Genomic DNA, 55,456 nt, shown 5'->3' on the forward strand with positions numbered 1-55,456 from the left:
GGTCGAACGTCGTCAGGGCAGCGGCACCCGCATCGCGGGGACAGCGGTCTCACAGCCCGGCCGTGCGGCGCGAGGCGAGGCGCTGTTCTCGGCGCTGCCGAACTCGATCGACCTGTTGCGCACGGTGCCGCAGATCCCCGAGCTCGGCGTGCGGCTCATCCGCGAGCACCAGCCGGACCTCGCGCTCGCGCTGCTTCCTGAGACGGATCCGGCCGGGCTCCCGATGCTGCGTGAGCTGATCGCCGATCTGTACGCGGCGGAGGGGGCGCCGACCACCCCCGAGCAGATCCTCGTCACGCACGGTGCGCAGCAGGCGATCAGCCTGGTGATCCACGCGCTCATCGAGCCGGGCGACGTCGTGCTCGCCGAGGAGGTCACCTGGCCGGGGGTCACCGACACGGTCCGCCTGCGCGGAGGAGTGGTGCACGGCATCCCGATGGGGGAGGGCGGACTCGACGTGGTCGCCCTCGAAGTGGCGATGGCGCGGATGCGGCCGGCGCTGGTGGCACTCAACCCGCATCATCAGAATCCGACCGGCACGCGGCTGCCGTCGGCCGCGCGCCGGCGGGTGGCCGAGCTCGCCGCCGAGTACGGCGTGCCGGTGATCGAGGACCGGGTGGTCGCGGGGATCGCCTTCGACGGCGTCGTGCCTCCGCCGCTCGCCGCCGAACGGCCGGATGCCCCGGTGATCGTCGTCGAGTCGGTGTCGAAATGGGTCTGGGCGGGGCTGCGGATCGGCTGGCTGCGCGCCGATCCCGTGCTCGTGCGGCGCCTGCGCGGCGCCCGTCAGCTGGCCGACCAGTCCACCAGCGTGCCCGCGCAGCTGCTCGCGATCGATCTGATCTCGCACGCGAACGATCTGCGCCGCGAGGTCGCCCGCACTCACCAGACCCGTCTTGCGCTGCTCCTCGAGCTGATGTCCGAGCACCTGCCCGACTGGACCTTCACGCCGCCGCGCGGCGGACTCTCGCTGTGGGCCAGGATGCCGGCCGGCTCGGCGGACGCCCTCGCCCGGGTCGCCGCCGTGCACGGCGTCTCGGTCGCCGGCAGCGGCGAGTTCGCGGCATCCCCGTCGCCGGACGACCACATCAGGATCCCGTTCACCGCGCCCGACGAGGTGCTCACCGAGGGCATCCGTCGCCTCGGCGCCGCCTGGGCGGAGTACCGCGCCACGCTCTGAGCCGTCGGCTCAGGCGCCGACGGCGACGCGCGGGGAAGGCGCGTCCGCTCCCTGCCCGTCCCGCACGCCGTCGAGGGCGCCGAGGCGTGCGGCGCGCTCCAGCCACCCCTCGATCTTCGCGGCGGACGCGGTCTTGATCCCCAGCATCCGATGCGTGCGCACCGAGCGGATGCCGCACAGCTTCATCGTGTTCCTGGCGACCTGGGTCTGCGCGGGCAGTCCGGTGATCGGTGCGAAGAACCAGGGGGTGTCGGCGAGCAGCAGCAGCCGGCCCCGGTCAGCGCCCACCATGCCGACCGGGAGCCCGGCGGGCGTGTAGCGGTACTCCTGCTGGGGGAGCAGGGCGCGGTCGAAGAACCCCTTCAGCACGGCGGGCACCGATCCCCACCACAGCGGAGTGACGACCACGACGTTCGTCGCCTCGTGCAGTGCCGTCTTCGCGTCGGCCAGGTCGGGCTCGAGCGGCATCCGCTCTCGATAGCCGAGCCGCAGATGCGGGTCGAAGTCGAGGTCGCGCAGTGCGAGGAGGCTCGCGTCGCCGTGCGCGGCAGCGTAGCGGCGGGCGAGCTCGGCGGTCAGCGAATGGGCGTCGGGGTGACCGTCGAGGACGAGTGCAGTGGACATCGGAGGTTCCAATCTTGACAGTGTCGATTAGGTGGACACTGTCGAGATAAGGAACAATGTTGCTCGTGTCAAGTTCTCGTTCCGGGTATCACCACGGCGATCTCGCGCACGCGCTCGAGACGGCGGCGATGCAGCTGCTCGCCGACAGGCCGGCGCAGGAGATCAGCCTGCGAGAGGTCGCGCGCGCGGCCGACGTGAGCCACAACGCGCCCTACCACCACTTCGCCGACCGCCGCGGGCTGCTGAAGACACTCGCCGAGCGCAGCATGGCCGACCTCGTGGGCGAGGTGCGTTCAGCGCTCGAGAGCGCCCCTGACCCCGTCACCGCGCTCATCGCCGGCGGACAGGCGTACATCCGCTTCGCCGTCGAGCGCCCGAACGCCTTCGATGTCGTCTACGACCCGGCGGTGTGCATCCCGGATCTCCGACCGAGACCATGGCGCCGCTCATCGCCGAGCTCGAGTCGCTGCTCGGCGGTGCCGTGGTCGGCGTGGGCCTGGCGGAGGACGACACCACGGCGGCGTGGGGACTCGTGCACGGACTCGGCACTCTCGCCGCTGCGGGGCACTTCCCGCTCGAGACCGCACTGGCATCCTGCGAATCCGCGATCCGGCGGATGCTGAACGGGTCAGATGTCCCCGGGAGTGCGCACTCCGAGCAGACGCCCTGAGCCCTCGATCAGTTCCGCCCACGAGTCGACGTCGACCGTGCACTCCGCGACCGCGCAGGTCGGCAGCTCGGCGAGCTGGCCGGTCAGCTCGCCGACGGCGTCGCTCATCCCGGGGTTGTGGCCCACCAGCATCCCGACCGTGCACTCGTCCGGCAGTTCGGCGGCGATCCGCAGGATCGACCGGGCGGATGCCGCGTACAGCCGCGGTTCCTCGACGAGTACGCGGCCGAACGCGGCCGCGTACTCCTCCGCCGTGCGGCGTGCGCGCAGCGCGGTGCTGGACACGATTCGGTCGACCGCGACGCCTTCATCGACCAGGCGACGGGCCATCGCCGGGGCGTCGCCGCGGCCACGCCCGTTCAGCGGGCGATCATGATCGGCGAGGCCCGGATCGTCCCAGTCCGACTTCGCGTGGCGTGCCAGCAGCAGGGTCTTCATGCTTCCAGCGTGGCATCCGACGAGCCGCGACGCATCCCGAACCTGGGAGCGTTCGCAGGGTTCGTCGGGCCGCTCCACAGGCGCTCTTCCCTACCGTGGAAGGATGTCCTACTCTGCTCACCGCCCTGGACGGATGGATTCCCAGGGCCGCATCGAGTTCGACGTCGACGACCCGAACGGCGAGAACCCCGCTGCTGCCGACGTCCCCGAATACTTCACCCGCGAGTACCGGCCGGCCGGTTCCGACGCCGACGCCGGTATCGACGCGACCGCGCTCAACGACGTGGTCGAGACGACCACCCGCCCGAATCCGGTCGTGCACGACGAGCAGAGGACCGAGTCGTACGATCTCGACGACTTCCCGTTCCTCGACGAGCCGGCCCGGACCCAGGTCGTGGACGAGCCGCAGGCCGTGGCATCCGAGTCCGCGCATGAGCCTGCGCCGGTGGCATCCGCTCCGAAGCCGAAGCGCGCCCTTCGACAGGCTCGGGGTCCTAAGGTGAAGCGCGAGCGCACTCCCGGATCGCGCCTGCGCACGCTCGCCATCCTCGGCGGTGCCGACGGTGAGATCCTCGACCGGGTGCCCGGCGAGACGCCCCGCTTCGTGCAGATGTTCTTCGTGCTGCTCGGCACCGACGGTCGTCTCCGCGCTGTCGATGCTCTTCGCGCTGATGACCGGCGTGCAGGTCGTCGCCTGGCTGGCCGTGCCGCTGGCGATCGTCTGGGCGGCGATCATCTTCAACCTCGATCGCTTCCTCACCTCGACGATGACGGCCACCCGCAACGTCTGGAAGCTCATCGGGCTCGCCATCCCGCGTGTGCTGATGGCCGCGCTTATCGGCTTCGTCGTCGCCGAGCCGGTCGTGCTGCAGGTGTTCCACAACGACATCGCCCGCGAGGTCGCATCGACCAACATCACGCAGGCGCAGTCCGATCAGGACGCTCTCGAGAAGGGGCCGGAGAAGAAGGCCTTGGATGCCGCCACCAAGCGCGTCTCCGACCTCGAGAACCAGGCCGCGACGGGCATCGTCGCCGGCACCTCCAGCTCCTCGGCATCCGAGTCCGCCGCGCAGGGAACGGTCGACGACCTGACCAAGAAGATGGCGGACCAGCAGAAGACCATCGACGGCGCGCGAGCGCTGTACCAGTGCGAGCTGACCGGCGAGGGAGCGGGCACCGTGCCGGGTTGCACCGGCGTGCACGGACAGGGCACCAGCTCGGAAGCCGCGAAGGCCCAGCTGACCGAGGCGCAGCAGACCTACGACGCGCTGGCGGCCCAGCTGCGCACCGCGAACGCCGAGTTGGAGAGCGCCGGCACGGCGGCGAAGGGCGAGCTGTCGGCGTCGGAGTCGGCCAACCGCAAGCAGGCGAGGGCCGAGCTGCCCGCCGCGAAGCAGACCTACGAGACCGCGCTCGCCGCGTACAACGCGCGCGCCGACTCGGTGGCGCAGGGCAATGCCGGCGCGATCGGTCTGCTCAGCCAGATCAGCGGTCTGAACCGCCTCGGCGAGAAGGAGCCGACGATCTTCTGGGCGCACTGGCTGATCGCCGCGCTGTTCTTCATGATCGAGCTGCTGCCGGTCCTCGTGAAGGTGCTGACCAGCTTCGGTGATCCGTCGCTGTACGAGAAGACCGCGGCGATCCGCAAGCAGGTCGAGGAGGATCGCGTCGCGGCGGAGGGCTACCGCGATCGCGCCGCGATCGTGGCGACGGGTTCGCTCCCGCCGGCCGAGCCACCGGCACCGGCATCCCCGCCTTCTGACACGGGCGACGCGCCGACCGTGCCGCTCACCCGCGCCGACCTCCGCGAGGGCGCCCCGGTCTGACCGGGTGCCGGCGGGCCCGTGCACTCCGAGCGGCACTAGCGTTGATGCATGGTCAACTATCGCTATCTCGGCAACAGCGGATTCAAGGTCTCGGAGATCACTCTCGGCAACTGGGTGACCCACGCGTCGCAGGTCGGCGACGACGCCGCGATCGCTACCGTGCACGCCGCGCTGGATGCCGGCATCACCACCTTCGACACCGCTGACACCTACGCCAACACGGCTGCAGAGGTCGTGCTCGGCAAGGCTCTCGACGGGCAGCGCCGCGAGAGCCTCGAGATCTTCACGAAGGTGTACTTCCCGACCGGCCCGAAGGGGCCCAACGACACCGGCCTCAGCCGCAAGCACATCCGCGACTCGATCGAGGGATCGCTGCGCCGTCTCGGCGTCGAGTACGTCGACCTGTACCAGGCGCACCGCTACGACTACGAGACGCCGCTCGAGGAGACCATGCAGGCCTTCGCCGACGTCGTCCGTCAGGGCAAGGCGCTGTACATCGGGGTCTCGGAGTGGACCGCCGAGCAGCTCCGCGAGGGGCATGCGCTCGCCCGTGAGCTCGGCGTGCAGCTGATCTCGAACCAGCCGCAGTACTCGATGCTGCACCGCGTGATCGAGGGCAAGGTCGTTCCGGCATCCGAAGAGCTGGGCATCTCGCAGATCGTCTGGTCGCCGATGGCGCAGGGCGTGCTGAGCGGCAAGTACCTGCCCGGTCAGCCGGTTCCGGAGGGATCGCGCGCGACCGACGAGCACTCTGGAGCGCACTTCATCCAGCGCTTCCTGCAGGACGACATCCTCACCGCCGTGCAGAAGCTGAAGCCGATCGCCGAGCAGGCCGGCCTGACGATGCCGCAGCTCGCGATCGCGTGGGTGCTGCAGAACCAGAACATCGCCGCCGCACTCGTGGGCGCTTCGCGCCCGGAACAGCTCGCCGACACGGTGAAGGCGAGCGGCGTGACGCTGGATGCCGACACTCTCGCCGCCATCGACACCGCCCTGGCGGGCGTCGTGAACGACGACCCGGACGACACCTACACGGTTTCGCCGAAGGAGCGCCTGGTCTGAGGCATCCGTCTCCCCGCGACGGCATCGCGGGGAGACGACAGACTTTCATCGCGTCGAAGGTGGATCATAGGGTTCGCACAGGCTGGCCGGACGGAATGGATTCAGACCACGAATCCGACCTCAGGAGCAGCTCATGCCCACGCTCGTCATGATCGCCGCAGACATCGTCGCGATCGCTCTTCTCGCCTTCGGCATCTACTTTCGCCGGCACCGCCGCGACCTGATCGTCGCGTTCCTCGGTGTGAACATCGGCGTGCTGGCGGTATCGGTCATCCTGGTGAACGCCTCGGTCGCGCTGGGCCTCGGGCTCGGTCTGTTCGGCGTGCTGTCGATCATCCGGCTGCGCTCCTCGGAGATCTCGCAGCGCGAGGTCGCGTACTACTTCGCCTCCCTCGCCCTGGGCCTGATCGCCGGACTGAGCACCAGCGTCTCGCCGATCGCGCTCGCCCTGATGGCGCTGATCGTCATCACCATGTATATCGCCGATCATCCGGGGATGATGCGCCGCTCACGGCACATCACGATGAACATCGACCGCGCCATCACCGATGAGAACGAACTGCGCCAGCACCTCGAGGGCCTGCTCGGCGGGCGCGTGACGCAGGTCACCGTGCAGCACCTCGACCTGGTCAACGACACCACCCAGGTGGATGTGCGGTTCCAGGCCGACGTGGTGGCGCAAGCCCGCACCCGGATGCCGGAGATGACGCGATGACCGGCGCGCGGCAACGGATCGCGCAGCTCGACCCGATCACCCTCGACGAACTGGTCGCTGCGGCGGCAATGCTCACCCGCGTCGACCGCAAGTACGCGATGAGCGCCGCAGACGCACGCCGGGCGCTCGCCGACCTTCCCTGCGACACGCGTGTGCTCACGATGGACGACAGTCGCGCGTTCGAGTACGAGTCGTACTACTTCGACACGCCAGGGCTGCTGAGCTACCGGATGGCTGCACTCGGCCGTCGGCGGCGCTTCAAGCTGCGCACTCGCAGCTACCTGGACTCGAAGGACGCCTTCCTCGAGCTGAAGACCCGAGGGGCGCGCAGCACCACGGTCAAGGAGCGCATCGTGTACGACTTCGACGAACGCGAGATTCTCACCGACGACGGGCTCGAGTACGCGTCCGCCGGCCTTGCCGGGCTCGGAATCGACGATCCGCAGGCGTTGCGGCTGCAGCCGACGCTGGCCACCCGGTACCGCCGCACGACCCTGCTGGCTCCCGGGAACGGCGGGCGCACGACGATCGACACCGACCTGGTCTGGGAACTCGCCGACGGCACCGTTCTCGAGTTGCCGGATCTCGTCATCGTCGAGACCAAGTCCGGTCAGCGCACCGGCGTCGTCGACCGGCTGCTGTGGGCGCACGGCGTCCGTCCGGAGGCGATCAGCAAGTACGGCACGGGACTGGCGGCACTGCGCCCCGACCTGCCGTCGAACAAGTGGGCGCGCGTGCTGCGCCGCCGATTCCAGACTGCGGCTGTCGCCGCCTGAGCGCAGAGGAGGACACCATGCGCAAGAAGACCACCACGAAGAAGCTCGCGACGAGGAAGCGGATGCTGCTGAGCGCGGCGCCGTTCGTGCTGACGGCCGTCGTGCTCGCCGGCTGCACGGCGATGCCGCAGACCGAGGACACCGGGGCCTCCGCGGTCGGCGTCGACGCGACGCTCACGGCCGAGCAGGTGCTCGCCGAGAACGAGGACACCACCACCGTCACCCCCGATGAGGCGGACGGCACGGCCGAGACCACGATCGCACTGACGGGCGACTCGGCGACGGTCGACGGTGAGGGGGCGGAGACCGACGGCTCGACCGTGACGATCACCGCCGGTGGGACCTACCGCATCGGCGGGGAGCTTGCCGGGTCGGTGGTCGTGCAGGCTCCGGACGACGCCGTCGTCGCGCTCATCCTGGACGGAGCAGAGATCACGAACGCTGACGGCTCGGCCCTCAGTATCCTCAGCGCCGACGACGTCGCGATCGTGCTGGCGGACGGCAGTGAGAACACGCTGTCGGACGCGTCGTCGTACGCCGATGACGCCGAGGCGAACGCGGCGCTGTACAGCGACGCCGACCTGACCATCAGCGGCGAGGGGGCGCTGAGCGTCGCCGGCAACGGGAACGACGGCATCACCAGCAAGGACGACCTGAAGATCACCGACGGCAAGATCACGGTGGTCGCCGCTGACGACGGGCTGCGCGGCAAGGATTCGCTCACCGTCGAGGGCGGCACGCTCGACGTCACCGCCGGCGGTGACGGGCTGAAGAGCGATCAGGACGATGATGAGACGCGCGGCTACATCTGGATCTCCGGCGGCGAGGTCACGGTCGACAGCGAGGGCGACGCGGCGCAGGCGACGACCGACACGGTCGTCACCGGCGGCGATCTGACGCTGCGCGCCGGCGGCGGATCCTCGGCCGAACTCGCCGACGACGCGTCGGCGAAGGGGCTCAAGGCCGGGGTGTACACCGTCGTGGCGGGTGGCACGGTCGCGGTGGATGCCGCCGACGACGGCGTGCACTCCGACGGCGCGGTGCACATCTCGGACGGCACGCTGACGCTGGCCACCGGTGACGACGGCGTGCACGCCGACTCCGCGCTGCTCATCGACGGCGGCACGACGACCGTCTCGGAGTCGTACGAGGGGCTGGAGAGCAAGGACATCACGATCGCCGGAGGAACCGTCGACGTCGCGGCATCCGACGACGGGATCAACGCCTCGGCCGGCACCGGCGAGAGCATGCAGGCCGACGACTCGATGCTCACGATCACCGGGGGCACGATCACGGTGGATGCAGGAGGCGACGGCTTCGACTCGAACGGCTCCGCCACGATGTCCGGCGGCGAGCTGACCGTGTGGGGGCCGACGAACGACGGCAACGGCGCGCTCGATGTGAACGGCACGTTCGACATCTCGGGTGGCACGCTGCTCGCGGTCGGGAGTGCGGGAATGGCGGTCGCGCCGACCACGGAGTCCGCGCAGGGCTGGGTGTTCGCGTCGGCGAGCGGGGCCGCCGGCGACGAGGTGGAGATCGTCTCGGGCGACGCCGTGCTGGCGACCTTCGCCGCGACGAAGGATTTCGGGTCGGTGGTCTACTCCAGCGACCAGGTCACCAGCGGGGAGAGCTACGACGTGGTCGTGGATGGCACCGCGACGACCGCGACCGCCGGTGAGGGCGGTCAGTCCATGGGCGGCCCCGGTGGGGGCGGAGGGACGCGGCCGCAGGGTGGTCAGGACGGCACCCCGCCGGAGGGCGGCAGGCCGCCGGAGGGTGGCCCCGGTCAGGACGGCACCCCGCCGGATGGGGGGACCTCGGAGCCCTGAGCCGTGCTGGCACAAGAGAATGCAGCACCGCGCCGAGAGGGTGGCGTTGCCACCACGTCTCGGCGCGGGCTTGCAGTTTCGAGGGGGCCCCGTTCAGAGCACGCCGAACACGGCACCGGGGTTGAGGATGTTCTGCGGGTCCAGCGCCTTCTTGATGCGCAGGTTGAGGTCGAGCACGTCCTCGCCGAGATAGTCGCCGAGCCACGGCTGCTTCAGCCGGCCCACGCCGTGCTCGCCGGTGATCGTTCCGCCCAGAGCGATCGCCAGATCCATGACCTCGCCGTACGCGATGTCCGCGCGCTCCTTCTGGCCCGGGTCCGACGGGTCGAGTACGAGCAGCGGATGCGTGTTGCCGTCGCCCGCATGCGCGACGATCGAGATCTCGGTGCGGTGCCGTGCGGCGATCTCCGCGACGCCGAGCACCAGGTCACCGAGGCGGGGGAGCGGCACGCCGACATCCTCCAGCAGCAGCGCGCCGCGCTTCTCGACCGCGGGGATCGCCTGACGACGCGCCTCGATGAGCGCCTCGCTCTCATCGGGATCGTTCGTGGCGTAGCACTCGGTCGCGCCGTTCGCGCCGCAGATCACCTCGACGGCGGCGATCTGCTCCTCGGCCAGCGCCTCGGGCTCGTCGGACTGCACGATCAGCATCGCCGCCGCGCTGCGGTCCAGCTCCATCCGGGTCATGTCCTCGACCGCGTTGATCGCGACCTGGTCCATGAACTCCAGCATCGACGGGCGCATCGCACCCTTGATGTCGAGCACCGCCTGGATCGCGCCGGACAGCGTCGGGAACATCGCCACCAGCGTGGTGGGCGTGCGCTGCGCCGGCACCAGCCGCAGCACGATCTCGGTGATGATGCCGAGAGTGCCCTCGCTGCCGACGAACAGCTTGGTCAGCGACAGGCCGGCGACGTCCTTGAGCCGCGGGCCGCCGAGCTTCACGGCCTTGCCGTCGGCCAGCACGACCGTGAGGCCGAGCACGTAGTCGGTGGTCACGCCGTACTTCACACAGCACAGGCCGCCGGCGTTCGTGGCGACGTTGCCGCCGATCGAGCAGAACTCCTGTGACGACGGGTCCGGCGGGTACCAGAGGCCGTGCTCGGATGCCGACGGCCTTGACCTCCACGTTGAATGCGCCCGGCTGCACGGTGGCCATCTGCACGAGCGGATCGATCGTGATCCGCCGCATCCGGTCCAGTGAGACGACGATCGCGTCGTCCTGTGCGGAACTGCCACCGGAGAGTCCTGAGCCCGCGCCGCGCGGGATCACCGCGATGCCTTCACGGGCGGCGATCCGCATGGTCGCCTGCACGTCCTCCGTGCTGGTCGCGCGTACGACGGCGAGCGGCACGCCGGCATCCGGGTCGTTCGCACGGTCCCAGCGGTACGCGTCGAGCGAGTCCCTGTTCGTGACGAGCACGCCCTCGGGCAGATCGGCGGTCAGAGCGGCGAGCACGCGCTCGCGGCGGTCGGTTTCCATCCTCTGAGCGTATCCCGCGTGCTATTCCTTCACCGCGCCGGCGGTGAGCCCCTGCACGATCCAGCGGCTCGCGAGTGCGAACATCACCATCGTCGGCAGGATCGTCAGCACCGCAGCCGCCGACATCGAACCCCAGTCGATGTTGAACGTGGAGATGAAGCCGTTCAGCGCCGAGGGCACGGTGCGCTTCTCATCGGAGTTGATCAGCACCACCGACAGGAACAGCTCGTTCCAGCAGTTCACGAAGTTGAAGATGAACGCGGCGATGATGCCGGGCGTCATCACCGGGACGAGCACGCGGAACAGGGCGCCGAGCCGGGAGCACCCGTCGATCATCGCGGCCTCTTCGAGCGCGTTCGGCACGTTCTCGAAGAATCCGCGCAGCATGACCGTGGAGAACGGGATGCACACCGCGATGTACACCAGCACCAGGCCGGGCCGGGTGTCGACCAGACCCAGATCGGTCATCATCGAGTACAGCGGTCCGAGCGCGATGAACGCCGGGATCATCTGCGTCAGCAGGAAGGCCACGAGCACCGTGCCCTTGCCGCGGAACTCGAATCGTGCCAGCACGTAGGCGCTGAGCAGCGCGATCAGCGTCGCCACCGCACCGGCGGTCAGCGCCACGATCGTCGAGTTCATCAGGAAGACGCCGAACGTGCTCTTCTCGAAGAGACTCGTGTAGTTCTGCAGCGACGGATCGCTGGGCCAGTACTCGATCGGGAACCGGTTGATCGTGGACGGCGACTTGAACGAGGTCAGCGCGATCCAGTACAGCGGGAACAGGGTGATGATCAGCCAGATCGCCAACCCTGCGAACCGCAGGATGCCGCCGACGGTGACCTTCCTCGGGCCGCGGGTCGCGCGCTCCGGAACACCCGTCGTCGTGACGGCCATGGTCGCGCTCATCGCTGCATCCTTCTCATCGCCAGCAGGTAGAACCCGCAGAACACGAGCAGGAACGCCACGACGATCAGGCCGATGGCGCTCGCGATGCCGTAGTTGCCCTGCTGGGTGAAGTCGATCATCCAGGTCGTGACGATGTCGGTCTTGTTGGCGGGGCCTCCGCCGGTCATCGCCCAGATGATGTCGGGGAAGTTGAAGATCCAGATCACCCGCAGCAGCACGGTCAGCAGCAGGGTCATCGAGATGTACGGGATGACGATCGAGAACAGCTGGCGGGCCTTGCCCGCGCCGTCGATGCTCGCGGCCTCCAGCACCTCATCGGGCACCGACTGCAGGGCCGCGAGGATCATGATCGCGAAGAACGTCACGCCGTACCAGATGTTCGCGACGATCACGGCGGTCATCGCGAGCTTGGGGTCGGACAGCCAGGGCAGGGGCTGCGAGATGAGCCCGGCCTTCATGAGCAGGTCGTTGATCACGCCGAACTCGGCGTTGAACATCCAGCGGAACAGCATTCCGATCAGGAACCCGGAGACGGCCCACGGGAAGAACACCAGCGCCTGGTACAGCCCACGGAAGCGGAATCTCTTCCGCAGAGCGAGGGCGATCAGGAACCCGATCACCAGCTGGGGGACCAGCGAGCCGACCACCCAGAGCACCGAGTTCCAGGCGACAGTGGGGAACACCGGGTCCCGGAAGACCGTGACGAAGTTGTCGAACCCGACGAAAGGGGTCGAGGTGAGGTCCCAGAGGTTCCAGTCGTGGAACGCCATCCGGGCGCCCTGCAGCATCGGGAAGTAGGTGAACCAGCACACGAACACGATCGCGGGCGCCAGGAACGCCAGCAGGGTCAGCGCGTGCTTGGCCCGGAACGGGCGGCGGCGGCCGGATGCCGGCCGGCGGCGCCGGGAGGCCCCGCCGGCGGTGCCGACGGAGCCCTCTCGACGGTCTGAGACGACACGGGTCAGCCCTTCTCCGCGGCGTACTTCTCCGTCCAGTAGTCGTCCCAGGACCTCAGCAGCTCCTTGGTGGACATGTCGCCCAGCAGGACCTTCTGCACGTCCTGGTCGGACTTCTGGATCCACTCGGTCCACCAGCTCACGCCACGCGGCTGGATGACGTTGATGTAGGTGTCCGGATTCTCGGTCATCGTGACGTAGCTGGTCCACGGTCCGGTCTTGTAGAAGTCGTCGTCCGCGGCTGCGGCGATGATCGGCACCAGGCTGTTCTTCTGCGCGAAGGTCGTCGCGGGCTCGGCCGAGGAGAGGTACTCGACCAGCTTGACCGCGGCATCCTTGTGCTCACTGGCCTGCGCCACGCCCCAACCGGCGGTCGCGAGCGGCTGCGCAGCCTTGCCGGTCGGCCCCACGAGCAGCGGTGCGGTGTCCCACTGGTCCTCCTTCAGCGAGGACTCCTGCACGGTCGCGATGACCTCGGGGTCCTGCAGCAGGAACGCGGTGGAGCCGTTCGTGAACCCGGCGACCATCTCGGGATAGCCCCACGAGACGGCGGACGGCGGGGAACCCTTCTTGAACAGGTCGAAGTAGGTGTCGACCGCCTCCTGCGCCTCCGGCGCCGCGAACATCGTCGAGCCGTCCTTCATCAGGAAGGCGTCGTCGGTGTTCAGGTCGTCGATGACATAGGCCTCGATCGCCGCGACGACGTTGCTGTTCGCGTTCTGGCCGCCGCGGAAGGCGTAGCCGTAGACGTTCTTGGACGGGTCCTGGATGGCGGAGGCCTGCTCGAGCAGGTCGTCCCAGCTCTTCGGTGGTCCGTCGAACCCGGCGTCCTTCACCAGGTCGGTGCGGTAGAACAGCGACAGCCCGTAGAAGCCGTACGGCACGAAGTAGTTCTTGCCGTCGGTCTCGGCGGCGGCCTTCGCGTTGTCGGTGAGCGCGTCCCAGCCGTCCCAGCCCGACAGGTCCTTCTTCATGTCGTAGAGCCAGCTGTTGTTCGAGAACGGCCCGACCGTGAGGTCGCGCACCTCGAGCACGTCCACGCCCTTGCCGGACTGCAGCATCTGCTGGATCTTCTGGTCGGCCTGCTCAGTGGGCGGCGAGACCAGCTTGACGGTGATGTCGGGGTTCTCCTTCTCGAAGTCGTCGAGCAGGCCGCGGATCAGCTCGGTGCGCGCGGGATTGGTCAGACTCTCGACCATCTGCAGGGTGACCCTGCCGTCGGCGGAGTCGCCGCCGCCGGCGGAGCAGCCGGTCAGGGCGAGAACGGCGACGGTGCCGAGCCCGGCGGCCGTCGTCAGAAGCCTGTGCTTCACGATGTGCCTCTTCTCTCTCAGTGGTGTTTCCGGGTGTGGTTCAGGCGAGGTGCACGGGCGATGCGGAGCGGATGCCGGCCCGCCGCAGGATCTCCGGCACGCAGCGCTCCACGAAGGCCTCGAAGTCGGAGGCCTCGGTGTACAGGTGCGCGGAGAGCCGGAAGTACCCGGCGCCCTCGAAGCTGGTGAACGCCGTCTCCACGCCGACGGCGTCGATCAGCTGCATGCGCAGGTCGTCGGCCTGCTCCCTGCTGCGGCCGAGCGCGTCGGGCAGGCGGATGAGACGCATCGAGGCCACCGGCGTCGGCAACGGCGCGAGCGCCTCGGCATCGGTGTACGGCTGCAGTGCGTCGGCGATGAGCCGGGCACCGTGGTCGGCCATCGTCGAGATCGCCTCGCGCGCGGTCTCCCAGCCGATCTCCTCCTCGATGAAGCCGATGGATGCCGGCGTGCTGAGGTACGTGGTGGCATCGATCGTGCCCTGGGTGTCGAAGCGGGCGGGGTAGGGCTCCGGCGCACCCCACGAGTCGATCAGCGGCCACAGGTCCTGCCGGTCGGTTGCGGTGGTGACCAGCATCGCGGAGCCGCGCGGCGCGCAGGGCCACTTGTGCATGTTGCCGAACCACCAGTCGCCGCCGGCCACTGCTGCGGCATCGGGGACGAGCCCCGGTGCGTGCGCGCCGTCGACGAGCGTGCGCACACCGCGTGCGGTCGCGAGCTCGGCGATGCGGTGCGTGGGGAAGCGACGTGCGGTGGCAGAGGTGATCTGATCGACCACGATCAGACGCGTGGCGGGGGAGATGGCATCGTCGAAGCGCTGCACGACCTCGTCGTCGTCGGCGAGCAGCGGAAGACGCACGACGCGCACCATCGCCCCGAAGCGCCGGGCGAGGCGCTCGGCGCCCATGGTCACGGCGCCGTAGCCGTGGTCGGTGACGAGGATCTCGTCGCCGACGGAGAGCACGAGGGAGTTGTAGACGACGGTGGCCGCTGCGGAGGCGTTCGGCACGAAGACGGCGTCGGCGGGGCGGGCGCCCACGAACGGTGCCGTGTGCTCGCGGGCCTCGTGGACGCGCTCGGCGATGCGCGGGAACCACTCCACCGGGCTGAGGTCGGCGCGACGGCGCAGGGCGTCCTGGTGGGCGACGACGGCGGCGGGCACCGCGCCGAAGGATCCGTGGTTGAGGTGGATGACCTCGGGGTCGAGAGGCCAGGCGTCGCGTGCGCGCTCGAAGGACTTGAGCCGGATCGGCGGTGGCGTCGTGGCCGTGGTCATGCATCCTCGCAACGGGTGGGTTCAAACTTGTTGCACAACTTTGCCACGAATGCTCGGATAAGTCGAGGAAATGAGGAGGATCGGAGCTAAGTTGTCCTACAAATACGTCTCGAGGGGAGCATCCGTCAGACTCGCACTCGAAGACACGGACCGCGGAGGAACCCGATGAGCGCACTGGACACCGCCCTGCATGGGCTGCGATCGCTGATCGCGGACGGCGCACTGCGCCCCGGCGATCGCCTGCCCAGCGAGGGTGAGCTGTGCGAGCAGCTGGGAGTGTCACGTGGTTCGCTGCGCGAGGCGATCCGGATGCTGGCCGCGCTGGGTGTGCTGGAGACGCGGCACGGCTCCGGCAGCTATGTCGGTGAGCTGCGCGCGGCCGACCTGATCAGCAGCCTGTCGCTGACGGTCGGCCTGCTGCCGATGGCGGGCGTGCTCGAGCTCACCGAGCTGCGCCGGGCGCTGGAGCCGCACGTCGCCGCGCTCGCCGCGGCGCGCATCGACCCGGAGACGGTCGAGCGTCTGGATGCTCTACTCGCAGAGCTCGAGGCGAGCGACGACTTCGAGCAGCACTCGCGCCTCGACCATGAGTTCCACATGTCGATCGCGACAGTGGCGGGCCAGGACGCCCTGACAAGTCTGCTCGACGTGCTGCGCTCACGATCCCGCGCCTACCGGCTCTCGGACGCCTCGGATGCCGCAGAGCTGAAGCGCAACTCGGATGTCGGGCACCGTGCGATCCTGCGCGGGCTGGCCGATGGCGACCCGGTCGCGGCGTCCGCTGCAGCATCGGCTCACGTCGCCGACACGGCGTACTGGGTGCGGAAGTACTCCGTCGGCGACGAGGACGACCAGCTCGGCCGCTGACGCCTGGGTCAGCCGAGAGAGATGTCGACCTGGATCTCGGTGGCGAGCTGCTCGAGATCGGCGCGCAGCGCGTCGATATCGGCCGATGACGGCACCGTCGCCGTCACGGTCGATTCGAACAGCCGGCCGCCGGCCATCGCGGCATCCTTCGTCACCGTCGTCATGTCCTCGATGCTGAGCGCGTGCTCGGCGAGCACCCGCGAGACCTCGCGCACGATGCCGGGCCGGTCGTTGCCGAGCACGGTCAGGCTGATCCGCTGCGCGTCGGCCGGTGACCCGGCCTCCGTCCCGGTATGCACGGACACCGCGAGCAACCCGTCCAGCTCGCTCAACGCGGACTGCAGGTCGGTCACTCGCTCCGGGGCGACCGACACCTCGATCACTCCGGCGAACGTGCCGGCCAGCTCGGCGAGACGACTGTTCTCCCAGTTGCCGCCGTGCGCGTCGACGACATCGGCGACGGCGGAGACGAGTCCGGGGCGATCCGCTCCCGCGACCGTGAGGATGAGCGTAGTCATGCCTGAAGCGTAGCCGTCACCAGCTCCCGGTCTCCAGGAAGCGCTCCAGCTGCGCGCGGTGCGGGGCGAGGTCCCAGCCCTGCGCGGCCACCCACTCGTCGTTGTAGTACGTCTGCGCGTAGCGCACACCGCTGTCGCAGATCAGCGTGACGACGCTGCCGGTCTCACCGGCATCCCGCATCCGGGAGATCAGCTGGAACGCGCCGACGAGGTTCGTGCCGGTCGACCCGCCGGCCCAGTGCAGGGTGCGCTCGCGCAGCACCCGGATGGCGGCGACCGACGCGGCGTCCGGCACCTGGATCATCTCGTCGATCACGCTCGGCACGAAAGACGCCTCCACGCGTGGACGACCGATGCCCTCGATGTGCGACGGTTGGCCAGTGGCATCCGCCTCGCCCTTCCAACCGGCGTAGAACGCCGAACCCTCGGGATCGACGACGGCAACGCGCGTCGAGTGCCGCCGATATCGCACGTACCGGCCGAACGTCGCACTGGTGCCGCCGGTGCCGGCGCCGACGACGATCCAGGACGGGATCGGATGCCGCTCCTGCGACAGCTGGCTGAACACGCTCTCGGCGATGTTGTTGTTTCCGCGCCAGTCGGTGGCGCGCTCGGCGTAGGTGAACTGGTCGAGGTAGTGGCCGCGGCAGTCGGATGCCAGGCGTCGCGCCTCGGGAGAGATGTCCTCGGCGCGGTCGACGAAGTGGCAGCGGCCGCCGTAGAACTCGATGAGGTCGATCTTCTCCTGGCTCGTGGAGCGCGGCACGACCGTGACGAACTCGAGTCCCAGCATCCGCGCGAAGTAGGCCTCGGAGACCGCCGTCGATCCGCTGGACGACTCGACCAGCACGGTGCCCTCCTCGATGAGGCCGTTGACCAGGCCGTACAGGATCAGCGAACGCGCCAGGCGGTGCTTGAGCGAACCGGTCGGGTGCACCGACTCGTCCTTGAGGTACAGGTCGATGCCCCACTCGGCGGGGAGGGGAAGAGATGCAGATGCGTGTCGGCCGAGCGGTTCCCGTCGGCTTCGAGCACGCGGATGGCGGAACTGACCCATTCGCTCATGCTCTCGAGGGTATCGGGCCTTGTCCGGCACGCGAGGCGGGCGCAGACTTGCCACGGGGAGCAGGAGAGGAGCAGACCATGGCGCACGGAGACATCACGCACATCGACATCCCGGTCGCGGACCTGGCGAAGGCGACGGCGTTCTACTCGGGCCTGTTCGGCTGGAACATCGCCGAGATGCCCGGATTCGAGGGCTATCCGATGTGGCAGGCGCCGAACGGGATCTCAGGCGGCGGGCTCGCCCCGCGCGACGACGGGTTCACACAGCCCCGGTCCTACGTCGAGGTCGACTCGATCGACGACACGGTCGAGGCGGCGAAGGCGGCCGGCGGCAGCGTCGCGATGGAGAAGAGCGCGATCACCGACAGCAGCTGGTGGGCGGTCATCGTCGATCCCGACGGCAACCGCATCGGCCTCTTCGAGGGTGTCGTCGGCGGCTGAGCGGGTGCTCAGCTCCCGTCGACGTGCAGCAGGGCCGCACGGCCCTGCTCGTCGCTGAGCTGGAATTCGAACCGCGAGCGGTCGCCGCGGTGGTGGGCGATGAAGAACTCGATCGGCCGCCCGGTCGCATCGCGGCTGACGCTGCGCAACCGCAGCAGGGCGGATCCGGCGCTGACGCCGAGTCGCTGTGCCTGCTCGTGGGTCGCGACGGTCGCCTCGGCGGAGCGCACGCCGTGCGTGGCGCGGATGCCGTGCTCGGCGAGCAGCCGGTAGAGCGATGCCTCACGCAGGTCCGCGTCGAGGGTGACCGCGCCGACGTCGTCCGGCATCCAGGTCGTCGACAGCGACCAGGCGTCGTCGTCGACGTAGCGCAGGCGCTCCAGCACGACCACCGGCGCTCCGAGGGAGATCTCCAGGGCATCCGCCACGGCCTCGTCGGCGGTGCCGCGCTCGTGGCGCAGCACGTCGCTGTGCACATGCCCACCACGCTGCTCGACCTCGTCGAACAGGCCGATCAGCGTGTGGACGAGCGACTCCGCGGTGCGTGGGCGGGCCACGAACGTGCCCTTGCCCTTGACGCGCTCGACCAGTCCCTCGTGTTCGAGCTGAGCGAGTGCCTGCCGCACGACGGTGCGGGAGATGCCGTACTGCGCGCACAGACGGTGCTCTCCCGGAAGAGGATCACCCGGCTGCAGGCCGTCGCGTTCGATGCCCTCGATGATCAGCTGTCGCAGCTGGTCGTACATCGGGGCGGCGGAGTGCCGGTCGATCGCGGACTCGAGGTCGGTCATCAGTACGCCACCCCCGCCTGAAGGATGACGTTGGCGTAGGGCGTGTACTCACCCGAGCGCACGAAGGCGCGCGCCGAGTGCGTGCGCTTCTTGAACTCGGCGTGCGGCACGAGTTCGATCTCGATGCCGGGCAGGCGTTCACGCAGCCCGGCCAGTACCTGCGGGCTGTGCTCGGCCACCTCTGCCGACACCGTCGCGCCCTCGACCACCAGTTCGGCGAGCACGGTGTCGAGCACGTCGAAGAACTCCGGTGCTCCGGGCCGGTAGGCCAGGTCGATGCGCTCCGAGCCCGGCGGGATCGGCAGCCCGGCATCGGTCACGACGATGAGGTCGGTGTGGCCGGTCTCGCTGATCACCCGCGACAGTGCGGGGTTGATCGTCGTGGGGGTCTTTCGCATGCGGACGCTCCTTCGAAGGCCTTCAGACGCGGGATGCAGCGAGCAGGTCATCGACCTCGGCGCGATGCGGCAGGCTGGGCGAGGCGCCCTGCCGGGTGACGGCGATGGCGCCGGCGGCGCTGGCGAGAGCGGTGGCCCGATCCAGGGGCCAGCCCTCGGCGAGGGCGGCGCCGAGGTATCCGGCATAGGCATCGCCGGCGGCGGTCGTGTCGACCGGTTCGACCGGGATCGGTGCGATGAACGTCGTGCCCTCCGGGGTGACCACGCAGGAGCCCTTCTCGGCCATGGTGATCACGGCTGCGCCGATGCCCTGGTCGAGGAACCACCGTCCGGCTCGCTCGGCGGAGGCGGCGTCGGTGACCTCGATGCCGCTGATCAGCGTCGCCTCGGTCTCGTTCGGGGTGACGATGTCGATGTCGGACCAGACATCCGGGTCGAGCTGGGCGGCCGGGGCGGGGTCGAGCACGACCGTCATGCCGAGTTGCTTCCCGCGTGCAGTGATGTGCCGGGTGAGGGAAGCCGGGGTCTCGAGCTGGGTGAGCAGCACCGACGTCGTCGGCGCGAGCGCCTCGAGGGCGGCGTCGATCTGCTCGGCGCTGAGCTGCGCGTTCGCGAGCGGCACCATGACGATGTCGTTCTGCGCCGAGGCATCCACGCGGATGTGGGCGATGCCGGTCGGACCGGGAACCGTGCGCAGGTGGGTGAGATCGACGCCGGCGGCGCTCAGGCCCTCGGTGACGAGATCGTGGAACAGGTCGTCGCCCACGCATCCGACGAAGCTCGTGCGGGCGCCGGCCTGCCCGGCGGCGACCGCCTGGTTCGCGCCCTTGCCGCCCAGCAGCAGAGTGAACTGGTCGCCGAGGATCGTCTCGCCACGGGCAGGGAGCCGCTGGGAGAACGTGGTCACGTCCGCGGTGACGCTTCCGACGATCACCACGCCGGAACGGTCGGTCTGGTCAGCCGGCATGAGACTCCTCGATCGTCTTCGACGGGCGGGCACAGCCATCACACTAGCCGAAAGCCACCAGCCTGTAACGACAGGCAGACGTCCGGATCAGGGTCAGATGCCGCGCGCGCTCTCGGCCAGCGTGCCCTCGGCGCCGGGGACATCGCGGGTGACATGCCCCGGCAGGGGGAGGATTCGGGTGTGCACGGCATCGATGATGTCGTCGGGCGTGACGAAGTACTCCCACTCCAGCTCCGCGGGCGGAGCGATCCAGTTCCGGGCTCCGAGTACGGTGACGGGCGCGTCGAGGTGGTCGAAGGACTGCGTCTGCACGGTGGCAGCGACGGTGTTCAGCCAACTGCCGCGCAGGCTCGCATCGGATGCGAGCAGCAGCCGGCCGGTCTTCTCCACCGACGCGAGCAGCAGGTCGTAGTTGAACGGCACCAGGGAGCGCGCGTCGATCACCTCGACGCTCAGTCCGTTTTCGGTCTGCAGTCGTTCCGCAGCTTCCAGTGCGCGGTACAGCGTCGCGCCCACGGTCATGATCGTCAGATCGGTGCCCTCCCGCACGATGTTCGGCTCGCCGATCGGGGTGATGTGCTCGCCGGCGGGGACGCCCTCCGGATGCACGGTCTCGGGGAGGTCGTACAACCGCTGGCTCTCGAAGAACACCACGGGGTCGTTTCCGCGCAGTGCGGCGGTGAGCAGACCCTTCGCATCACGTGCCGTCGCCGGGAAGACCACCTTCAGGCCGGGCACGCCGGCGACCATGGAGCTCCAGTCCTGGGAGTGCTGCGCGCCGTACTTAGCGCCCACCGAGACCCGCAGCACCATCGGCACCGCGGCGAGCCCGCCGGACATCGGCTGCCACTTGGCCATCTGGTTGAAGATCTCGTCTCCTGCGCGCCCGATGAAGTCCGCGTACATCAGCTCGACCAGGGGCCGGCCGCCGGCAAGCGCGAAGCCGACGCCGGTGCCGACGATGGCGGCTTCGGAGATCGGCGCGTTGAACAGCCGGTGCCTGGGCAGGAACTCGGTCAGGCCGCGGTACACGCCGAAGGAGCCTCCCCAGTCACGGTTCTCCTCGCCCCAGAGCGTGATTCGGTCGTCGCGCTCCGTGGCCTCTGTGATCGCCTCGAACAGCGCGTCACGGAAGGTCACGGCGCGCGCACCGCTGAGCACCTTCCCATCCGCGATGCCGGTGCGCGACTTCTTCGCGATGGCCTGGTGGTGCGGGAGCTCAGCGAGCGGCACCGTGGTCTCGCCCGGTGGAACCGGGGCCGCGTCCTCGTCATCGATCGAGGTGTTGTTGAACGTCACTCCGGCCATGACAGCCGGGTCGGCGCGCAGACCCAGCCGTGGAGAGACCGCTGTGTCGATCGCGGCCTCGAGCACGGGTCGCAGCACGCCCTGTGCCCAGGCGAGATCGGACTCGTAGGCGGCCACGTCGGCGATGCCGCTCTCTGCCATTCGCCGGTAGTGAGTCTGGATCGGGTCGGTGGCCGTCCACAGATCCAGCTCCTCCTTGGTGCGGTACGAGGAGGCGTCACTGGGCGAATGCCCGGAGAGGCGGTAGGTCTGGCAGTCGATGAGGACCGGTCCCGCGCCGTCCTCGATGTGCCGTCGCGCGGTGCGCATGGCGTCGATCACCGCGAACGGGTCGTTGCCGTTGATCGTCTGCACGTGCATCCGCTCGGCGTTGACACCCGAGCCGATGCGTGCGAGGCGTTCGAACGACATCGTCTCGCCGATCGGCTGACCGCCCATTCCATAGAAGTTGTTGACGATGAAGAACACGACAGGCAGGCCACCGCGGTGCGCCTCGTCGAACAGGGTGCGGAACTGGGCCTGGGCGGCGAAGCCCATCGACTCCCAGACCGGTCCGGTTCCCGTGGAGGCGTCGCCGATGCTGGCGACCGCGATGCCGGGGGCGCGGCGCACCCTGTTGTACAGGGCTGCGCCGGTGGCGAGCGGGGCGGACCCGCCGACGATGGCGTTGTTCGGATAGATGCCCAGGGGCGGGAAGAAGGCGTGCATGCTGCCGCCGAGGCCGCGGTTGAATCCGGTGCGACGGCCGAAGGTCTCCGCCGTCATCCCGTACATCAGGTAGTTGATGGCCAGACGCTCGGGGTCGTCGGAGGCGAGGCGGTCGCGGACGACTTCCCAGGTCTCGCCCTCGGCCCAGCTCTCGAAGGAGCGGAACAGGTCGTCGCGGGCGCTCTGGGCGATCGCCGAGAGCCCCTTGGCGATCACCTCGCCATGGCTGCGGTGGCTGCCGAATACGCGGTCCCCGACACCGAGGGTGAACGCCTGTCCCACGGCCTGCGCCTCCTGGCCGATGGACAGGTGAGCGGGGCCGGCATGCACGTAGTCGACGCCGAGGTAGTTGGCCTCGCGCTTGATGGAGTTGAGCATCTGCTCGAACTCCCGCACGAGCACCATGTCGCGACCGATCCGCCGTACGGCATCGTCGCCGTACGAGGCGCGCTCGGCGGCGAGGTCGGAGGTGTAGACGTTGACGTCGATCGAGCCGAGCTCGAGCCTCCCGGTTGCATTGACGGTGGCTGGATCGATGAGGAGTTCTTTGGCCATGGTCTTCCTTCTGTCGCCTGCGGTCAGAACGCCGCGAGAATGTCGATGGACTCGATCGCGCGTGCGATGTCGGCGAGGGCGGCGGCTGCCGCCGGCTCCGTCGAGAGCACGGTGGTCGAAGGTGAGCGAGAGCGGCAGCAGAGCCGGGGCGTCCGCGTGACTGCGATGCGCGGCACCGACGCCGAGGATTCCGGACTGTGGCGGATTCAGCACCGGAGTGAACCAGTGGATGCCGAGGCCGCCGAGATTGGACACGGTGAAGGTGCCGCCCGACATGTCATCGGGAGTGAGGCGCCCTGCTCTGGCCTTTTCGATGGCGCCCTGAGCCCGGCCCGCGAGGTCGGCGAGGCCCAGGGTTTCGGCGTGCTCGATCACGGGGACGTAGAGCGCCTGCTCTGTGTCGACCGCGAATCCGAGGTTCACCTGCTCGAACCGGCGGATGCCGTCCCAGTCGAACCACGAGTTCAGCGCCGGGTGGCGCGGCAGAGTGCGTGCGACGGCGAACAGCAGGAGGTCGTTGACCGCGATCCGCCGGCGGCCGTCCTCCGCCGCGACCTTGAGGCGTGCGGAGTAGCGCAGCAGTGCATCCGCGTCGGCGTAGCGGGTGAGCGTGACCTGGGCGGTGTGCGCCAGGGAGGCGTGCATGCGCTGGGCGGTGACCTTGCGGGCGCCGCGCACCGGGAGGACCTCGATCGGGACGGGCTCGCCGCCGGTCGGGGAAGGCGTCGTCGCCTCGACGGCGGGTCCGGACACGACGGCCAGCTCGGCGGGGTGCGCCCGCCGCGCGTCCGCGGCGGCGACGACGTCACGGATGACGATCCGCCCGAACGGGCCGGATCCTTCGAGGGTCGTGAGATCGACGTCACGTTCAGCGGCGATGATCTTCGCGCGGGGAGACGCATAGATGCGTCCGGGGCGTGCATTGCGCGCCGGCCCGGCCGCACGCGCGGCGGGGTTGGGAGCGGATGTGGCCGACTCCGGCGTCGGGGCCGCGGAGCGCGAGCTCGCGGGGGCTTGGGGCGTCACCCCCTCGCCGGGTTCCCCGATCATCGCCAGCACGGCGTGCTCGGGGGCATCGTCGCCTTCGGCGTACCGGATCTCGAGCAGGGTGCCTGCCGCGGGAGCCTCGACCTCGACGACCGCCTTGGCCGTCTCGAGGGAGCACAGGACGTCGCCGACTCGCACGTCGTCGCCGACTGCGACATTCCAGTCGAGCACCACGGCGTCCTCACCGGCATTGCCCGTTGTGGGGACCTTGACCTCTGTCGCCATCATTTTCCGCTCATTCGTGAAGTATGCTCTCATGTGAGCGATGCGAGCGTACACGAAGCTCCGCACGAATACCAGGGACGCCGGGCGCGAGGGTTGCACTCGCAGGGTCGACCCGCGGACAACGGCAGCGGGGCGTCGGCTAGACGGCCAGGAGCTGCCTGGCTGTGACAGCGTCGACCACCAGTGTCGACACGAGTCCGCTGCGCAGCGCCGCCTGCACCGCGGCCGTCTTGGCCACGCCGGCCGCGACGGCGATCGTCTGCGGGATGGCGCGCAGTTCTTCGATGCTTGCGCCGACGACACGAGCCGACAGCGACGAGTCGAGCGGCCGGCCATCGGTGTCGAGGATCACTCCGCAGATGTCGGCGCAGGCGCCGGAGGCGAGCAGGGCGTCCCGTTCCGCCGCGGTGATCTCGTCGATGATCGCGGTGCGCGGTGGCTGCCACGCGCCCACTCCCACCACGGCGAGGGACAGGCTGCCGAATCGCGAGACTGTGTCCTGCAGGCTCGCCTCCGCGCGCAGTGTCGCAGCCATCTGCGCGGAACCGACCAGGAACGGGGCGTTCAGCGCGTGTGCGGCGCCACCCGTGATCGAGGCGAACCGGCGCACCAGCTCTGCGCCGCCGACGGTTCCCTGCCCAACTCGGATGCCGCCGACGAGCTGCACGGCATCGGCGCCTGTTCGCATGCTCATCGCGCTCACGGTCTCGGTCAGGGTACGCCCCCAGGAGAGGCCGACCACGTCGTCCTGATCGAGGATGTCGTCGAGGTGGTGTGCGGCCGCCTGAGCCACGATCGCCGTCGCGTCCTCATCGGCGCCCAGTGTCGTCACGGGGAGGCAGCGGCGGATGCCCCAGCGTGCGGCAACCAGCTCGCCGAGTTCGACATCGATCTCCGAAGGCATGTCGATCGAGATGTGCACCATGCCGGCCTCGCGCGCATCGTCGAGAAGACGTGCCACCTTGAACCGGGTGATGCCCAGCTCATCGGCGATCTCGCTCTTCTGCTTGCCCATGATGTAGAAGCGCCTGGCGACGACGGCCGCCTCGAGTCCGGCGACGTTTCTCGGCCTGCCGCGTTCTGCCATGATCGCTCCTCGCCATGCGGCTCGGTGCACGACTGAGCGCGATTCTATCGACCGCGCTCGATGCGCCGAGTGGAAGACACAATTATATGCTCATATGAGCCTTCTATTGCATTGTGAGCGAATTCTCCTGAAGATGATCCGAAACGGACCACGAGGGTTCGGCATTCGAAGAGGAGTGCGCATGGCAGACGTGTGGCTGGGGCTGGACCTGGGCACGTCGAGTGTGAAGTGCATCGCCCTGGATGCCGGTGGCGACGTAGTCGCGGCCGCCCAGCAGCGCTACCGCATCGACCGGCCCCGCCCCGGCTGGGCGGAGCAGGATCCGCAGGCCTGGTGGCTGGCGGTGGTCGGCGTCATCGCCGACGTGCGCTCACAGCTCGGCGGATCCCGCGCGGTCCGAGCGATCGGCCTGGCCGGTCAGATGCACGGAGTCGTGCTCGTCGACTCCGCGCACAGCCCGGTGCGCCCGGCGATCATCTGGTCGGATGCCAGGGCCGTCACCGAGGTCGAGCGCTGGCGACGCTCGCCGGGCGACGATGTCGTGGAACGGCTCACGGGCTTCCGCAGCGCCAGTGGGATGGCCGCGCTGAGCCTCGCCTGGCTGCGCGCTGAGGAGCCGGCGGCGCTCGGCCGCGCTCGCCACGCGATGCAGCCGAAGGACTTCGTGAGGCTGCGGCTCACCGGTGATGCGGCGCTCGATCCCACCGACGCCGGAGCCTCGCTGCTGTTCGACCTCGACTCAGGTGCACCGGCCGTCCCGCTGCTGGAGGCCGCGGACATCGACGACACCCTGCTTCCGCCGGTGCTGCCCACGCTCTCCGCCGCAGGAAGCCTGACCGTCGCCGCGGCTGAGGACCTCGGACTGCCAGTCGGCATCCCGATCGCCACCGGCGGGGAGACCAGGCGATGACCGCGCTCGCACTGGGTCTGGACACTCCTGGCAGCGCGGCGATCACGCTGAGTTCAGGAGGGACTGTGCTCGTGCCGCTCCTGCCCGGATCATCCGTGCCGTCCGGCCACCATCGGCTGGCGGCGTCGGAACCGCGCAGTCAGCTGGGAATGGGCGTGGTGCTCGCAGCCGGAATGGCGACGGACTGGCTGGCCGGGGTGCTCGGCGCTCAGCCGTCGGAACTCCTGCTCGCCGCAGCGGACGCGCGTATGGGGCCGGGGCTCATCGCGCTCGCCGATCTCGGCGGCACCCGCACTCCGGTGGTCGAGAGCAGGCCTCAGGGGGCGTTCGCAGGACTGGGCTTCCAGCACGGCAGGGAGCACATGATGCGGGCGATGGTCGAGAGCGTCGCGATTTCGCTGACCGACGCGCTCGTCGCGCTCGAATCCGCGGCCGGCACAAGAGCCGGGCGATTGGTGCTCTCCGGAGGCGGCACCCGATTCGCGGTCTGGCGCCAGGCCGTGGCCGACGCCTCGGGACGCACCGTGGTCCGCAGCGCGGATCTGGAGCATCCGGCACTCGGCGCTGCGCTCGCCGCAGCCCGCGCGGAGGGCACCGCGATCGCGTTCGACGCGAATGCGCGCGTGGACGGTGTCATCGAGCCCGAGAGTGACGCCGTCGCCCGGCTCGCCGAGGTGCGAGCTCGGCGCGAAGCCCTCGTCGACGCGGCGCTACCACGCACAGAGGAAGATCACGACCAGAGGAGGAGGTCCGCATGAACGGGACCGACAGTGCCGTCCTGCGCGCCGAAGGCGTCGCCAAACACTACGGCCACGTGCAGGCGCTCCGCGGTGTCGACTTGGAGATCAGGGCGGGAGAGGTCGTCGGACTCGTCGGAGACAACGGCGCAGGCAAGTCCACGCTGGTGGGGGTGCTCTCCGGAGCGATCTCCCCGACGGAGGGACGGATGGAGTTCGGGGGCGCCGAGGTCTCGTTCAACAACCCGGCGCACGCGCGCAGCCTCGGCATCGAGACCGTCTACCAAGACCTCGCGCTCGCGCTCGAGATACCCATCTGGGCGAACCTCTTCCTCGGGCGCGAGAAGCGCAAGCGCGGCATCTGGGGGATGTTCGGCGGGCTCGACCGCCGGGCAATGATCGCCGAGGCCGAGCAGGAGCTGCTGGCTACGCGGATCCGGATCGGATCGGTGAAGGCTCGCACCAGTGCTCTCTCGGGCGGGCAGCGCCAAGCCATCGCCGTCGCTCGTGCCGTCTCGCAGGGATCGCGGCTGGTCCTGATGGACGAGCCGACCGCGGCACTGGGCGTCGAGCAGCAGCACAGAGTGGGGGAACTGGTGCGTTCCGTGGCGGAGCGTGGCGTGCCCGTCATGCTCATCAGCCACAACCTGCCGCAGGTGCGGGAACTCTGCGATCGGGTACTCGTGATGTACCGGGGGCGCATCGTCGCCGACCTCGACCCCCGCGTGGAGAGCGTCGAGACCATCATCAGCTGGATCACAGGAGCAGCCGTGGAGGACCGGGCATGATCGGCAGCCGGACGCAGGGCGGTACGCCGCTGCAGGAGACGACGACGATCGACGCGCCGCTGGACGCGCCGGCGCCCCGCACAGTGCCGCAGCACATCATGCGGTTCTTCGGCAGAGGGGACGGCGATGTCGCACGCGTCGTGATCCTGCTGCTGCTCGTGGCCGTTATCGGCATCGTCGCACCGAACTTCCTGACCAAGGCGAGCTGGCTCGCGCTCTCGCAGACCGCGACGGTCGTTGCCATGCTCGCCATCGGGCAGACATTCGTGATCATCACCGGCGGCATCGATCTCTCCGTGGGCGCGGTGATGGCCTGCTCCGCGGTGATCGGCGCAGTGTTCATGCGCGACATGTTTGCCGCAGGCATGCCAGACACTGCGGCGATCCTGATCGGGCTGGTGGTGATGCTCGTCGCAGGCAGCGTTGCGGGCCTCCTCAACGGACTGGTGATCACGCTCTTCAAGATCACCCCGTTCATCGTCACCCTCGGCATGCTCAGCGTCGCCACGGGGACGATGAACCTGATCACGGGCGGCATCGAGGTGGTCGGGCTGCCGCCGGCTCTCGGCACGATCGGAAACACCCCGCTGGGAGGCTGGATCACCGTACCCGTGCTCGTGACCGCAGCAGCCGCCGTCATCGCCGCGCTCGTGCTGTCCCGCACACGCTTCGGCATGCGGTCGTACGCGATTGGCAGCAACTCCGGAGCCGCGCGCCGTGCAGGCATCAGCGTCAACGGGCACCTGATCCGCATCTATGTGCTGTCCGGTCTGCTCGCGGGTCTCGCCGGCTTCCTGCTCACCAGCCGATTCGTGAACGCCAACCCGATGGCGGCGCAGGGCATGGAACTGCTCTCCATCGCGGCCGCTGTCATCGGCGGTGCCAGCCTGATGGGCGGGCGCGGATCGATCGTCGGCACTCTCGTCGGAGCTCTGATCATGTCGGCGCTGCAGATCGGCCTCATCATCGCCGGGGTGCAGTCGTTCTGGCAGTCGATCGCGATCGGCATCATCACCGTTGCTGCCGTTCTGGGGGACCAGCTCCGAATCAAGTACTCCGGCGAACGGGCCTGACCGCCATTCGTCTCACCATGGAGCGACGTCGCTCCGCGAGGAAGGAATGAACCCATGCATGTACACCGCAAGACGTGGAGGACGACGATCGCCGTCCTCTCCATCGCCACGTTGGCAGCCCTTGCGGGCTGTTCGGCTGGCGACGCCTCCGATGGCTCAGGAGGCTCCGCATCAGATCCCGGCAAGGAGTACCGCATCGCCCTGGTCCCCGGGATGACCACCCACTCCGCCTACCAGACGATGTACTGCGGAGCGAAGGAGGCAGGGAAGGAGCTCGGCGTCACCGTCGACTTCCAGGGCGCCAACGCGTGGGACCCCGCGCAGCAGCTCCCCGTCGTGCAGTCGATGCTGGCGACTTCGCCCGATGCTCTGCTGCTCGTTCCGGCCGACTCGTCGGCGCTGCGACCGGCGGTCGATCAGTACCTGGCCTCGGACATCCCCGTCATCACAGTGGATACCGGACTGGAGAACTCTGACGGGCTCACCGCGGTGATCTCGTCCGACAACGTGCAGGGTGGTGCCGCCGCGGGTGAGGCGCTCGGCGAGGCGATCGGCGGCAAGGGCACCGTCGCGATCATCTCGGGCGTGCCCGGTGCGACCACGGATGTCGACCGGGTGAAGGGACTCACCCAAGTGCTGGCGGAGAAGTATCCCGATGTGAAGGTGCTCGAACCCGAGTACTCCCGCTCCGTCGTCGCCACAGCCGAGAGTCAGGTACAGGCCTTGATGCTCGCGCACCCCGATCTCGCGGGTGTCTTCGGCGTGAACGGCAACTCAGCGACCGGCGCAGCCAACGCTGTCGTCAATGCCGGCCGCAAGGGCGAGATCGTCGTTGCCGGCTACGACGCCGAGCCGGGTACGGTCGAGCAGCTGCGGGCGGGCAACATCACGATCCTCGTCGTGCAGGACTTCGTGCAGGAGGGCAAGCTCGCGGTCGAGTACGCCTATGCGGCGCTGACCGGGGACGAGAAGAAGATCGAGACGCCGAAGGTGCTGGAGAACATCATCGCCACCACCGAGAACGCTGAGGATCCCGACATCTCCAAGTACTTCTACATCGAGAAGTGCGGCTGACCCCAACTGTTCGTCCGACGGCCGGCCCCGACATCGGGCCGGCCGTCGGCGCGTGCGGGGCGATCGGGCGGTCAGGCCTCAGCCGCCTGGCGCAGCCAGCGCTCCACGCCGGCGATGTGCGCGGTGGCCAGCGACGTCGCCAGCGCCGAGTCGTGCTGGGCGATCGCGTCGGCGATCGCGCGATGCTCGGAGAGCGTGCGGTCGACCGCGTTCTGCTCGGTGAGACCGCGCCAGATCCGGGCCCGCACGGTCTGGCTGCTCAGGCTCTCGATGAGGCTCGCCAAGTAGTCGTTGCCGGTCAGCCGGACGATCTCCCGGTGGAAGCGGATGTCGTGAGCGACGAGGTCGTCGAGCGAGACCGTGTCGGGATCGACGGAGGCGACCTCGTCCTGCAGCCCGGCGGCCTCGTCCGCCGAGGCGTTGCCGGCGGCGAGACCCGTCGCCTGCGACTCCAGCATCCGTCGGACCGCGAACAGCTCGAGCAGCGAGTCGTCGTCGTGCAGATCGACGACGAACGTGATCGCCTCGAGCAGCAGGTGCGGCTCGAGGCTCGTGACATAGGTGCCGTCGCCGCGGCGCACATCGAGCACGCGGATGACCTCGAGGGCCTTGACCGCCTCGCGCATGGAGTTGCGGGAGAGGCCGAGCCGCTCGGAGAGCTCCTTCTCCGGCGGCAGCCGATCGCCGGGGCCGAGCTCGCCGGAGACGATCATCGCCTTGATCTTCTCGATCGCCTCATCAGTGACTGCCATGGCGACATCCTTGCACAGTGATCGGATGTCTGCGGCAGGCCTTCGTGTCGGGTGCGGCAGGATGGGGGCATGCGCGTCGTCGACTCCCATCTGCACCTCTGGGACCCCGAGGTCCTCACCTACACGTGGCTGGAAGGAGACCTCGACACCGCCTATGCCGCGGAACAGCTCCTTGACGACCAGATCGAGGACGTCGACGAGCAGGTCGCGATCTTCGTGCAGTCCGATCCCGTCGAGAGGCAGGCGATCGACGAGGTGCGCTGGGTGGACTCGATCGCCCTCGAGGCCGGCGTCGTCGCGATCGTCGCCGGCGCCCGGCTGGACCGCGGACGCAGGACCGTGAAGCACCTCGATGCCCTGGCCGCCTTCGAGCGTGTCGTCGGGGTGCGGCACCTGCTGCAGGGCGAGAAGGACGGGTTCGCCCGGTCCGCCGACTTCATCGAGGGCGCCCGCGCCGTGGCATCCCGGGGATGGACCTTCGACGCCTGCGTGCGCGACCGCCAGATCCCCGACGTGACGGCGCTCGCCGAGGCCGTGCCGGATCTGCGCATCGTGCTCGACCACCTCGGGAAGCCTGCCGTCGGAACCGATGACGCGCCACTGCGCCCGAGCGCCGAATGGCGCCGTGACATCGCCGACCTCGCGCGCCATCCGCAGGTGTACGTCAAGCTCTCCGGTCTGCCCGCTGAGGCCGGCGGGCACTGGGATGAGGACCAGCTGGAGCCCTTCCTGGACGTCGTGGCCGGCGCCTTCGGCGAGGACCGGCTGATGTGGGGGAGCGACTGGCCGGTGTCGGCTGTGCACGCCGCCACGGACGGTGGCGAGGACTTCTTCATGGAAGGCCTGCGGGACGACTGGTGCCACACGGTCGCCGACTGGGCCGCGGACCGGGGCTTCGACAGCGACAAGGTGCTCTGGGCCAACGCGCTGGCGTTCTACGGCATCCGCTGACCGGCGCCGCGCGGTAGCGTGCTGATCATGCCCGCATCGTCGAACGTCGTCCTCATCTGCGTCGATCAGTGGCGGGGCGACTGTCTCTCCGCGGCCGGGCATCCGATCGTGCGCACGCCGTACCTCGATGCGCTCGCCGCGCGAGGTGTGCGGTTCTCGAACGCGTACTCGGCGACGCCGACCTGCGTGCCGGCACGGATGGCGCTGCTGACTGGGCTGTCGCAGGAGCATCACCGCCGGGTCGGATACGTCGACGGAGTCGACTTCGACATCGCCGAGACACTGCCGCGATCACTCGCCGCCGGCGGCTACCAGACCCAGGCCATCGGCAAGATGCACTACTCGCCGGAGCGGGTGCGGATCGGATTCGACGATGTCATCCTGCACGACGGCTATCTGCATCACTCCCGGCGACGCGAGAGGGATGCCCGGTTCTACGACGACTACCTGACCTGGCTGCGCGCGCAGGCGGGCTCGTCGGCCGTCGACGACTATCTGGAGAACGGGATCAACTGCAACTCCGTCGTCGCCCGGCCATGGGACAAGCCCGAGCGGCTGCATCCGACGAACTGGGTCGTGACCGAGGCGGAGAACTGGCTGTACCGTCGTGACCCCACCAGGCCGTTCTTCCTGTACCTGTCGTTCCACCGGCCGCACGCGCCCTACGATCCGCCCGCGTGGGCGTTCGAGCAGTACCTGGATGCTCCCGCGGTCGAGCCTCCCGTCGGTGACTGGGCAGGCGAGTTCGACCACCTGCGCAACGACGCCCTGCCCGACGCGAACGTCGCGCAATACGACGCGCGCACCGCGCACCGGGCGCGCGCCGGGTACTACGGCCACATCAGCCACATCGACGCGCAGATCAACCGGTTCCTCGAGATCCTCGCCGAGTTCGGCGTCGCCGACGACACCTACATCCTGTTCACCTCCGACCACGGCGACATGCTTGGCGACCACCACCTGTGGCGCAAGGGGTATCCGTATGAGGGGTCTGCGCGCGTGCCGATGATCCTCGCCGGGCCCACGATCGATGCGCAGCAGGTCAGCGACGAGATCGTCGAGCTGCGCGATGTGATGCCGACCCTGCTGGCCTGTGCGGGGGTTCCGGTGCCGGAGGATGTCGACGGGCGCGATCTCGGTTCCGCGGTCGCGCGGAGAGACGCGGCGCCATGGACCGGACAGCCGGCACCGGCCGGTGAACGGCCTGCGGCTGTGCCTTCCGCGGTACTGCCGGACGACGAGCCGCACCTACACGGCGAGCACATCGCTCTCGGGCACTCGATGCAGTGGATCCGCACGGGCCGCTGGAAGTACGTCTGGCTGTCCGCAAGCGGCGCCGAGCAGCTGTTCGACCTGGTCGCCGATCCGCACGAGCGGCACGATCTGTCGGCGGATCCTGTTGCGGCATCCGCTCTGCAGGCGTGCCGCGCGCGGCTGATCGCCGACCTGCGCGGCCGTCCCGAGGGGTTCGTCGAAGGCGACGCGCTGGTGCCGGGCCGCCCGGTGCAGCCGGTGCTCGCCCGGCCGCACGAGCGCGTCGCCTGACCGGCGCCTGCGGCGCCTGCGGCGCGGCGGCCGTCAGCGCGCGTCGCTCAGGTCGCAGTTCATCCCGTTGTCGGGCGCGCGTCCGCGCTCTGGTCGCAGTTTGTCCCGTTTCTCGGCGTACAGAGCGTGACGAAGTGCGATCCGGATGCCGGGGGCGCCGTTTCCGGGTCGAAGCGCGACCTGAGTTCGGGGGCGCTCGGCTGGGGTGCGGGGAAGGGCCGTCCGTCGTCCCGGTGGCAGTTGGTCCCGCTTCCCGGCGCGCGTCTACGTTCGGGTCGCAGTTCGTCCAGCTTTCCGGCGTTCAGAGCGTGACGAAGTGCGACCGGGATGCCGGAGCGATCAGCGCCGCAGAGCGTGACGAATGCGGGCGAGGACATTCTCGGTGCGGGACGCGCTGGTGACTTCGATCACGATCCAGCCTGCGGCGCGAAGCGCGGCGATCCGCTCCACATCCGCCGCGTACCGTCCGCTGTGCAGTGCGCCGTGGTACTCGATCGCGATCTTCCGGTCGGGGTAGGCGAGATCGACGCATCCGAGGAACCGACCATGATCGTCGTAGACGTCCTGGTTGAGCAGCGGCTCGGGCAGGCCGGCGAAGACGATGTCCAAGCGGAGTCGTGATTCCCGAGGCGACCAGGAGTCCTCGCGAACGAGTTCGACCGCTTCGCGCAGTCGGCGGACGTGCCCCCATCGCCCAGCCGACACGGTGGCGCGCAGATCATCGATGGTCGTGAAAGGCGCTCGCCCGACTTCCTTCCTGCCATAGCCCGGCCGCCGGACGCGGCACAGGAAGTCGCCGAGCGCGACCAGGTCGAATATGCTCCAGGTGCCGAGTTGGGCCCACATCGTGGGCGATGTGGCGATCGCGACGCCGTCCATGACAGCGGCCTGCGCGAACCTCGGGTCCGCGCGATGGCCGCGGACGCCGGCCGCCCGTACGAGCGCGCCGTCACCGAAGGTGCTCACGTGGACGGGCAGCGCCCGGCCTTCTGCGGGTTCCTCCTTCCCCTCGTCGACGACCCAGACGAGGGGAAGTGGGCCGCCGCGCATCGCGACCGCGCTCTCGTGGCTGACGAACTGGCCAGCACTAAGACGGGGAACGTACTCCCATGCGCGGATGCGCCGCTCGGCAGCCTGCCGTGCGTAGGGGTCGAGGGCGTGGTGGTTCGTCTCTACGGGCTTCGCGCGGACGCCCCGGAACGGGATCGCGACGTCGCGGCGATGCAGGCGGCCACGGTTCACTCCTGCTGCGGCGGCATCCTGCACCGTGAATCGCGATCCGAGCGACGCGGGGAGGGGCTGTGGGGTTCGCATCGCCCCACGTTGGCACTGGTGGCTGGCGGGACGGCGCCATCCACAGTGCGATCTCAAGGAGACGGGTTGTGGAGGACGAGTCAAAACGATCCTGATCGATCTCGTCACCGGCATCCGCCGCCCCCTCGGGTCGCAGTCCGTCCCGCTATGCGGCCGGCGGAGCGTGACGAAGTGCGACCTGAGCCTTCGGGAAGCCGCGATTCCGTGATGAACTGCGACCGGAACGGTGGGGGCAGGTCGACACAGTCCGCGGCCGACACCGGCGCGCTCCGGGCGCGATTGGTCACGTTGTGGGTGATCGGTGCGGGCCCAAGTGGCAGGTCGTCCCGGTATCGGGCCGCCAAAGTGTGACGAAGTGCGACCTGGGCGGCGGGGTGGTGGCCATTCCGGGACGAACTGCGACCGGGACGCCGAAGGCCGCCCGGCGCGATGCGCGGGCGGCCTTCAGGTCAGGCACGGGTCACTCCGGGCGCAGGCGCAGCTGCGCCATGCCTCCGTCCACTTCGATGAAAGTGCCGGTCGTCGAACCGGATGCCGGCGACACCAGGTACAGCACGGCACCGGCGACCTCGTCGGGCGAGACCAGGCGGCCGTGCGGCTGCCGGGCGTTCAGCGCGGCGCGCTCGGCGGCGGGGTCATCCGCCGAGTCGAGCAGCCGGCCCACCCACGGGGTGTCGGCGGTGCCGGGGTTGACCGCGTTCACGCGGATGCCCTCACGCAGGTGGTCGGCGGCCATCGCGCGGGTCAGAGCCGAGACGGCGCCCTTCGACGCGGAGTACAGCGCGCGCTGCGGCAGGCCCGTGGTCGAGGCGATGGATGCCGTGTTGCAGACCGCCGCCGAGGGCGACTTCCGCAGCCACGGCAGCGCGGCCGCGGTCACCCGGGCGATGCCGGTGACGTTGATCGACAGCACGCGGGCCCACTCGTCGTCGTCGTTCGCGGTCACGTCGCCCTGCGCGCCGATGCCGGCGTTGTTGATGACGATGTCGATCCGGCCGAACTTCTCCGCGGCGGCCGCGACGGCGGCATCCACCGAGGTGCGATCCGAGACATCAGCGGTGAACGCGGCGAACCGGGGGTCGGCGCCCGAGATGTCGCGGTCGAGGACGGCGATCTGCGCGCCCTCGTCGTGCAGCTTCGCGGCGATGGCCGCGCCGATTCCGGATGCTCCGCCGGTGACGATCGCCACCAGCCCCTGTACCTGTCCGTGCTGGTGCGTTTCGTCTCTGCGTTTCGACTCGCCTTCGGCTCGCTCAACGACCGCCGCTCGCTCAACGACCGGGTTGCCGGCGCTCATTTCTGTGCCTCCCATGCGACGAACTCCTGACGCTGACGACCGAGACCCTCGATCTCGACCTCGACCACGTCGCCCGCCTTCAGATACGGGAACTTGCCGCCGAACGCGACGCCCTGCGGTGTGCCGGTGAGGATGAGGTCGCCCGGCTCGAGCGTGACGTACTGCGACAGGTGGTGCACGATCGTGGGGACGTCGAAGATCATGTCGTTCGTGTTCGAGTCCTGCCGTGCCTCGCCGTTCACCCAGCTGCGCAGCTGCAGGTTCTCTGCGTCGACCTCGTCGGGCGTGACCAGCCAGGGGCCGGTCGGGTTGAAGCCGAACGCGATCTTGCCCTTCGACCATTGGCCGCCGGACACCTCCATCTGGAACGCGCGCTCCGAGACGTCGTTCGCGACGACGTAGCCGGCGATGTGCGCGGCCGCCTCGTCAGGGGAATCGAGGTACGCGGCGCGGGTGCCGATCACGATGCCGAGCTCGACCTCCCAGTCGGTCTTCTCGCTGCCGCGCGGGATGGTCACCGTGTCATCGGGGCCGACCACGGTGTTCGGGGTCTTGAGGAACATGATCGGCACGGTCGGCGGTTCGGATCCCGATTCGCGGGCGTGCGCGGCGTAGTTCTGGCCGATGCAGATCACCGCGCTGGGGCGGGCGATCGGCGATCCGATCCGCAGCGATGCGGCATCAGGGATCTCCGTCAGCGAACCGGCGTCCAGCGCGGCCCGGGTGCGGCCCACGGGGTCGTCGGCGAGAAAGTCACCGTTCACATCGGATGTCACAGCGCTCAGGTCGAACGTGTGCTCGCCGTCGATGACGACGGGTGTCTCGTTCCCCGGCTCTCCAAGTCGCGCGAACTTCATGGTTCTCCTCTTCCTCGTCTGCACAGCGATGCGCTCGTTGACAGTATAGACATCGGATGTTTACACTCCAAGTGTTCCGGGATGCATGACGCCCGAGCAGAAGGAGCGCCGTGAGCAGCATTGTCGCGCTGGAGACCAGCGACATCAGATTCCCCACATCCCTGAGCCTGGATGGCTCGGATGCCATGAATCCCGACCCCGATTACTCGGCGGCGTACGTCATCGTCAGGACGGATGCCGGCGATGCCGGACACGCCTTCGTCTTCACGATCGGCCGCGGCAACGACGTGCAGGTGGCGGCGATCGACGCGCTCGCCGGGCACCTGGTCGGCCGTGAGATCGAGCCGCTGCTGGATGACATGGGCGGCACGTTCCGCGAGATCATCGGCGACTCGCAGCTGCGCTGGCTCGGTCCCGAGAAGGGCGTCATGCACATGGCGATCGGCGCCGTGATCAACGCCCTGTGGGACATAAAGGCCAAGCGCGCCGGCCTGCCGCTGTGGCAGCTGCTCAGCCGGATGACGCCGGAGGAGCTCGTCGACCTCGTCGACTTCCGCTACCTCACCAACGCGCTCACCCGCGAGGACGCGCTCGAGATCCTGCGGGGCGCCCAGCAGGGCCGCGAGGAGCGCGAGCAGCAGCTGCTCGCCACCGGCTACCCCGGCTACACCACGAGCCCCGGCTGGCTGGGCTACTCCGACGAGAAGCTCGAGCGGCTCGCCCGCGAGGCTCTGGCCGACGGGTTCACCCAGATCAAGCTCAAGGTCGGCGCAGACCTGCAGGACGACATCCGTCGGTTCCGCAAGGCGCGCGAGGTCGTCGGGCCGGACTTCCCGATCGCGATCGACGCGAACCAGCGCTGGGAGGTCTCCGAGGCCATCGAGTGGGTGAACGCGCTCGCCGAGTTCCACCCCGCGTGGATCGAGGAGCCCACCAGCCCCGACGACGTACTCGGCCACGCCGAGATCGCCCGCGGCGTCGCACCGATCCGGGTGGCCACCGGCGAGCACGCGCAGAACCGGATGATCTTCAAACAGCTGCTGCAGGCGCAGGCCATCGAGGTCATGCAGATCGACGCCGTGCGCGTCGCCGGCGTGAACGAGAACATCGCCAACCTGCTGCTGGCCGCCAAGTTCGGCGTGCCGGTGTGTCCGCACGCCGGCGGGGTGGGTCTGTGCGAGGCCGTGCAGCACCTCTCGATGTTCGACTTCGTCGCCGTCAGCGGCACCCGTGAGGGGCGGATGATCGAGTTCGTCGACCACCTGCACGAGCACTTCGTGGTGCCGACCGACATCCAGGGCGGCTCGTACATGGCTCCTGTCGCACCGGGCAACGGCATGGAGATGAAGGCGGCCAGCATCGACGAGTACACCTGGAAGGGCCAGCATGCTGTCTGAGTTCCCGCGCCTCGGGTACGGCGCCGCGAACGTCGGCAACCTGTTCCGCGCGCTCACCGACGATGAGGCGTGGGACGTCCTCGAGGCGGCGTGGGATGCCGGCATCCGCTACTTCGACACCGCGCCGCACTACGGACTCGGCCTGTCCGAGCGGCGTCTGGGCGCGTTCCTGCAGACGAAGCCGCGTGACGAGTTCGTGCTGTCGACGAAGGCCGGGCGACTGCTGCGACCGAACCCGTCGCCGTCCGGTCTCGACACCGCGAACGACTTCCACGTGCCGGACGACCTGCAGCGGGTGTGGGACTTCTCGGAGTCCGGCATCCGCGCCAGCCTCGCCGAGTCGCGCGAACGACTCGGCATCGAGAAGATCGACCTGCTCTACCTGCACGATCCCGAGCGCAACGACCTCGGCCTGGCGCTCGAGAGCGCATTCCCCGCTCTCGAGGCGCTGCGTGCCGAGCATCAGGTGGGTGCCGTCGGCGTCGGCTCCATGGTCTCGGACGCGCTCGCCCGCTCGGTGCGCGAGGCCGACCTCGATCTGATCATGGTCGCCGGACGGTACACGCTGCTCGAGCAGCCGGCGGCCGCCGAGGTGCTGCCGGCCTGCGCGGAGACCGGGACCGGCATCGTCGCGGCATCCGTGTTCAACTCCGGCCTGCTCGCGCAGAGCGAGCCGCGCCGCGACGGACGCTACGAGTACGGTCAGCTGCCCGATGAGCTCTGGGACCGGCTGGTGCGGATCGCGGCGGTCTGCCGGGCGCACGACGTGCCGCTGCCCGCCGCGGCGATCCAGTACCCGCTCCAGGCGGGCGTGGTGCGCTCCGTCGTCGTCGGCGGCAGCCGCCCGGCTCAGCTCGCGCAGAACGCCGAGTACGCTGCCCTCGAGGTTCCCGCGGACCTGTGGGCCGAGCTGGCTGAGGAAGGACTGACGGATGCTTGAGGGAATCAACCCGCTGCTCACCGGTGAGCTGCTGCTGCACCTCGACCGGATGGGGCACTCCGATTCGGTGGTCGTCGCCGACGCGCACTTCCCCGCCTGGGCTCTCGGGGAGCGCGTGATCGACCTGCCGGGAACCGCCACGCCCGAGGTCGTCGCGGCCATTCGGTCGGTGCTTCCGCTGGACGACGCACCCGGCATCGACCTCATGGAGTCGGCGGACGCCACCGTGCTGGAGGTGCAGCGCGAACTGATGGCCGCCGCCGGCACAGACGAGGCGACCACCCGTTTCGTGGAGCGCTTCGCGTACTACGAGGTGGCCAAGAGCGCCTACCTGATGGTGCGCACGGGCGAGACCCGTAAGTACGGCAACGCGCTGCTGCGCAAGGGCGTCGTCGGGCACCCGTCGGCGTGAGCGTGATGACGGGCCGAGGCTAGTGCAGATCGATGGTCCGCACTGCGTGCAGCCCGTCGCGGATGAAGCGGTTCGCGTGGGCGGCGAGGTCGTCGGAGTCCTGCCACAGGTTCCGCCAGATGCCCAGTGTGTTGCTGAGCTCGGCGCTGACGACGGCCGACGAGAACGACTCGAAGACCACGGGCCCGTCGTAGCCGACGTCGTGCAGCGCACGGAAGAACGAGCCGAAATCGACCGAGCCGGTGCCGAGATATCCACGGTGGCTCTCACCGATGTGCACGTAGCCGAGCCTCCCGGCGGCGGCGACGTCGTGCACCGGCTGGAACAGATCCGACTCCTCGATGTTCATGTGGTAGGTGTCCAGATGCACCGACACGTCGTCGCGGTCGATGCCGCGGACGAACTCCAGGGCACCGCGTCCGGTGTTGAAGACGTTGGACTCGTAGCGGTTCACGACCTCGAGCGAGAGACGGATGCCGCCGGCCGCGGCCTTCTCCGCGAGGCGGGCGATCGCGGCGCGGCTGTTCGCGACGCCCGCCGCGGTCGCCGGGATCATGTACTTGCGCATCGCCGAGTAGATCACGCCGCAGAGCACGTCGCCGCCCATCGCGGAGACGTGGTCCAGGCATCGTTCCAGCAGTTCTTCGCCTGCCGCGACGGTCGCCGGGTCCTCGCTGGTGAGATCGGTGCTCTCGGTGAGCCCGAGCGATGCCGTGACGGCGAGGCCGTTGTCCTGCAGCATCCGCTTCGCGAGCGCCGAGTCGAATGCCGCGACATCCATCAGCGGGATCTCGATCAGATCGAATCCGGCGGCCTTCGTCCCCTCGATGGAACGTCGCAGACCGGCCTCGTCGAAGGTGCCGCTGAAGACAAGGGCGTGCGCGCCGATGAGCATGATCCGCCTTCCTGCGCGCGTCCGTCGCGCGCATCCGTGATGAAGATGTTATTACAGGTCTTCCGGTTCGCGTGATCGTTAGATACATTTAGGTACAACTTGCGCAACCTGGTCGCGCACAGCACAATTGATCCGATGTTTGAAATGGATGCCGCGTAGGCGGCATCCGACCAGCCTTCAAGGGAGCAGGTGAGGAATGAGCGATCCCATCCTTCGGGTCGAGGGCATCAGCAAGGGCTTCCCCGGAGTCCAGGCGCTCAAGGACGTGCATCTCGAGGTGCGCGCCGGCGAGGTGCTCGTGCTCGTGGGCGAGAACGGCGCCGGCAAATCGACCCTGATGAAGATCCTCTCCGGGATCTACACGCGCGATGAGGGCGAGATCTTCTTCGAGGGTGAGCCGGTCGAGCTGACCAGCCCCCTGCAGGCGCAGCAGCTCGGCATCACGATCATCCATCAGGAGCTGAACATGATGCCCGACCTCACGGTCGCGCAGAACATCTACATCGGGCGGGAGCCGCGCCGTGGCCCCTTCGTCTCCGAGCGCGACCTGAACCGGCAGACGGCCGAACTGCTGAAAAACCTCGACATCCGTCTGGACCCGCGCGAGAAGGTCGGTGAGCTGACGGTCGCCGAGCAGCAGATGGTCGAGATCGCCAAGGCGCTCTCGTTCAACGCCAAGGTGCTCATCATGGACGAGCCCACGTCCGCGCTGACCGACACCGAGGTCGAGGTGCTGTTCACGCTGATCGACCAGCTGCGGGCACGCGGGACCGGCGTCGTCTACATCTCGCACCGGATGGACGAGCTGCGCAGGCTCGCCGATCGCGTCAGTGTGCTGCGCGACGGCGCATACATCGGATCGCTGGAGAAGGACGAGATCAGCATCCCCACCGTCATCGAGATGATGGTCGGCCGGGCCATCGATGAGGGCGCCCGGCCCGAGCCACGCGACTTCGGTGACGCCCCCGTCGTCCTCGACGTGCAGGGGCTGTCCACCAAGGCGCTGCTGAAGGATGTCTCCTTCCAGCTGCACAAGGGCGAGATCCTCGGCTTCGCGGGGCTCATGGGCGCCGGCCGCACCGAGACGGCGCGTGCTGTGATCGGCGCCGACCCCCGCGACGGCGGCACGATCTCGGTGGTGGGCCGCGAGACCCGCATCCGCCAGCCGGAGGATGCCGTGAAGCGCGGCATCGGGTACCTGTCGGAGGACCGCAAGATGCTCGGCCTCATGCTCGAGCAGGACGTCACGTTCAACACGGTGCTGGCCTCGCTGTCGTCCTACGCCAACGGCATCGGGTGGATGGGCGACCGCACGGCCAAGGACAAGACCAAGGAGTACGTGCAGCAGCTGCGCGTGAAGACCCCCTCGGTGAACCAGGTGGTCAAGCTGCTCTCGGGCGGCAACCAGCAGAAGGTCGTCATCGCCCGGTGGCTGATGCGCGACTGCGACATCCTCATCTTCGACGAGCCCACCCGAGGCATCGACATCGGGGCGAAGGACGAGATCTACCGCCTCATGCAGCAGCTCGCGGACGCGGGCAAGTCCATCATCGTCATCTCGTCGGAGCTGCCGGAGCTGCTCCGGATCGCGAACCGCATCACGGTCTTCGCGAATGGAGAGGTCACCGGAGAGCTCCGCAACGAGGAAGCCACGCAGGAGAAGATCATGCATCTCGCAGCACACGGAGAGGACAACTGATGAGCAACTCGACCACGACCGTCGTGCAGACCGCGGTGAACGAGAACACTCAGAAGGGGCGCATCACGGCGGCCCTGAGGAACTCGGTTCAGCAGTCACTGGCGCTCGGCACACTCGTCGTGCTGTTCGTGTTCTTCTCGATCTTCGGATCGAACTTCACGTCGAGCTCGAACATCGAGAACATCCTGATGTCCACCGTGCTCGTCGGCGTTCTGGCGCTGGGCACCACGTTCGTGATCGTCACCGGCGGCATCGACCTGTCGCTGGGGTTCGGCATGACGCTGTGCTCGGTGATGATGGGCACGGTCATCACCGCATGGGGTCTGCCGGTGTGGATGGGCGTCCTCGGCGCCCTGATCACGGGTGCGCTGATCGGGCTCATCAACGGCCTGAACATCACGTTCCTGCGGCTGCCCCCGTTCATCGCCACCCTGGCGATGATGATGATCGCCCAGGGCCTGGCGCTGGTGATCTCGCAGGTGAAGCCGATCACGTTCGTCCCGGAGGTGCGCAAGCAGGTCACCGGGATCGTGCAGTTCGACCCGATTCTCGCGTGGACCGACGGCTACTTCGCGGGCCTGCCGTCGGGCGTGCTGATCTTCATCGTGCTCGCCGTGTTCGCCTACCTGGTGCTGAACAAGACGATCCTCGGCCGCTACACCTTCGCGATCGGCTCGAACGAGGAGGCGACGCGCCTGTCGGGCGTGAACACCCGCCGCTGGACGATCGTCGTGTACGTCTTCGCCGGGGTGTTCATCGGCATCGCCGGTGTGCTCCTGACCGCCCGGCTCGGGTCCGCACAGCCCACGGCCGGCGCCGGTTACGAACTGCAGGCGATCGCCGCGGTGATCATCGGCGGCACGTCACTGCTCGGCGGACGCGGTTCGATCGTCGGCACCGTGATCGGTGCGTTCATCATGAGCATCCTGATCAACGGCCTGCGCAGCATGTCGATCCAGACCGAGTGGCAGTACATCCTGACCGGCCTGGTCATCCTGATCGCCGTGTTCTTCGACTCGCTGCGCAACCGCAACAAGTCCTGAGACCTTCCACCCGAAAACCACCAAGAGAGAACGACGGAGTTTCACATGAAGTATGGAAAGAAGTTCGCAGTCGCTGCGGTCGCCACGCTGGCCGTGCTGTCGCTGGCCGGCTGCTCGACCGGCAAGGGCGACACGCCCGCCGCCGACGGCGGCGACGGCGACACCAAGGACATGAGCATCGAGCTGGTCTCGAAGGGGTTCCAGCACCAGTTCTGGCAGGCCGTGAAGAAGGGCGCCGAGGAGCAGGGCAAGGAGCTGGGCGTGAAGATCCACTTCGACGGTCCCGGCTCCGAGACCGAGATCGAGAAGCAGCTGCAGATGCTGCAGTCGGCGATCGACGCCAAGCCGGATGCGATCGCCTACGCGGCGCTCGATCCTGAGGCGTGCATCCCGCTGATGGATTCCGCGGACTCCGCCGGCATCCCGGTCGCGTACTTCGACGCCCCCTGCAACAGCGAGGTCGGCAAGACCCTCGCCGCGACCGACAGCAAGGTCGCCGGCGCGCTGGCTGCCGAGCACATGGCCGAGCTGATCGGCGGCAAGGGCGACGTCGCCATCGTCGCGCACTCGCAGATCAACTCGACCGGTGTCGAGCGTCGTGACGGCTTCGTCGACAAGATCAAGGCCGACTACCCCGACATCAAGATCGTCGACATCCAGTACGGCGACGGCGACCACCTGAAATCCGCCGACATCACCAAGTCGATGCTGAACGCGCACCCCGACCTGAAGGGCATCTACGCCACCAACGAGGGATCCGCGGTCGGCGTCGCGAACGCGCTGTCCGAGCTCGGCAAGACCAGCAAGGACATCACGGCGATCGGCTTCGACTCCGGTGCGGCCCAGGTCGACGCGATCAAGTCCGGCGTCCTCGCCGGCGCGATCACGCAGGACCCGATCGGCATCGGCAAGACCGTCGTGCAGGCCGCCTACGACCTGGCCAACGGCAAGTCGGTGGAGGAGTTCTACGACACCGGCTCCTACTGGTACGACTCGACCAACCTCGATGACCCGAAGATCGCTGCGGTCCTCTACGAGTGACCTGATCCATCACGCACGAGAAAGGCTCCCACCGCGGTGGGAGCCTTCTCGTCTCTGCGGACGGCCGCGGAATCAGGCCTCGGCCGTGCGGTAGCCGGCGTGGTCGGGGTTCGGCGCCAGCGCCCAGCCCTCGCCGTCGGCGACGACGAGGTTCCTCATGCCGCCGGCGTCGGAGATCACGCCGTAGTCCTGGCCGGCGTCGGCGGCGTAGCAGAACAGCGTCACGAACGGCTCGTCGCCGACGTTGACGCTGCGGTGGATCCAGTGCCCGGGCACGTTCACGGCCTTCCCCGGGGTCAGCTCGATGGCCGAGGACTGCCCGTCCAGCGTCTCCAGCAGCATGACGCCCCGGCCACTCAGGCAGTAGTACAGCTCGGCGCGGTCGGCGACGGCGTGGATGTGGCCGCGGGTCACCGCGAACTCGTCGCCGATCCGTCCGGGCAGCAGCGTGCTGGTGCCGGTGATGAGAGCGCCCGGACCCTCCTGGTAGCGATGGTCGTCGACCCAGTAGATCAGTTCGTCGGCGCCGTGCTCGGCGACGGATGCCTGCCACGCGGCCTCGTCGCGGTAGACGCCGGCCATGTCGCCGAGGAACTTCTCGTAGCGACGACTGCGCCCTCGATCCCGCCCGTGGCGGAGATCTCGAGAAGAACGGGGATGTCCGGCTGAATGCTCACGAATGACCCTCCTGGTAACTTGTAATTACAGGATATACTCCGAAGCACTCCTCTCCCGCATCCCCGACGACAGGCACCGACTGTGATCATCGCGCACGACCTCGGCACCACCGGCGACAAGGCCTCGCTGCACCACGACGACGGCCGGCTCGTGGCATCCGTCACGGTGCCGTATCCCGCGCACTTCGCCGCCGGCGGCGTCGCCGAGCAGGACCCGCGCGACTGGTGGGGAGCCGTGGTGTCCGCGACCAGCGACCTCGTCTCCCGCACCGGCACCGCGGCCGTCGACGTGCGGGGACTCGTCGTCAGCGGCCAGATGATGGGCGCCGTGATGCTCGACGCCGACGGCGAGCCCGCGCGCCCCGCCATCATCTGGGCCGACACCCGAGCCGCAGCGCAGACCCGCGAGCTCGAGCGGGCACTCGGGGCAGAGCGCGCCTACGAGGTGCTCGGCCACCGCCTGAATCCGACCTACTCGGTGGAGAAGATCATGTGGGTCCGCGACAACGAGCCCGACGTGTGGGCGCGCGTGCGCCGCGTCTGCGTCGCGAAGGACTACATCGTGCTGCGGCTCACCGGGCGGCTCGCCACCGACCGCTCGGATGCCTCCGGCATGAACGCGTTCGACCAGCGCACCGGCACCTGGTCCGAGGAGGTCCTCGCCGCCGCGCGGCTCGACCCGGCGCTGTTCCCCGAGATCCTGGAGTCCACCGCGACCGCCGGCACGCTGACGCAGGCCGCGGCCGAGTCCCTGGGCCTGCACGGCGATGTGCGCGTGGTGATGGGCGGCGGTGACGGTCCGATGGCCGCCGTCGGCTCCGGCGTCGTGGCGCCCGAGGACGGCGCCTACGTCTGCCTCGGCACGTCGTCGTGGATCTCGTTCGCGGCGGATGCCCCGCTGCACGACCCCGGGATGCGCACCTTCACCTTCGACAACGTCGTCCCCGGTTCGTTCGTGCCGACCGCCACCATGCAGGCGGGCGGAGCGTCGGTGCAGTGGATCTCCGAGGTCCTCTCGCCTGATCCCTCTCGTCCCGCCACCGCCGCGCTCACCGCCGAGGCGGCCGACGGGCTCGACACCGAGGACCTCTACTTCCTGCCGTACCTGCTCGGCGAACGGTCACCGATGTGGGATCCGGATGCCCGCGGGCGTTCGTCGGCATCGGCCGCCACCACACCCGCGCCCACCTGACGCGCGCGGTGCTCGAGGGTGTGGCGTTCAACCTGCTCACCTGCATCCGGGCGTTCCGCGAGTCCGGCGCCGTGATCGACCGCATCGACGCTGTCGGCGGAGGTGCGCAGAGCGACGCCTGGCTCGGCATCCTCGCCGACGTCTGGGGCGTGCCGGTGCGTCGCCGCACCATCGTCGAGGAGGCGAACAGCCTGGGGGCCGCGGTCACCGCCGCCGTCGGGCTCGGGCTCGCCGACTTCTCCGCCGCCCGCGCGCTCAGCGAGGTCACGGCGGAGTTCACCCCGGATGCCGGGCGGCACGCCGCCTACACACAGCGCCATGAGCGCTTCACCGCCGCTTACACGGCCCTCGCGCCCTGGTTCGCAGGAGCACCGCGATGACCGCCGCCCGGCGCACCTGCACGACGCGGGAACAGGTGCACGACCGATTCGGGCCTGTGCCCGTGTATCCGTTCCCCGGTCGTGCATCCGTGCCCGCGCCGCCTGCGGAAAGGACCCGCTGATGGGCGTCATCCTCGTCACCAGCCGCTCGTTCTCGGACGGCGACCTCGACCTCGTGGCGCGTGCGGCGACCGCCGGGCACCGCATCATCCGCGGTCCCGCACACCACGACCTGGGTGAGCTGCGTGCGCTGCTGCACGGCGCGGACGCCTGGATCGCCGGCACCGGGCCGATCACCGACGAGCATCTCGCTGCCGCGCCGGAGCTGAGGATCGTCGCCCGCTACGGCGTCGGGACCGAGGCGGTCGACCTCGCCGCAGCCGCTGCGCGCCGCATCCTCGTGACCAACACCCCCGGCGCCAATGCGGATGCGGTCGCCGACCACGCGGTAGGGCTCATGCTCGCCGCACTCCGGCACACCTCCGACGGGGACCGCCGCGTGCGCGACGGCGACTGGGGTGTTCGCCGCGGTCGCGAACTCGGCGCCGCCACCGTCGGGATCGTCGGCTTCGGCCGCATCGGCCAGGGGGTCGCGAAGCGACTGAGCGGATTCGGGCCGCGCATCCTGGCATCCGACCCGTTCCTGCCGGAGGATGCGGTCCGCGCCGCGGGCGCGGTGCCGATCGAGCTGGACGACCTGTTCCGCTCGGCCGACGTGATCACGCTGCACGCCCCCGGCGGCCGGCGTCTCGTCGACGCGGAGCGGCTCGCCGGCATCCGACCCGGCACGGTGCTGGTGAACACCGCCCGCCCCGACCTCGTCGACGAGCTCGAGATCGCTCGCGCCCTGCGCGACCGCGTCCTCGCCGGCTACGCCGCCGACACCCTCGACGGCGACACCGCGGCGAGCGCGAGCCCTCTGCTCGCCGTCGACCTCGAAGACCGGGTGATCGTCACCCCGCACCTCGGGGCCCAGACCACTCAGGCCGTCGACAACATGGGCCGGATGTCGCTCGATGACGTCATCGCCGTGCTGCGCGGCGACGACCCCGCCCACCCTGTGAGGAGCAACGCATGACCACCACCGACAACTACATGGGCTTCGTCGGCGTCACCACCGGCTCCTCGTCGATCATGAAGGTGTTCCCGCTCTGGGCCGACATCCTCGGCCTGCCGACGCGCACGCTGATCGGCCACGACCTGCCCATGGACGCCGAGCCCGTGCAGTACCGCGCGATGGTCGAGCAGATCCGCGACGACCCGCACCACCGCGGTGCGCTGGTCACCACGCACAAGATGAACGTCTACGCCGTCGGCATCCGATCTGTTCGACGACCTCGACCCGTTCGCGGTGTCCTGCGCCGAGATCTCGTCGATCGCCAAACAGGGCGACCGCCTGATCGGCCGTGCGAAGGACCCGATCACCGTCGACCTGGCGCTGAACGACTTCCTGCCCGCCGACCACTTCATGCGCACCGGAGCGCAGGTCGTCATCCTCGGCGCGGGCGGCTCGGGCACCGCGCTGAGCTGGACGCTCGCCGAGCGCGCCGACGCGCCCTCTAAGGTGATCGTCACCGCGCGCAGCCAGGACAAGCTCGACCACCTGCGCGAGGTGCACCGCCAGCACGGCACGCCGGAGGGGCTCATCGAGTACGTGGTCACCCCGTCGCCGGAGGGCGCGGACGCGATCGTCGCCGCGGCCCCGGCGGGCTCGGTGATCGCCAACGCCACCGGTCTGGGCAAGGATCGCCCCGGTTCGCCGCTCACGGACGCCGTCGCGTTCCCCGAGCGGGCGTACGTGTGGGAGTTCAACTACCGCGGGTCGCTGGAGTTCCTGCATCAGGCCCGCGCACAGGAGAAGGAGCGGGCCCTGCACGTCATCGACGGCTGGCGCTACTTCATCCACGGCTGGTCGCAGGTGGTCGCCGATGTGTTCGAGCTCGAGCTGACGCCCGAGATCGTGGAGCAGCTCGCGGATGCTGCGGAGAGCGTGCGCTGATGGCCATCGTCCGCACTGTCCTCGGTGACGTCGATCCGCAGTCGCTGGGCCGTGTGAACTACCACGAGCACCTGTTCCAGATCTCGCCGCTGCTCGAGGGCGACGAGCTCGACGACGAGGCGGCCTCGGGTGCCGAGGCCGCACACCTGAAGGCGAGCGGATTCGAGGCGATGGTGGATGCCACGCCGTTCGGCCTCGGCCGCGACCCCGAGGCGGTGGCGCGGATCAGTGCTTCGACAGGCCTCGCTGTCGTGGCGACGACGGGGCGGCACCGCGAGGCGCACTACGCCGCGGATCATCCGACCCGCAGGTGGGACGCGGAGCGGCTCGCGGACCTGTTCGTCTCGGACATCGTCGAGGGGATGCTGGTCAGTGACGACGATCCGCTGAGCACCCGCGCAGCCGCGCCGGACGGCACCCCGGTGCGCGCCGGCATGCTCAAGGGCGGCGTCGACTACTGGCGCATCAGTGACTTCGAGCACACCACGCTCGTCGCGCTCGCTGCCGCGCACCGGATCGCCGGTGCGCCGATCATGGTGCACCTGGAGTTCTGCACCGCCGCGCACGAGGTGCTCGATCTGCTGAACGCCGAGGGCGTGGCATCCGACCGCGTCGTGCTGGCACACGCCGATCGCGACCCGGATGCCGGGCTGCACGCTGCGCTCGCCGAACGCGGCGCCTACCTCGGGTACGACGGCTTCGCCCGCCCCCGCACCCGCTCGGACGCCGAGCTGCTGGCGCTCACGGCCGAGGCCGTGCGCCGCGGCGCCGGCGACCGCATCGTGCTCGGCGGCGACGTCGCCCGCCGCACCCGGTACATCGCCTACGGCGGGATGCCCGGACTCGCCTACCTCGGCGACCGGTACCTGCCGCGCCTGCGTGCCGAGATCGGCGACGAGGCCGTCGACCGGATGCTGATCGACAACCCGGCCCGCCTGCTGTCGCTGTCGGCCTAGCCGAGGGCGCGCTGCAGGTGCGCGCTGCTCATGTCGCGGCGCGTCATGCTCCGGCGGCCGGAGAGCGGGATGACCTTCGTCCCGATCGGCGCCTGCCGGGACCCTGCCGCCCCCAGACCCAGGCGAGCTGCAGCACGGACGCGCCGAAGAGCAGCACACCGAGCGGCACGTGCAGAGCTGTCAGATGCAGCAGCCCCAGCGCCACCTGCGCCGAGACGCCGACGAAGAACGCCGCGGCGGACAGTGCGGATCCGCCCGTGCCGCCGCCGGGGTGCCAGGCGAGCAAAGCGATCAGGACATGCAGGACGGCGACGATGAACAGCGAGTACGCGGTCGCGCTGTGCAGCACGTGCGAGCGGGTCGTCAGCAGCACGCCCGCCGAGATCGCGGCCGCGAACGCGACCACGGCCTGCGCGGTGATCACCGCGCGCAGCGCGATGCGCCACGTGCGGAAGGGGACGGCAGATGCGGACATGAGTACCTCCTGGCTCGGTCGCGCTGCGCGCGACATCCTCGTGGGGGTGTCGGAGCGGGCCGGGGAGTGTGACGGCCTTCGCGACCCGGTAGCGTCGAGCCGTGGCATCCCCTTCCTCCGTCGCGAGCCGGCGCACCGCGCTCGGCCTGATCATCGCCGTCGGCGCCGCGTTCTCGTTCGGGATGTCCGGTGCCTGGGCCCGCGGACTCATCGACGCGGGCTGGACTCCGGGTGCCGCGGTCACCGTGCGGGTCTGGGTGGGCGCGATCGCCCTGCTCATCCCCACGCTCCTCGCCCTGCGCGGACGCTGGGGGCGGTGCGCCGCAACGCGGGCATGATCCTCGCCTACGGCCTGCTCGCGGTCACCGCCACGCAGCTGTTCTACTTCCAGGCGGTGGCGGTGATGGATGTCGGCATCGCCCTGCTCATCGAGTACACCGCGCCGGTGGCCGTGGTGCTCTGGCTCTGGATCCGCCGCGGCGAGCGACCCTCCGCGCGCAGCATCCTCGGCGCGGTGATCGCGTTCGTGGGTCTGGTGCTCATGCTCGACATCGTCACCGGTGCGCGGCTCGACCTGGGCGGCATCCTCTGGGCGCTCGGCGCCATGGTGGGCGCCGCCGCGTACTTCCTGCTCTCCGCCCGCAGCGACACGGGAGTCCCGCCGATCGCCCTCGCCGGGCTGGGCCTGCTGATCGGCGCCGTCGGGCTCACGTTCGCGGGCCTGATCGGAGTGCTGCCGATGGCCTGGACCACCGACGACATCGCCTACCGATTCGGCACCGTGCCCTGGTTCGTGCCAGTGCTCGCGATCGGTCTCGTCGCCGCCGCGCTCGCGTACGTGCTCGGCATCGTCTCGACCCGGATGCTGGGATCGCGGCTGGCCTCGTTCGTCGCGCTCGCCGAAGTGGTGGCCGCGATGCTCTTCGGCTGGCTGCTGCTGGGTCAGCTGCCCGACGTGCTGCAGGCGATCGGGGCCGCGCTGGTGCTGGGCGGCGTCGTGATGGTGAAGCTCGGCGAACCGCAGACACCGGAGCTGGTGGAGCCGCTGCCGGAGCAGGTGGACGAGTAGCCGTCAGCGCAGCAGGGCGTCGCGCAGCGCGGTGATCGCCTCGAGATCACGGGGAATGCCGTCGATCAGTGCGGCCCAGATGATCTCCCAGTCGATGCTGTCCCCGTAGATGTGACCGACCTTGTCACGGGTGCGCATGAGCGCTCGCCAGTTCACCTCGGGATGTGCCTGGCGGAACGCATCGGGAAGGTCCTTCGCGGCATTTCCCGCCTGGATGAGTGCGGCGTAGGCCGCGTAGCGGTTGACGAAGTCGGGTCCGAAGAACGCCACCTCCCCGCGTCCGGCGATGTCGATGCACTCGCTCAGGTGGGACCGGATCGATGCAAGGTTCTGCGGAACCCGTGCGGCTCGCTCGGCCTCCTGTTCCTGACGTGCCGGCATCAGGCGACTCTCTGCGGCATCGGCAGATCGATCGCGGAGCCCGTCATCTCATCGGTCGCGGTGCGAGCCGAGACCACTTCGACCTCCACGTCGAGCAGCGCCGCGAGCTCATCCTCCATCGCCGAGACCGCGTAGAACGATGTGCGCGGAGCGAGATCGACGAGCAGGTCCAGGTCGGACTCCGGGGTGTCGCGTCCTTTCGCGGCGGACCCGAACACCCGCACGCGCACTGCACCGTATCGCGCGGCGATCTCGGTCACCTCGGCCTCCCGGCCGGCGAGCGCTTGACTCGGTCGCGGGCGCATGGCGCGCTCGAGTCGCTCCCGCAGCTCCGGCGAGGGCGTCTTCGCCCCCGACTCGTAGGCGGCGATGTTCGGGCGTGCAGTGCCGACGCGCTGGGCGAGTTCTGCCTGTGTCAGGCCGGCGGCGAGGCGCATCGCCCGAAGATCACGCATGTATATCAGTATACCTCGCTGAGTTTCGCGCTCTGTATACGCTCTTGAGCTCTGCTGGTCGGTCTCGGGTGCAGACCACCCTTTATGTATACAATGAGGTCATGCGAGCGAGTGACCGTGCCTACGCCGAGCTGCTGGAGGACATCCAGTCCGGCACGCTGCCGGCAGGTACCGTGCTCGGCGAGGTCGATCAGGCGGCACGCATCGGCGTGAGCCGCACGCCGATGCGTGAGGCACTGCGCCGTCTGGTGGCCGAAGGGCTCGTCGTGCAGCAGTCGCCGCGCGTCACCGTGGTCGCCGGTATCGACGCCGCCGACATCCGCGCGCTGTTCGAGATCCGCCGCGCCCTCGAGGAGACCACCGCGCGCCTCGCCGCCGAGCGCGGCGACGCGGACGCCTTCGCTGCCCTGGCATCCGAGTTCGCCGACGTCGACCTGTCGCGCGTCGCCGGTCGCGACGCGTACTACGCTCTGATCGCGCGGCTCGACGCCGCGCTCGACGCGGCCGTCGCCAATGACTACCTGAGCTCTGCGCTGCGCACCGTGCGCACGCACCTGGTGCGGGTGCGGCGGATGGCGCGCGACAAGCCGGAGCGGCTCGCGGCATCCGCCGCCGAGCACCTGACCATCGCCCGTGCGCTGGCGTCGCGCGACGGCGACCTCGCCGCCCATGCCACGCACGTGCACCTGCACAACGCGCTCACCAGCATCCTCGAGTCCTTGGATTCTGAGGGCGTTTCGTCTCGCTTCGCTCGCTCAACGACCATCGCTCGCTCAACGACGGTCGCTCGCTCAACGACCATCGCTCGCTCAACGACCACGGGAAGAGGAACCCCATGACCGTCACCCATCACGTCCGCGTGTACCGCTCCGAAGAGGACCTGCCCCGCACGGAGCAGCTGGCCTGGAAGATCGCCGAGGTCGCCGTCGACCCGGTCGAGGTCGAGCCCGAAGTCGTCGACATGATCATCAACCGCATCATCGACAACGCGTCGGTGGCGGCGGCATCCCTCACCCGCGGGCCCATCAACGCCGCCCGCGCGCAGGCGTTCAGCCACCCGGTCTCGACCGGTGGCGCAGGAGCGACGGTGTTCGGCGCCGCGCTCGACCACCGCACCAGCCCGGAGTGGGCGGCGTGGGCGAACGGGGTCGCCGTGCGCGAGCTCGACTACCACGACACCTTCCTCGCCGCGGAGTACTCGCACCCCGGCGACAACATCCCGCCGATCCTCGCGGTCGCGCAGCACTGCGGCAAGGACGGCCGCGCGCTCGTCCGGGGCATCGCCACGGGCTACGAGATCCAGGTGGACCTCGTGAAGGCGATCTCGCTGCACAAGCACAAGATCGACCACGTCGCGCACCTCGGTCCGTCGGCCGCGGCCGGCATCGGCACCCTGCTCGGCCTCGATGCCGAGACCATCTACCAGGCCGTCGGCCAGGCGCTGCACACCACCACCGCCACCCGGCAGAGCCGCAAGGGCGAGATCTCCACGTGGAAGGCGCACGCCCCCGCCTTCGCCGGCAAGATGGCCGTCGAGGCCGTCGACCGCGCGATGCGCGGACAGACCTCGCCCTCGCCGATCTACGAGGGCGAGGACGGCGTGATCGCCTGGATGCTCGACGGCAAGGATGCATCGTACGACGTGCCGCTCCCCGCATCAGGTGAGGCCAAACGCGCCATCCTCGACACCTACACGAAGGAGCACTCCGCCGAGTACCAGGCGCAGGCGCTGATCGACCTGGCGCGCAAGCTGCACGGCGAGCATCCCGAGCTGATCAACCCGGCGAACGTCGCGTCGATCGTCATCCACACGAGCCACCACACGCACAACGTGATCGGCTCCGGCGCCAACGACCCGCAGAAGTACGACCCGACCGCGTCGCGGGAGACGCTCGACCACTCCGTGCCGTACATCTTCGCGGTCGCGCTGCAGGACGGCGCCTGGCACCACGTCGACTCGTACCTGCCCGAGCGCGCGGCGCGCCCCGACACCGTCGCACTGTGGCAGAAGATCACCACCACCGAGGATCCGGAGTGGACGCGTCGCTACCACACGGCCGACATCTCCGAGAAGGCGTTCGGCGGACGCGTGGAGATCACGCTCGCCGACGGCACCACGCTGACCGATGAGATCGCGGTCGCCGACGCGCACCCGCTCGGCGCTCGTCCGTTCGCTCGCGCGAACTACGTCGCCAAGTTCCGGATGCTGGCAGAGCCCGTGCTCGAGCCGGCCGAGATCGAGCGGTTCCTGGAGCTCGTCCAGCGTCTGCCCGAGCTCACCGCGGCCGAGGTCGCCGAGCTGAGCATCATCGCCAAGCCCGGCCTGCTCGAGGCCGCCCCGGCGCCCGCCGGACTGTTCTGACCCACCCCGCCGCGTTTCGTCTCGTCGCTTCGCTCCTCGCTCAACGACCGGGTTGCTGAACTCCGGGTCGTTGAGCGAGCGAAGCGAGACGAAACGCAGAGACGAAACGCCCTCAGCTGAGAGGAAAGTTCTGATGCTGTACTCCACCACCACCCCAGCCGAGAAGCGCCGTCTGTTCCGCGAACGGCTCGCATCTGGTGAGCTGCTGCGATTCCCCGGCGCGTTCAACCCGCTCTCCGCCCGGCTCATCGAGCGCAGGGGCTTCGAGGGCGTCTACATCTCGGGTGCCGTGCTGTCGGCCGACCTCGGCCTGCCCGACATCGGCCTGACCACGCTCACCGAGGTCGCGGGCCGGGCGAAGCAGATCGCCCGGATGACCGACCTGCCCGCGATCGTCGACGCCGACACCGGCTTCGGTGAGCCGATGAACGTGGCCCGCACGATCCAGGAGCTCGAGGATGCGGGCCTTGCCGGCACGCACATCGAGGATCAGGTCAACCCGAAGCGCTGCGGCCACCTCGACGGCAAGGCCGTGGTCGACCAGGACACCGCGGTCAAGCGCATCCGCGCGGCAGCGGATGCCCGGCGCGACCCGAACTTCCTGATCATGGCGCGCACCGACATCCGTGCCGTCGAGGGACTGGATGCGGCGATCGACCGCGCCAAGGCACTGGTTGACGCGGGTGCCGACGCGATCTTCCCCGAGGCGATGCGCGACCTGAGCGAGTTCGAGGCGATGGCGAAGGCCCTGGACGTGCCGATCCTCGCCAACATGACCGAGTTCGGCAAGAGCGACCTGTTCTCGGTCGACCAGCTGCGCGACGCGGGCGTGAACCTGGTGATCTGGCCGGTCTCGCTGCTGCGGATCGCGATGGGCGCCGCGGATCGCGCGCTGGACACGCTGATCGACGAGGGACACCTCACGTCGAAGCTCGGTGAGATGCAGCACAGGGCCGATCTGTACGACCTGATCGACTACGAGCGGTACAACCACTTCGATCAGGGCGTCTTCAACTTCACCATCGAGCGCTGACCCTTTCCCCTGCTCCGGTCTCACTCGTTGTGGGTGCTTCCGGTCTGGGCACCCGCATCGGTTGAGACCGGAGCTGATTGAGGTCTGGTCTCCTCGAGTTCCGGTCTCACTCGTTGTGGGTGTCTTCGGGTTGACACCCGCATCCGCTGAGACCGGAGCTGGAGAAAGCTCCGGTCAGGGCAGGCGCGCGGCGTACTGGGATCGGATGCCGGGGACGGACTCTCCCGGCTCGGCATCCGAGCGGTTCTCGCCCCAGACCGGGCGCGATCCGGTGAGCGCCCAGACCGCCTGAGCGGCCGCGCCGAGCGCCACGTACTCCTGCGGCTCGGGCACGACGACGGGCAGGTCGAAGACCTGCGCGGCGATCGTCCGCACCGCAGGGCTCTGCGCCGCACCGCCGATGAGCAGGATGCGCGTGGGAGCGACCCCGTGCGCACGGATGGCGTCGAGCCCCTCGGCCAGGCCGCAGAGCACTCCCTCGACGGTCGCGCGGGCGAGGTTCTCCCGGGTGGTGCTCGACAGGGTCATGCCGAACAGCGTCGCGGTGGCGTCGGGCAGGTTCGGGGTGCGCTCGCCCTCGAACCAGGGCTGCAGCACCAGTCCGGCCGCGCCGGGTTCTGCGACCAGCGCCAGCTCGCTGAGGCCCGTGTGGTCGACGCCGAGGAGGGCGGCGGTGGTGTCCAGCACGCGCGCCGCATTGAGCGTGGCGATCAGC

Annotated in this window: 54 protein-coding genes and 3 pseudogenes (2 of these 57 cut by a window edge); 31 read left to right on the forward strand and 26 right to left on the reverse strand. The window is 69.3% G+C overall.

The genetic code is table 11. The features are described 5' to 3' along the window. Positions 1-1,180, forward strand: partial view of an aminotransferase-like domain-containing protein gene (gene yczR / locus L2X99_RS16480; RefSeq protein WP_236135412.1) — the 3' portion only. The gene continues 236 nt to the left of window position 1, outside the view; the window shows 1,180 of its 1,416 coding nt (coding positions 237-1,416); its start codon lies beyond the left edge, outside the window; its stop codon occupies positions 1,178-1,180. A gap of 9 nt (positions 1,181-1,189) precedes the next feature. Here the strand turns inward: yczR and L2X99_RS16485 are convergent, their stop codons facing one another. Next, positions 1,190-1,804, reverse strand: coding sequence for an NAD(P)H-dependent oxidoreductase (locus tag L2X99_RS16485; protein ID WP_236125806.1), 615 nt, complete (start codon positions 1,802-1,804; stop codon positions 1,190-1,192). A 65-nt stretch (positions 1,805-1,869) separates the two neighbouring features. On the opposite strand from L2X99_RS16485, the gene L2X99_RS16490 reads away from it, so the two are divergent. Then, positions 1,870-2,427, forward strand: a complete 558-nt coding sequence (locus tag L2X99_RS16490) for a TetR/AcrR family transcriptional regulator (RefSeq protein ID WP_236135413.1) — start codon at positions 1,870-1,872, stop codon at positions 2,425-2,427. A gap of 5 nt (positions 2,428-2,432) precedes the next feature. Here L2X99_RS16490 and L2X99_RS16495 read toward each other — a convergent pair whose 3' ends face one another. Next, complete coding sequence (locus L2X99_RS16495; protein ID WP_236125804.1) at positions 2,433-2,912, reverse strand: SixA phosphatase family protein; 480 nt, start codon at positions 2,910-2,912, stop codon at positions 2,433-2,435. A 671-nt stretch (positions 2,913-3,583) separates the two neighbouring features. Here L2X99_RS16495 and L2X99_RS16500 point away from each other — a divergent pair. The 5 genes from L2X99_RS16500 to L2X99_RS16520 all read left to right on the forward strand — a co-directional run bounded on the left by L2X99_RS16500 (position 3,584) and on the right by L2X99_RS16520 (position 9,123). After that, a complete protein-coding gene (locus tag L2X99_RS16500; RefSeq protein WP_236135414.1) occupies positions 3,584-4,738 on the forward strand; it encodes a DUF4407 domain-containing protein in 1,155 nt (384 codons plus the stop codon). 48 nt (positions 4,739-4,786) lie between these two features. After that, positions 4,787-5,800 (forward strand): aldo/keto reductase family protein, encoded by a 1,014-nt coding sequence (locus L2X99_RS16505; RefSeq protein WP_236125802.1) that lies wholly within the window; start codon positions 4,787-4,789, stop codon positions 5,798-5,800. Positions 5,801-5,933: 133 nt separating this feature from the next. Beyond that, on the forward strand, positions 5,934-6,515 hold the full coding sequence (locus L2X99_RS16510) for a DUF4956 domain-containing protein (protein ID WP_236125801.1): 582 nt from the start codon (positions 5,934-5,936) through the stop codon (positions 6,513-6,515). Continuing rightward, positions 6,512-7,291, forward strand: a complete 780-nt coding sequence (locus L2X99_RS16515; RefSeq protein ID WP_236135415.1) for a VTC domain-containing protein — start codon at positions 6,512-6,514, stop codon at positions 7,289-7,291. The genes L2X99_RS16510 and L2X99_RS16515 overlap by 4 nt, the downstream gene beginning before the upstream one ends. Positions 7,292-7,308: 17 nt before the next feature. Then, the gene (locus L2X99_RS16520) at positions 7,309-9,123 is read left to right on the forward strand and encodes a carbohydrate-binding domain-containing protein (protein ID WP_236135416.1); all 1,815 of its coding nucleotides are present in this window, start codon (positions 7,309-7,311) and stop codon (positions 9,121-9,123) included. 93 nt (positions 9,124-9,216) lie between these two features. Here the strand turns inward: L2X99_RS16520 and L2X99_RS18045 are convergent, their stop codons facing one another. The 6 genes and pseudogenes from L2X99_RS18045 to L2X99_RS16550 all read right to left on the reverse strand — a co-directional run bounded on the left by L2X99_RS18045 (position 9,217) and on the right by L2X99_RS16550 (position 15,060). Then, positions 9,217-10,362 carry an FAD-binding oxidoreductase gene (locus tag L2X99_RS18045; protein WP_268928532.1) on the reverse strand — a complete coding sequence of 382 codons (1,146 nt, stop codon included), beginning with the start codon at positions 10,360-10,362 and terminating at the stop codon, positions 9,217-9,219. Further along, positions 10,301-10,606 (reverse strand): annotated as a pseudogene (locus L2X99_RS18445) (FAD-binding oxidoreductase); the annotation flags it as partial. The pseudogene L2X99_RS18445 and the gene L2X99_RS18045, both read right to left, overlap by 62 nt. Positions 10,607-10,627: 21 nt before the next feature. Next, complete coding sequence (locus tag L2X99_RS16535; protein ID WP_236125799.1) at positions 10,628-11,515, reverse strand: carbohydrate ABC transporter permease; 888 nt, start codon at positions 11,513-11,515, stop codon at positions 10,628-10,630. Next, positions 11,512-12,327 carry a carbohydrate ABC transporter permease gene (locus tag L2X99_RS16540; protein WP_236125798.1) on the reverse strand — a complete coding sequence of 272 codons (816 nt, stop codon included), beginning with the start codon at positions 12,325-12,327 and terminating at the stop codon, positions 11,512-11,514. The genes L2X99_RS16535 and L2X99_RS16540 overlap by 4 nt, the downstream gene beginning before the upstream one ends. 149 nt (positions 12,328-12,476) lie before the next feature. Beyond that, the gene (locus L2X99_RS16545) at positions 12,477-13,784 is read right to left on the reverse strand and encodes an ABC transporter substrate-binding protein (protein WP_236125797.1); all 1,308 of its coding nucleotides are present in this window, start codon (positions 13,782-13,784) and stop codon (positions 12,477-12,479) included. Between the two features lie 40 nt (positions 13,785-13,824). Further along, on the reverse strand, positions 13,825-15,060 hold the full coding sequence (locus L2X99_RS16550) for an aminotransferase class V-fold PLP-dependent enzyme (protein ID WP_236135417.1): 1,236 nt from the start codon (positions 15,058-15,060) through the stop codon (positions 13,825-13,827). 165 nt (positions 15,061-15,225) lie between these two features. Between L2X99_RS16550 and L2X99_RS16555 the strand changes: the two genes are divergently transcribed. Further along, entirely contained in the window at positions 15,226-15,927 is a 702-nt protein-coding gene (locus L2X99_RS16555) for a FadR/GntR family transcriptional regulator (protein WP_236125794.1), read from the forward strand. A gap of 8 nt (positions 15,928-15,935) precedes the next feature. On the opposite strand, the gene L2X99_RS16560 is transcribed toward L2X99_RS16555, so the two are convergent. After that, on the reverse strand, positions 15,936-16,445 hold the full coding sequence (locus L2X99_RS16560; RefSeq protein ID WP_236135418.1) for a glycine cleavage system protein R: 510 nt from the start codon (positions 16,443-16,445) through the stop codon (positions 15,936-15,938). A gap of 16 nt (positions 16,446-16,461) precedes the next feature. Further along, positions 16,462-17,510: pseudogene (locus L2X99_RS16565) on the reverse strand (PLP-dependent cysteine synthase family protein). 78 nt (positions 17,511-17,588) lie between these two features. Between L2X99_RS16565 and L2X99_RS16570 the strand changes: the two are divergent. Further along, on the forward strand, positions 17,589-17,951 hold the full coding sequence (locus tag L2X99_RS16570; RefSeq protein WP_236125793.1) for a VOC family protein: 363 nt from the start codon (positions 17,589-17,591) through the stop codon (positions 17,949-17,951). A gap of 8 nt (positions 17,952-17,959) precedes the next feature. Here L2X99_RS16570 and L2X99_RS16575 read toward each other — a convergent pair whose 3' ends face one another. From L2X99_RS16575 to L2X99_RS16595, 5 genes are all read right to left on the reverse strand, one after another. After that, positions 17,960-18,742 carry a GntR family transcriptional regulator gene (locus L2X99_RS16575; protein WP_236125792.1) on the reverse strand — a complete coding sequence of 261 codons (783 nt, stop codon included), beginning with the start codon at positions 18,740-18,742 and terminating at the stop codon, positions 17,960-17,962. After that, positions 18,742-19,140, reverse strand: a complete 399-nt coding sequence (rbsD, locus tag L2X99_RS16580) for a D-ribose pyranase (protein ID WP_236125791.1) — start codon at positions 19,138-19,140, stop codon at positions 18,742-18,744. The genes L2X99_RS16575 and rbsD overlap by 1 nt, the downstream gene beginning before the upstream one ends. Positions 19,141-19,162: 22 nt before the next feature. Continuing rightward, complete coding sequence (locus L2X99_RS16585) at positions 19,163-20,107, reverse strand: ribokinase (protein WP_236125790.1); 945 nt, start codon at positions 20,105-20,107, stop codon at positions 19,163-19,165. 93 nt (positions 20,108-20,200) lie between these two features. Continuing rightward, the gene (locus tag L2X99_RS16590) at positions 20,201-23,953 is read right to left on the reverse strand and encodes a 2-oxo acid dehydrogenase subunit E2 (RefSeq protein ID WP_236135419.1); all 3,753 of its coding nucleotides are present in this window, start codon (positions 23,951-23,953) and stop codon (positions 20,201-20,203) included. A 136-nt stretch (positions 23,954-24,089) separates the two neighbouring features. Next, positions 24,090-25,037: a sugar-binding transcriptional regulator gene (locus tag L2X99_RS16595; RefSeq protein WP_236135420.1), complete on the reverse strand. Its 948-nt coding sequence runs from the start codon at positions 25,035-25,037 to the stop codon at positions 24,090-24,092. A 181-nt stretch (positions 25,038-25,218) separates the two neighbouring features. Here L2X99_RS16595 and L2X99_RS16600 point away from each other — a divergent pair, with 181 nt between their 5' ends. Genes L2X99_RS16600 through L2X99_RS16620 form a run of 5 tightly spaced genes read left to right on the forward strand, consistent with a single transcriptional unit; the run spans position 25,219 to position 29,619 of the window. Further along, on the forward strand, positions 25,219-25,947 hold the full coding sequence (locus L2X99_RS16600; protein WP_236135421.1) for an FGGY family carbohydrate kinase: 729 nt from the start codon (positions 25,219-25,221) through the stop codon (positions 25,945-25,947). Then, complete coding sequence (locus tag L2X99_RS16605; protein WP_236135422.1) at positions 25,944-26,705, forward strand: FGGY-family carbohydrate kinase; 762 nt, start codon at positions 25,944-25,946, stop codon at positions 26,703-26,705. Before L2X99_RS16600 ends, L2X99_RS16605 begins: the two co-directional genes overlap by 4 nt. Then, positions 26,702-27,472 carry an ATP-binding cassette domain-containing protein gene (locus L2X99_RS16610; protein WP_236135423.1) on the forward strand — a complete coding sequence of 257 codons (771 nt, stop codon included), beginning with the start codon at positions 26,702-26,704 and terminating at the stop codon, positions 27,470-27,472. The genes L2X99_RS16605 and L2X99_RS16610 overlap by 4 nt, the downstream gene beginning before the upstream one ends. Continuing rightward, entirely contained in the window at positions 27,469-28,545 is a 1,077-nt protein-coding gene (locus L2X99_RS16615; RefSeq protein ID WP_236125784.1) for an ABC transporter permease, read from the forward strand. Before L2X99_RS16610 ends, L2X99_RS16615 begins: the two co-directional genes overlap by 4 nt. A gap of 54 nt (positions 28,546-28,599) precedes the next feature. Then, a complete protein-coding gene (locus tag L2X99_RS16620; RefSeq protein WP_236125783.1) occupies positions 28,600-29,619 on the forward strand; it encodes an ABC transporter substrate-binding protein in 1,020 nt (339 codons plus the stop codon). 71 nt (positions 29,620-29,690) lie between these two features. Here L2X99_RS16620 and L2X99_RS16625 read toward each other — a convergent pair whose 3' ends face one another. Then, positions 29,691-30,371, reverse strand: coding sequence for a FadR/GntR family transcriptional regulator (locus L2X99_RS16625; RefSeq protein ID WP_236125782.1), 681 nt, complete (start codon positions 30,369-30,371; stop codon positions 29,691-29,693). Positions 30,372-30,440: 69 nt separating this feature from the next. On the opposite strand from L2X99_RS16625, the gene L2X99_RS16630 reads away from it, so the two are divergent. Further along, positions 30,441-31,322 (forward strand): amidohydrolase family protein, encoded by an 882-nt coding sequence (locus L2X99_RS16630; RefSeq protein ID WP_236125781.1) that lies wholly within the window; start codon positions 30,441-30,443, stop codon positions 31,320-31,322. A 27-nt stretch (positions 31,323-31,349) separates the two neighbouring features. Continuing rightward, on the forward strand, positions 31,350-32,867 hold the full coding sequence (locus L2X99_RS16635; protein WP_236135424.1) for an arylsulfatase: 1,518 nt from the start codon (positions 31,350-31,352) through the stop codon (positions 32,865-32,867). Positions 32,868-33,206: 339 nt separating this feature from the next. Here L2X99_RS16635 and L2X99_RS16640 read toward each other — a convergent pair whose 3' ends face one another. From L2X99_RS16640 to L2X99_RS16650, 3 genes are all read right to left on the reverse strand, one after another. Next, positions 33,207-34,181: a hypothetical protein gene (locus L2X99_RS16640; RefSeq protein WP_236125779.1), complete on the reverse strand. Its 975-nt coding sequence runs from the start codon at positions 34,179-34,181 to the stop codon at positions 33,207-33,209. Positions 34,182-34,641: 460 nt separating this feature from the next. Next, complete coding sequence (locus L2X99_RS16645) at positions 34,642-35,493, reverse strand: SDR family NAD(P)-dependent oxidoreductase (protein ID WP_236135425.1); 852 nt, start codon at positions 35,491-35,493, stop codon at positions 34,642-34,644. Next, positions 35,475-36,335: a fumarylacetoacetate hydrolase family protein gene (locus tag L2X99_RS16650; RefSeq protein ID WP_236125777.1), complete on the reverse strand. Its 861-nt coding sequence runs from the start codon at positions 36,333-36,335 to the stop codon at positions 35,475-35,477. The genes L2X99_RS16645 and L2X99_RS16650 overlap by 19 nt, the downstream gene beginning before the upstream one ends. 110 nt (positions 36,336-36,445) lie before the next feature. Here L2X99_RS16650 and L2X99_RS16655 point away from each other — a divergent pair, with 110 nt between their 5' ends. The 3 genes from L2X99_RS16655 to L2X99_RS16665 are packed head-to-tail and all read left to right on the forward strand — an operon-like array spanning position 36,446 to position 39,084. Further along, positions 36,446-37,732, forward strand: coding sequence for an L-fuconate dehydratase (locus L2X99_RS16655; RefSeq protein ID WP_236125776.1), 1,287 nt, complete (start codon positions 36,446-36,448; stop codon positions 37,730-37,732). Further along, positions 37,722-38,672 carry an aldo/keto reductase gene (locus tag L2X99_RS16660; RefSeq protein WP_236125775.1) on the forward strand — a complete coding sequence of 317 codons (951 nt, stop codon included), beginning with the start codon at positions 37,722-37,724 and terminating at the stop codon, positions 38,670-38,672. The genes L2X99_RS16655 and L2X99_RS16660 overlap by 11 nt, the downstream gene beginning before the upstream one ends. After that, positions 38,665-39,084 (forward strand): RbsD/FucU family protein, encoded by a 420-nt coding sequence (locus L2X99_RS16665; RefSeq protein WP_236125774.1) that lies wholly within the window; start codon positions 38,665-38,667, stop codon positions 39,082-39,084. The genes L2X99_RS16660 and L2X99_RS16665 overlap by 8 nt, the downstream gene beginning before the upstream one ends. A gap of 19 nt (positions 39,085-39,103) precedes the next feature. Here the strand turns inward: L2X99_RS16665 and L2X99_RS16670 are convergent, their stop codons facing one another. After that, positions 39,104-39,979, reverse strand: a complete 876-nt coding sequence (locus tag L2X99_RS16670; protein ID WP_236135426.1) for a sugar phosphate isomerase/epimerase family protein — start codon at positions 39,977-39,979, stop codon at positions 39,104-39,106. A gap of 196 nt (positions 39,980-40,175) precedes the next feature. On the opposite strand from L2X99_RS16670, the gene L2X99_RS16675 reads away from it, so the two are divergent. From L2X99_RS16675 to L2X99_RS16685, 3 genes are read left to right on the forward strand one after another with little or no spacing between them, the layout of a single operon-like run. Further along, positions 40,176-41,678 carry a sugar ABC transporter ATP-binding protein gene (locus L2X99_RS16675; RefSeq protein WP_236125772.1) on the forward strand — a complete coding sequence of 501 codons (1,503 nt, stop codon included), beginning with the start codon at positions 40,176-40,178 and terminating at the stop codon, positions 41,676-41,678. After that, entirely contained in the window at positions 41,678-42,721 is a 1,044-nt protein-coding gene (locus tag L2X99_RS16680; protein ID WP_236125771.1) for an ABC transporter permease, read from the forward strand. Before L2X99_RS16675 ends, L2X99_RS16680 begins: the two co-directional genes overlap by 1 nt. Positions 42,722-42,766: 45 nt before the next feature. Next, positions 42,767-43,762, forward strand: coding sequence for an ABC transporter substrate-binding protein (locus tag L2X99_RS16685; protein WP_236125770.1), 996 nt, complete (start codon positions 42,767-42,769; stop codon positions 43,760-43,762). A 72-nt stretch (positions 43,763-43,834) separates the two neighbouring features. On the opposite strand, the gene L2X99_RS16690 is transcribed toward L2X99_RS16685, so the two are convergent. Further along, positions 43,835-44,344: a glucose-6-phosphate isomerase family protein gene (locus L2X99_RS16690; RefSeq protein WP_236125769.1), complete on the reverse strand. Its 510-nt coding sequence runs from the start codon at positions 44,342-44,344 to the stop codon at positions 43,835-43,837. 177 nt (positions 44,345-44,521) lie between these two features. Here L2X99_RS16690 and xylB (L2X99_RS16695) point away from each other — a divergent pair. Further along, a pseudogene (gene xylB, locus L2X99_RS16695) lies at positions 44,522-46,011 on the forward strand (xylulokinase). Between the two features lie 121 nt (positions 46,012-46,132). Continuing rightward, complete coding sequence (locus tag L2X99_RS16700; protein ID WP_236135427.1) at positions 46,133-47,089, forward strand: NAD(P)-dependent oxidoreductase; 957 nt, start codon at positions 46,133-46,135, stop codon at positions 47,087-47,089. A 13-nt stretch (positions 47,090-47,102) separates the two neighbouring features. On the opposite strand, the gene L2X99_RS16705 is transcribed toward L2X99_RS16700, so the two are convergent. Further along, positions 47,103-47,297, reverse strand: coding sequence for a hypothetical protein (locus tag L2X99_RS16705; RefSeq protein WP_236135428.1), 195 nt, complete (start codon positions 47,295-47,297; stop codon positions 47,103-47,105). A 65-nt stretch (positions 47,298-47,362) separates the two neighbouring features. On the opposite strand from L2X99_RS16705, the gene L2X99_RS16710 reads away from it, so the two are divergent. Together L2X99_RS16710 and L2X99_RS16715 are read left to right on the forward strand one after the other, a co-directional pair. Further along, positions 47,363-48,010 carry a hypothetical protein gene (locus L2X99_RS16710; protein ID WP_236125766.1) on the forward strand — a complete coding sequence of 216 codons (648 nt, stop codon included), beginning with the start codon at positions 47,363-47,365 and terminating at the stop codon, positions 48,008-48,010. Beyond that, entirely contained in the window at positions 48,010-48,966 is a 957-nt protein-coding gene (locus L2X99_RS16715) for a phosphotriesterase family protein (protein WP_236125765.1), read from the forward strand. The genes L2X99_RS16710 and L2X99_RS16715 overlap by 1 nt, the downstream gene beginning before the upstream one ends. Positions 48,967-49,009: 43 nt before the next feature. On the opposite strand, the gene L2X99_RS16720 is transcribed toward L2X99_RS16715, so the two are convergent. Further along, positions 49,010-49,441: a hypothetical protein gene (locus L2X99_RS16720; protein ID WP_236125764.1), complete on the reverse strand. Its 432-nt coding sequence runs from the start codon at positions 49,439-49,441 to the stop codon at positions 49,010-49,012. A 101-nt stretch (positions 49,442-49,542) separates the two neighbouring features. Between L2X99_RS16720 and L2X99_RS16725 the strand changes: the two genes are divergently transcribed. Next, entirely contained in the window at positions 49,543-49,779 is a 237-nt protein-coding gene (locus tag L2X99_RS16725) for a hypothetical protein (RefSeq protein WP_236135429.1), read from the forward strand. Continuing rightward, entirely contained in the window at positions 49,758-50,510 is a 753-nt protein-coding gene (locus tag L2X99_RS16730) for an EamA family transporter (protein WP_236135430.1), read from the forward strand. Before L2X99_RS16725 ends, L2X99_RS16730 begins: the two co-directional genes overlap by 22 nt. Positions 50,511-50,513: 3 nt before the next feature. On the opposite strand, the gene L2X99_RS16735 is transcribed toward L2X99_RS16730, so the two are convergent. Both L2X99_RS16735 and L2X99_RS16740 read right to left on the reverse strand, forming a co-directional pair. Beyond that, positions 50,514-50,891 (reverse strand): HepT-like ribonuclease domain-containing protein, encoded by a 378-nt coding sequence (locus L2X99_RS16735; protein ID WP_236125762.1) that lies wholly within the window; start codon positions 50,889-50,891, stop codon positions 50,514-50,516. After that, a complete protein-coding gene (locus tag L2X99_RS16740; protein WP_236125761.1) occupies positions 50,891-51,346 on the reverse strand; it encodes an XRE family transcriptional regulator in 456 nt (151 codons plus the stop codon). Before L2X99_RS16740 ends, L2X99_RS16735 begins: the two co-directional genes overlap by 1 nt. A gap of 101 nt (positions 51,347-51,447) precedes the next feature. Between L2X99_RS16740 and L2X99_RS16745 the strand changes: the two genes are divergently transcribed. The 3 genes from L2X99_RS16745 (at position 51,448) to prpB (ending at position 54,741) form a co-directional block, all read left to right on the forward strand. Beyond that, the gene (locus L2X99_RS16745; protein WP_236125760.1) at positions 51,448-52,185 is read left to right on the forward strand and encodes a GntR family transcriptional regulator; all 738 of its coding nucleotides are present in this window, start codon (positions 51,448-51,450) and stop codon (positions 52,183-52,185) included. After that, entirely contained in the window at positions 52,182-53,708 is a 1,527-nt protein-coding gene (locus L2X99_RS16750) for an MmgE/PrpD family protein (protein ID WP_236135431.1), read from the forward strand. Before L2X99_RS16745 ends, L2X99_RS16750 begins: the two co-directional genes overlap by 4 nt. Positions 53,709-53,841: 133 nt before the next feature. After that, positions 53,842-54,741, forward strand: a complete 900-nt coding sequence (gene prpB / locus L2X99_RS16755) for a methylisocitrate lyase (protein WP_236125759.1) — start codon at positions 53,842-53,844, stop codon at positions 54,739-54,741. 174 nt (positions 54,742-54,915) lie between these two features. Here prpB and xylB (L2X99_RS16760) read toward each other — a convergent pair whose 3' ends face one another. Beyond that, on the reverse strand, positions 54,916-55,456 hold the end of the coding sequence (gene xylB, locus L2X99_RS16760; protein WP_236135432.1) for a xylulokinase. 839 nt of this gene lie beyond the right edge of the window; 541 of the gene's 1,380 nt are visible here — the last part of the coding sequence; its start codon lies off the right edge, out of view; it ends in the stop codon at positions 54,916-54,918.

It is taken from the genome of Microbacterium sp. KUDC0406, from assembly GCF_021582875.1.
In the GTDB taxonomy this organism is placed as follows: domain Bacteria; phylum Actinomycetota; class Actinomycetes; order Actinomycetales; family Microbacteriaceae; genus Microbacterium.

Excerpts from the sequence above, each read along its gene's own strand:
- L2X99_RS16600 (WP_236135421.1), top strand. The coding sequence starts at position 25,219 with ATGGCAGACGTGTGGCTGGGGCTGGACCTGGGCACGTCGAGTGTGAAG.
- L2X99_RS16650 (WP_236125777.1), bottom strand. The coding sequence starts at position 36,335 with ATGAAGTTCGCGCGACTTGGAGAGCCGGGGAACGAGACACCCGTCGTC.
- L2X99_RS16740 (WP_236125761.1), bottom strand. The coding sequence starts at position 51,346 with ATGCGTGATCTTCGGGCGATGCGCCTCGCCGCCGGCCTGACACAGGCA.
- L2X99_RS16610 (WP_236135423.1), top strand. The coding sequence starts at position 26,702 with ATGAACGGGACCGACAGTGCCGTCCTGCGCGCCGAAGGCGTCGCCAAA.
- L2X99_RS16515 (WP_236135415.1), top strand. The coding sequence starts at position 6,512 with ATGACCGGCGCGCGGCAACGGATCGCGCAGCTCGACCCGATCACCCTC.
- L2X99_RS16640 (WP_236125779.1), bottom strand. The coding sequence starts at position 34,181 with ATGCGAACCCCACAGCCCCTCCCCGCGTCGCTCGGATCGCGATTCACG.
- L2X99_RS16590 (WP_236135419.1), bottom strand. The coding sequence starts at position 23,953 with ATGATGGCGACAGAGGTCAAGGTCCCCACAACGGGCAATGCCGGTGAG.
- L2X99_RS16595 (WP_236135420.1), bottom strand. The coding sequence starts at position 25,037 with ATGGCAGAACGCGGCAGGCCGAGAAACGTCGCCGGACTCGAGGCGGCC.
- L2X99_RS16550 (WP_236135417.1), bottom strand. The coding sequence starts at position 15,060 with ATGACCACGGCCACGACGCCACCGCCGATCCGGCTCAAGTCCTTCGAG.
- L2X99_RS16520 (WP_236135416.1), top strand. The coding sequence starts at position 7,309 with ATGCGCAAGAAGACCACCACGAAGAAGCTCGCGACGAGGAAGCGGATG.
- L2X99_RS16485 (WP_236125806.1), bottom strand. The coding sequence starts at position 1,804 with ATGTCCACTGCACTCGTCCTCGACGGTCACCCCGACGCCCATTCGCTG.
- L2X99_RS16645 (WP_236135425.1), bottom strand. The coding sequence starts at position 35,493 with ATGGGAGGCACAGAAATGAGCGCCGGCAACCCGGTCGTTGAGCGAGCG.
- L2X99_RS16555 (WP_236125794.1), top strand. The coding sequence starts at position 15,226 with ATGAGCGCACTGGACACCGCCCTGCATGGGCTGCGATCGCTGATCGCG.
- prpB (WP_236125759.1), top strand. The coding sequence starts at position 53,842 with ATGCTGTACTCCACCACCACCCCAGCCGAGAAGCGCCGTCTGTTCCGC.
- L2X99_RS16715 (WP_236125765.1), top strand. The coding sequence starts at position 48,010 with ATGGCCATCGTCCGCACTGTCCTCGGTGACGTCGATCCGCAGTCGCTG.
- L2X99_RS16700 (WP_236135427.1), top strand. The coding sequence starts at position 46,133 with ATGGGCGTCATCCTCGTCACCAGCCGCTCGTTCTCGGACGGCGACCTC.
- L2X99_RS16665 (WP_236125774.1), top strand. The coding sequence starts at position 38,665 with ATGCTTGAGGGAATCAACCCGCTGCTCACCGGTGAGCTGCTGCTGCAC.
- L2X99_RS16745 (WP_236125760.1), top strand. The coding sequence starts at position 51,448 with ATGCGAGCGAGTGACCGTGCCTACGCCGAGCTGCTGGAGGACATCCAG.
- L2X99_RS16500 (WP_236135414.1), top strand. The coding sequence starts at position 3,584 with ATGACCGGCGTGCAGGTCGTCGCCTGGCTGGCCGTGCCGCTGGCGATC.
- L2X99_RS16735 (WP_236125762.1), bottom strand. The coding sequence starts at position 50,891 with ATGCCGGCACGTCAGGAACAGGAGGCCGAGCGAGCCGCACGGGTTCCG.
- L2X99_RS16685 (WP_236125770.1), top strand. The coding sequence starts at position 42,767 with ATGAAGTATGGAAAGAAGTTCGCAGTCGCTGCGGTCGCCACGCTGGCC.
- L2X99_RS16720 (WP_236125764.1), bottom strand. The coding sequence starts at position 49,441 with ATGTCCGCATCTGCCGTCCCCTTCCGCACGTGGCGCATCGCGCTGCGC.
- L2X99_RS16630 (WP_236125781.1), top strand. The coding sequence starts at position 30,441 with ATGCGCGTCGTCGACTCCCATCTGCACCTCTGGGACCCCGAGGTCCTC.
- L2X99_RS16625 (WP_236125782.1), bottom strand. The coding sequence starts at position 30,371 with ATGGCAGTCACTGATGAGGCGATCGAGAAGATCAAGGCGATGATCGTC.
- L2X99_RS16750 (WP_236135431.1), top strand. The coding sequence starts at position 52,182 with ATGACCGTCACCCATCACGTCCGCGTGTACCGCTCCGAAGAGGACCTG.
- L2X99_RS16670 (WP_236135426.1), bottom strand. The coding sequence starts at position 39,979 with ATGCTCATCGGCGCGCACGCCCTTGTCTTCAGCGGCACCTTCGACGAG.
- L2X99_RS16615 (WP_236125784.1), top strand. The coding sequence starts at position 27,469 with ATGATCGGCAGCCGGACGCAGGGCGGTACGCCGCTGCAGGAGACGACG.
- L2X99_RS16505 (WP_236125802.1), top strand. The coding sequence starts at position 4,787 with ATGGTCAACTATCGCTATCTCGGCAACAGCGGATTCAAGGTCTCGGAG.
- L2X99_RS16585 (WP_236125790.1), bottom strand. The coding sequence starts at position 20,107 with ATGCCGGCTGACCAGACCGACCGTTCCGGCGTGGTGATCGTCGGAAGC.
- L2X99_RS16635 (WP_236135424.1), top strand. The coding sequence starts at position 31,350 with ATGCCCGCATCGTCGAACGTCGTCCTCATCTGCGTCGATCAGTGGCGG.
- L2X99_RS16605 (WP_236135422.1), top strand. The coding sequence starts at position 25,944 with ATGACCGCGCTCGCACTGGGTCTGGACACTCCTGGCAGCGCGGCGATC.
- L2X99_RS16660 (WP_236125775.1), top strand. The coding sequence starts at position 37,722 with ATGCTGTCTGAGTTCCCGCGCCTCGGGTACGGCGCCGCGAACGTCGGC.
- L2X99_RS16680 (WP_236125771.1), top strand. The coding sequence starts at position 41,678 with ATGAGCAACTCGACCACGACCGTCGTGCAGACCGCGGTGAACGAGAAC.
- L2X99_RS16575 (WP_236125792.1), bottom strand. The coding sequence starts at position 18,742 with ATGACCGACCTCGAGTCCGCGATCGACCGGCACTCCGCCGCCCCGATG.
- L2X99_RS16510 (WP_236125801.1), top strand. The coding sequence starts at position 5,934 with ATGCCCACGCTCGTCATGATCGCCGCAGACATCGTCGCGATCGCTCTT.
- L2X99_RS16675 (WP_236125772.1), top strand. The coding sequence starts at position 40,176 with ATGAGCGATCCCATCCTTCGGGTCGAGGGCATCAGCAAGGGCTTCCCC.
- L2X99_RS16690 (WP_236125769.1), bottom strand. The coding sequence starts at position 44,344 with ATGGCCGGCGTCTACCGCGACGAGGCCGCGTGGCAGGCATCCGTCGCC.
- rbsD (WP_236125791.1), bottom strand. The coding sequence starts at position 19,140 with ATGCGAAAGACCCCCACGACGATCAACCCCGCACTGTCGCGGGTGATC.
- L2X99_RS16560 (WP_236135418.1), bottom strand. The coding sequence starts at position 16,445 with ATGACTACGCTCATCCTCACGGTCGCGGGAGCGGATCGCCCCGGACTC.
- L2X99_RS16535 (WP_236125799.1), bottom strand. The coding sequence starts at position 11,515 with ATGAGCGCGACCATGGCCGTCACGACGACGGGTGTTCCGGAGCGCGCG.
- L2X99_RS16495 (WP_236125804.1), bottom strand. The coding sequence starts at position 2,912 with ATGAAGACCCTGCTGCTGGCACGCCACGCGAAGTCGGACTGGGACGAT.
- L2X99_RS16620 (WP_236125783.1), top strand. The coding sequence starts at position 28,600 with ATGCATGTACACCGCAAGACGTGGAGGACGACGATCGCCGTCCTCTCC.
- L2X99_RS16570 (WP_236125793.1), top strand. The coding sequence starts at position 17,589 with ATGGCGCACGGAGACATCACGCACATCGACATCCCGGTCGCGGACCTG.